This window comes from Microbacterium sp. 22195, assembly GCF_052056515.1.
Taxonomy (GTDB): Bacteria; Actinomycetota; Actinomycetes; order Actinomycetales; family Microbacteriaceae; genus Microbacterium.
In genome coordinates this window covers 244,682-286,148 of record NZ_JBQEPE010000005.1, presented here as the reverse complement: position 1 = coordinate 286,148, position 41,467 = coordinate 244,682, and the positions used below count along the sequence as shown (strand labels likewise).

Below are 41,467 nucleotides of genomic sequence, written 5' to 3'. Positions count from 1 at the left end.
AAAAAAAAGGAAGAAAAAAAAGAAGGGGGCCGCCCCCCCCCCCCCCCCCCCCCCGCTTCTGCGTCTGTGTGCGACTCAGCTCTCCGGGGACTCCGGGGCGTCGGAAGCCGCGGTCTGCGCCTCGGCGGCCAGGGCGATGTCCTCCTCGGAGGCGGCCCAGTCGCCGGTGGCCAGGTACACGACCTTCTTCGCGACGGCGACGGCGTGGTCGGCGAAGCGCTCGTGGTAGCGGCTGGCGAGCGTGGCGTCGACGGTGGCGGTGGCCTCGCCCTTCCAGTTGTCGCTGAGCACCTTCTCGAACACGCTGGCGTGCAGCTCGTCCACGTCGTCGTCGGCATTGCGGATGGCATCCGCGAAGCGCAGGTCCTGCGTGCGGAGCAGCTCCGCGAGGGTGCGGGCGATCTCGACGTCCAGCTCGCCCATGCGGCGGAAGGTGCCCTTCAGGCCCTTCGGGATCGCGCGCTCCGGGAAGCGCAGCCGGGCGAGCTGCGCGATGTGCTCGGCCATGTCGCCCATGCGCTCCAGCGATGCGCTGACGCGCAGCGCCGTGATGACGATGCGCAGATCGCGGGCGACCGGCTGCTGGCGGGCCAGGATCTCGATGGCCTGCTCGTCGAGTGCGACGGCGAGCTCATCGATCTTGGCGTCGTCGGCGATGACCTCCTCGGCCAGCGCGACGTCGCTCTCGGCGAAGGCCGTGGTGGCCTTCTCGATGGCCACCGTGACCAGATCGGCGATCTCGGCCAGCCGGGACTGGAGCTCCTCGAGGGACTGGTGGAAGACTTCGCGCATGTCGGCGCAACCTTTCGTCGTGGGGTCGGCACGGATGCCGAGCGGGCACGCGCACACGCGAACCGGGTCGATCATCCCCATCGAAGGTTAACGAATGGTGTCGTGATCGCGAACACTGCCTCGCCCGGCCCGTGACGGCGGTCTGAACGGCGGAAGGACGGGGATGCTGCCCCTACTCTGGAACCATGCCCTCGCCCCAGCTCGCGCTGTTCGCGCTCGTCATCGGCATCGTCATCGGCGCCGGTGTCGTGCTGCTGGTGACCTGGGCGTATCGCATGCGGATGCAGGCGATACAGGACACGTCGCAGTCGATCCCGGCCGGGATCACCGAGGTGCTCGCGGGCATGGACGACGCCGCGTGCGTGCTGGATCCCTCCGGACTGGTCGTGGCGACCTCCCGGGCCGCGGCGCGCTTCGACATCCGGCCCGGAGCGGTGCTGGAGAACGGCGAGCTGCGACGGCTGGTGCGGGATGTGCGCAGCTCGGGCATCAGCGGCACCGAGACGCTGCGGATCACCGCCGGGAACGCGCTGGACCCGCGCCTGGTTTCCGCGCGAGCGAGCGTGGTGGGCCCGCGGCTGACGCTGCTGATCGTGCGCGACGTCACCGAGCGGGAGCGGCTGGACCAGATGCGCACCGACTTCGTCTCCAACACCAGTCATGAGCTGAAGACGCCGGTCGCCTCGGTCAGTCTTCTCGCCGAGGCCATCGAATCCGCCGCCGACGACCCCGATCAGGTGCGCATCTTCGCGTCGCGCATCATGGCCGAGGCCGGTCGTCTCGGCCAGCTCACGGGGCGGATCATGAGCCTGTCGCGGCTGCAGGCGGCCGAGAGCCTCGCCCAGGTGGAGCCCGTCTCCATCGACGAGGTCGTGCACGCCTCGATCGAGGCGCATGCGGTGCAGGCCGACTCCGCCGGGGTCGAGCTGACCCGCGGCGGCGACCACGGCGCCTGGGTGCGCGGCGACGCGCAGGTGCTCGTCGAAGCCGTCGGGAACCTGCTCGCCAACGCCATCCAGTACTCGCCGCACGGGTCGCGCGTCGGCATCGGCACCCGGGTCGACGGCGACCTCGTCGAGATCGCTGTGACCGATCAGGGCATCGGCATCTCGGAAGCGGATCGGGAGCGCATCTTCGAGCGCTTCTACCGCGCCGACGACGCGCGGTCCCGCCGGACGGGCGGAACGGGGCTCGGCCTGTCGATCGTCAAGCACGCCACGCAGCGCCACGGCGGCGAGGTGCGTGTCTGGTCGCGCGCGGGCAAGGGGTCGACCTTCACCATGCGGCTGCCGCGCATCGACGCGCCCGGAGCCGACGGGGCAGGCGCCTCGAAGAAGTCCAAGAAGAAGCACAAGAAGAAGACCGCCAAGCGCGCCCGCACCGATCACGGTTCGCTCGGCGCCGCCCGGAACGGAGAGAACGCATGACCCGGATCCTTCTCGTCGAGGATGAGCCCGACCTCGCCGATCCCCTCGCCTACCTGCTGCGTCGCGAGGGCTACGAGGTGGAGATCAGCGAGGACGGACCCGGTGCGCTGGAGGCGTTCCGCGCACGCGGCGCCGACATCATCCTGCTCGACCTGATGCTCCCCGGCATGCCGGGCACCGAGGTGTGCCGGCAGGTACGTCAGGCCTCGGGCGTGCCGATCATCATGCTCACCGCGAAGGACTCCGAGGTCGACATCGTGGTGGGGCTCGAGCTCGGCGCCGACGACTACATCACCAAGCCGTATTCGTCGCGGGAGCTGCTGGCGCGGATGCGTGCGGTGCTGCGCCGGGTCGCGCAGGCGGAGACCGAGATCGACGAGCGGGTGCTGGACGGCGGCCGCGTCACCCTGGACATCGACCGGCACACGGTCGCGGTCGACGGCAGCGAGATCAACATGCCGCTGAAGGAGTTCGAGCTGCTCGAGGTGCTGATGCGCAATGCCGGCCGCGTGCTCACCCGAGGCCAGCTGATCGACCGGGTGTGGGGGAGCGACTACTTCGGCGACACCAAGACGCTGGACGTGCACATCAAGCGCATCCGCTCCCGCATCGAGCAGAATCCGAGCGATCCGGTGATGCTGGTCACCGTGCGGGGTCTCGGGTACCGTTTCGAGGCCTGAGCAGGCGCGGAAAGCGGAAGAGGTCGGTCCCTTCGGGGACCGACCTCTTCTGAATGCGGAGCGGACGTCAGGACGCGGGCGTTCCCGTCGGCGTCGGCGTCGCCGGCTCGACCGAGGGCTTCGGCGAGGGGACGAGGTCCTTGAGGTAGGGGAGGGTGCCGTCGAGCACGGGAACCTGAGTGGGCTCCGCCTCGTCGTCGCCGGAGCGGAACAGCACCTCGACGGTGGCGCCCGGCTTCACGTCCAGGTTCTCGAAGAGCAGCGGGTCCTCGTCGGCGCCCAGGCTCACGTGCTCGCCGGCGGGCACGCGCACCTCCTGCTGCTTGCCGTCCACGTCGATGGTGAGGGTGGCGCTCTCTTCGCTGTCGTTGACCAGCACGGCCACGAGGTTCCCGGCCGAGCCGTCCTCGTCGGCGACGATGAGCGCGTTGCGCACGACGACCGGGCCGCCGGTCGAGGAGACGTCCACGCCGTCCGAGATGTTCTTGATGTCCACCGTGTTCTGCGGGGTCATGAACGTGCAGCCGGTGGCGCCGAGTGCGATCGTCACGCCGAGGGCGGCGGTGGCGATGAGGCGCGGAGCGAGGGACGCAGCAGAGCGCGAGTTCACGGATCCTCCTGAGATGCGACGGGTGTCCTGCCTCAGTCTAGTGGGTTCGCGCTCGTTCTCCGGGACCGGCCGGGCCTCGCACGGCGTGCACCGGCGCGAACCTTAGTACATAACGGCTGTGGTATCCTGGAGATTGCCGAAAGGACACGTTTTTATGCTTTTTGAGGTTGGCGAAACCGTCGTCTATCCGCACCACGGGGCTGCGACGATCATCGAGGTCAAGGACCGGGTGATCAAGGGGGAGACGAAGAAGTACCTGAAGCTGAACGTCACGCAGGGGGATCTCATCATCGAGGTGCCCGCTGAGAACGTCGACCTGGTCGGCGTCCGCGACGTGATCGGCCAGGAGGGTCTGGACCACGTCTTCGAGGTGCTCCGCGCGCCGTTCACCGAGGAGCCGACCAACTGGTCGCGTCGCTACAAGGCGAACCTCGAGAAGCTCGCGTCGGGTGACGTCATCAAGGTGAGCGAGGTCGTCCGCGACCTGTGGCGCCGTGACCAGGACCGCGGCCTGTCCGCGGGGGAGAAGCGGATGCTGGCCAAGGCCCGTCAGATCCTCGTCTCGGAGCTGGCTCTCGCCGAGAAGATCGACGAGGACAAGGCCGGCGGCCTGCTCGACGAGGTGCTCGCGTCCTGAGCGCGATCGACTGATTCCACGAGGAGGGCGGATGCTTCGGCATCCGCCCTCCTCGCGTTCTCGGACGCCTGCGACGTCGCGGTAGCGTGTGAGCGTGACTCCGTACTCGGCCCCCACGACGGCGATCATCATCGTCGCCGCCGGTTCCGGCACGCGCCTCGGCGCCGGCGTGCCGAAGGCGCTCGTCGACATCGACGGCCGCACCGTGCTGAGGCACGCGCTCGAGGGCGTGTTCGCCGCGCAGCCGATGCAGGTGATCCTCGTCGCCCCACCCGGACACGAGCAGGCGGCGGCCGACGAGCTCGAGGCGGTCGACGGCGAGCACGACCGGCGGGCCACGGTCATCGTCGGCGGCGAGACGCGGCAGCAGTCGGTCGCAGCCGGACTGGCCGCTCTCGGAGACGGGGTCGAGGTCGTGCTCGTGCACGACGCCGCCCGCGCCCTCACGCCCTCCGCGCAGATCGACGCGGTCGCGGCCGCGGTGAGCGCGGATGCCGGCGTGATTCCCGCCCTCCCTGTGATCGACACGCTGAAGCGCGTCGAAGGGGACGCCGTGGTCGAGGCCGTGGACCGGTCGGTCCTGGCCGCTGCGCAGACTCCGCAGGGATTTCCGCGGCGGCAGCTCGAGGCCGCATACGCCCGGGCGCTCGAGACGGGGGAGGAGCACACCGACGACGCGGCCCTGTTCGCCGCCGCGGGCGGCGCGGTGCGCCGCATCCAGGGCGATGAGCGCGCGTTCAAGATCACCACTCCCGCCGATCTGGAGCGTGCGCGGATGCTGCTGCATCCGGCGCAGCCCGGGTCCCCGCGCCCGCAGGGCCCGCGCATCGGCGTCGGCACCGATGTGCACGCGTTCGGCGGCGAGGGGAACCTCTGGCTCGCGGGCCTGGAGTGGCCGGATGAGCAGCCGCTGTCCGGGCACTCCGACGGGGACGCGGTCGCGCACGCCATGGTCGATGCGCTGCTGGGCGCCGCGGGACTCGGCGACATCGGCGAGCACTTCGGCACCGCGCATCCGGAGTACGCCGGTGCGCACGCCGACGTCTTCCTGGCGCGCACCGCGCGGATGCTGGCGGATGCCGGCTATGCGATCGGCAACGTCTCGGTGCAGTTCCAGGGCAATCGCCCGCGCTTCAGCGCGCGCCGAGCCGAGGCGGAGGCCGCGCTCTCGCTGGCCCTCGGCGGAGCATCCGTCTCGCTCTCCGCGACGACGACCGACGGCCTCGGCTTCCCCGGTCGTGGCGAGGGCATCGCCGTCACGGCCGTCGCGCTCATCATCCCGGTGGGGTGACGTCACAGCAGTTCTCCGCAGATCCGCACGACTCCGCAGAGATCACGGGAAAGCCTGCGAGCGAGTGCTGATCTGCGCGGTTACGCAGGCTGAGGGGCGTGTCGAGCACCACCCCGGTAGTCTTGTGCGGTGACGATCCGCCTCTACGACACCCGCGCGCAGGAACTGCGCGACTTCGTTCCGCTCGACCCCTCGAACGTGACGATGTACGTGTGCGGGCCGACCGTCCAGTCGGGACCCCACATCGGGCATGTCAGGGCGGCGCTGAGCTTCGACATCCTGCGCCGCTGGCTCGAGCTGCGCTTCGGACGCGTGACCTTCGTGCGCAACGTCACCGACATCGACGACAAGATCCTGGCGAACGCCACCGAGGCCGAGCCCTGGTGGGCGCTCGCCTACCGGATGGAGAAGGAGTTCACCGAGGCGTATGCCGCCGTCGGCATCCTTCCGCCGACCTACGAGCCGCGCGCCACGGGCTTCATCCCCCAGATGCACGACCTTATCGCCGCGCTCATCGAGCGCGGCCACGCCTACCCCGCCGCCGACGGCTCCGGCGACGTCTACTTCGACGTGCGCTCGTGGCCGGCATACGGCGAGCTCACGCGGCAGTCCGTCGACGCCATGGAGGCTGCGGCCGACGCCGACCCCCGCGGCAAGCGCAACCCTCAGGACTTCGCCCTCTGGAAGGGCGCGAAGCCCGAGGAGCAGGCGGATGCCGTGTGGGCCTCGCCCTGGGGGGCGGGGCGCCCAGGATGGCACATCGAGTGCTCCGCCATGTCGAAGCGCTATCTCGGCGCCGAGTTCGACATCCATGGCGGCGGCCTCGACCTGCGCTTCCCGCACCACGAGAACGAGCTCGCGCAGTCCACGGCCGCCGGCGACGGCTTCGCGCGCTACTGGGTGCACAACGGCCTGGTGACGGTGGGCGGGCAGAAGATGTCGAAGTCGCTCGGCAACTTCACGCTCGCGAGGGACTTCCTCGACGGCGTCGATCCGGTCGTGGCGCGCTACGCGCTCGCCGCCGCGCACTACCGGTCGAGTCTGGATCTCACGGAGTCGACTCTGGCCGAGGCCGAGGCGGCGCTCGGGCGCATCCGCGGATTCATCGAGCGCGCCGTCCGGGTCACCGGCGGCGGGATCGGCTGGATGGCGCAGCAGTCGCTCCCGCAGGCGTTCAGCGCCGCGATGGACGACGATCTGGGCGTGCCGCAGGCTCTGGCGGTCCTTCACGAGACCGTGCGCGCGGGCAATGCGGCGCTGGACAAGGGCGATGCCGACGGAGTGCGCACCGCACTCCAGGCGGTGAAGGCGATGACCCATGTTCTGGGCATCGACCCGCTGTCGAGCGAGTGGCGGACAGGGGGCTCGGATGCTGCGGCATCCGCTCTGGACACGCTCGTGCAGACGATGATCGGGCAGCGCGCGCAGGCGCGCGCCGACAAGGACTGGGCCGCGGCCGATCGCATCCGCGATGCGATCGCCGCGGCAGGAATCACTCTGGAGGACACTCCGGACGGAACGCATTGGAGTATCGATGGCTAAGCCTGGCCGCCCCGGAGCGGGCAACAGCAAGAAGAAGGGCGCCTCCAAGGGCACCGGCGGCCTCGGCCGCAAGGCTCTGGAGGGCCGAGGACCCACGCCCAAGGCGGAGGACCGCAGCTGGCACGTCGCCGGCAAGCGCAAGGCCGCCGCGGAGCGCTACGCCGCCGCCGGCGGCAAGGGCAAGCCGGGCCAGAAGCCGCAGCCGAACCTGAACCGTCAGGCGCGCGGCTCGAAGGCATCCGACGACACCGAGACGGTCACCGGGCGCAACTCGGTGCTCGAGGCGCTGCGCACCAGGATCCCGGCCACGGCGTTCTACATCGCGCAGCGCGTGGAGATGGACGACCGCGTCAAGGAGATGCTGGCGATCACGCGGCACCGTGAGATCCCCGTGCTCGAGGTCACCCGGCAGGAGCTCGACCGCATGGCCGGCTTCGACGGCGTGCACCAGGGCGTGGCGCTCAAGGTCCCGCCCTACGAGTACGCGCACCCTCAGGATCTGCTGGAGCAGGTCATCGACCGCGGTCAGACGCCGCTGTTCGTGGCGCTCGACGGGATCACCGACCCCCGCAACCTGGGGGCGATCATCCGCTCCACCGCCGCCTTCGGCGGGCATGGCGTCATCCTGCCGCAGCGACGCTCCGCGAGCGTCAACTCCGCCGCCTGGAAGACGAGCGCCGGGGCCGCAGCGCGCCTGCCCGTCGCGCTCGCGTCGAACCTGACGTCGATGCTGAAGGAGTTCAAGAAGCAGGGCGTGTTCGTGCTGGGCATGGACGGCGACGGCGACGTCATGCTCCCGCAGCTCGAGCTGGCCGATCGCCCTGTGGTGATCGTCATCGGATCCGAGGGCAAGGGTCTCTCGCGTCTCGTCGCCGAGACCTGCGATCAGATCGTGTCGATCCCGATCTCGGCGGCCACCGAATCGCTGAACGCCGGCATCGCGGCATCCGTCGCGCTGTACCAGGTCTCGACGGTTCGCGGCGGACGGGAATAGCCAGGGAGGCCGGCGCCTTGACCCTGACGGACTCATTCGTCAGCGGAAGGAACGCACATGGCTCGCATCGTCGTCATCGGAGGAACCGGCTACGCCGGAGCGCACTTCGTCCGTGAGGGGGTGAGCCGTGGGCACGACGTGGTCGCCGTCGCCCGCAAGGCGCCCGCCGACCCCATCGACGGTGCGACCTACGTGCAGGGCTCGGCTCTCGACGTCGACGGCCTCGGCGATGTGCTCGACGGCGCGGATGCCGTGATCTCGACGATCTCGCCCCGCGGTGACATGGCGGACAAGGCGGTCGACGCGCTGACTGCGCTGGTCGAGAAGCTGGACGGCACCTCCACCCGCCTCGGCGTCGTCGGCGGTGCAGGCGGCAGCCTGGTCGCACCCGGCGGCCCGCGCCTGTTCGATCAGGGCTTCCCGGAGGAGTACAAGCACGAGGCGCAGGTCGGCATCGACCAGCTCGCGCTGCTGCAGGACTCCGATGCCGAGCTCGACTGGTTCTACGTGCACCCCGCCGAGGTCTTCGGTCCGTGGGCCGAGGGCGAGCGCACCGGGTCGTACCGCGACGGCGGCGACGTGATCGTGCGCGACGCCGATGGCAACTCGACAATCTCGGGCGCCGACTTCGCGGTCGCGTTCCTCGACGAGATCGAGAACCCGAAGCACCGCCGCGAGCGCTTCACCGTCGGCTACTGATCCCGAGCCGCCGGAGGGGTCCGAGCTCCTCCGGCGACTGCGATCGTCGATCAGCCGAGGCCGGGGCGCTCGGCATGGTGCAGGGTGAGAGTCACCGCGGGTTCTCCCGCCGCCACGCCACGTAGTGGGACACGGCCTTCCGTATGTCGAACTCCGGCACGAAGCCCGTGGTCGCGCTCAGCCGCGAGATGTCGAGATACGGATGCTGCGGGGTGCCGTCACCGCCCCCGATCAGGCGCGGACGCGAACCGGGCAGCGCCTGGGCGATGGCGTCGGCGAGCTCGCGATTGGTGAACGTCGTTCCGCTCGAGACGTTGTAGATGGTGTGGTCGAGGGTCTCGGTCGTCATCAGCAGGGCGATCGCCCGTCCCACATCGGGCGCGTAGCCGAAGTCGCCGCCGCCGTCGGCGTCCAGCGGTGCGGGCTCCTCTCCGCGCTGCGCGGCACTCACGATCGGCGGGACGGCGGAGAACGGGGTCTCGGGGTCCATCAGCGGGCCCCAGGTGCTGCCGATCCGCAGGATCACCGGCCGGATGCCGCTGCCGTGCAGCGCATCGGTGACGATCGACTCCACCGCCTTCTTGAAGGCGATGATCGACAGCGGCACCTCGACGGCGGGGAGCGCGAGCTCCTCGTGCCAGGGGCGCTCGTCACGTCCGATGTAGACGCCGATGCTGCTGGCGACGGCGAACCTGCGCACCTTCCACGCCAGCGCCGCGTCCAGCGCGTTGAGCAGCCCGGTCAGGTCGTGCCGGAAGAAGCCCACGGCGTCGGATCCGGGGATGCTTCCCGCGAGATGAACGATGTCGGTGATGGCATGCCGGTGGCCGAGCGCGAGGAAGGCCTCCCGGTCGGTGACGTCGAGGATCTCGACGGTCACGCGACCTGCGAGGAACGACGGTACGTCCGCCCTGCGGTGCCCGGTCACGACCACGTCCGCGCCGGATTCGACCAGGGCCAGCGCGGTGTGCGCCCCGATCGCCCCCAGACCGCCGGTGACGAGGATCATCGGCGGACCTCGTAGTGGATGTGGGTGACGTCGGGAGCACCCACCACCTCGACGATGTCCAGTCCGATGTGCTCGGGAAGCTCGTGGAAGTACCGCCGCCCGCCGCCCAGCAGCACCGGAACCACGTGGAGCACCAGCTCGTCCACCAGGTCCGCCTTCAGCGCCTCGGTGGTGATGACGCCGCCCATGAGTGCCACGTCCTTGTCTCCTGCGAGACGCTTGGCGAGGTCCACGGCATCCGCGATTCCGGTGGTGACGATGTGCTGACGCTCCGAGGCGGGGGCGAGGTCGTGGTGACTCAGCACGACGAGCGGCGCGGTGGGGTGCGGTGCACTACCCGCGAAGTCGTCGGAGTCCGAGTAGGTCGTGTGCCCGGCCAGGCTGGCGCCGACCCGGCCGCCGACGGCGTCGAAGAAGCGAGCGCTGGCCGCGGTCAGGGTGAAGCCGGGGAACAGCCCGCTCGCCACGTCACCGCTGGTGTACCAGTCGAAGAGGATGCCGCCGTCGCCGAGCCCGTGGCCGGGGCGAGGATCGCGACCCGTGATGAACCCGTCGGCGGAGACGGACAGTGCGGTGATGACTCTGCTCATGTGCTTCCCTCTGCTCGATCCCTGTCCGACGCGTCTGTTCGTCGGATGCTCGGTCCACGCCGTGCTGCGAGTGCCGCTCGGCCCGAATCTACGGCCCCTCCCGACGGTGCGGATTGAACGAATCGTGCATGAGCGGACCCACCACGACTCAGCGGCTCGTCCCGGCCGGCCGCACCCGCAGGAAGGGGAGGTAGGACGCGGAGTGATCGTGTCCGCAGGCGCAGCCGCCGTTGCCGCCGTGCAGCAGTTGCGCCGGGGTCACACCGGTCAGCCGCATGCACTCGCGACTCAGATGCGCCTGGTCCGCGTAGCCTGCGACGGCGGCGAGGCCGGCTATGCTCCGGGGCCCGCCCGGGAGCGGCCCGGGGGGGGCCGCCGGTCCCGCCTGGGCGAGCGCGAGGAATCCCTGGAATCGCAGAGTGCGCTGCAGCACCTTCGGGCTCAGGCCGACGACCCGAAGGCACCGGCGCCGCAGCTGGCTCTCGGAGAGCGCGAGCCGATCGGCCGCGGTGCGCACGTCGACCGGCCGCCAGGGCATGAGCAGCGCCGCAGCCTCGCGGATGAGGGGATCCAGGCGCTCGGCGTGCCGGAACTCGTCCGCGAGTCGTTCCTGCAGCACACCGAGTGCCGCTCGGCGGGTGGATGCGAGAGCGACCGCCTCCGCGAGCGCGTCCGCACGTGATCCCCAGAGGTCGCGCAGGAGCACGCGGGTGTCGACGAGCTCGTCGAGGGCCACCGGCAGGGGAAGCGGCGAGCCGGCGAGGAAGCGCACGCCGAGGACCGTGGTCTCCGCAGGCATCAGCTCCACCTGCGGACGGGTGAGCGCGCCGAGCAGGACCGGATCGCCGCCGACCGGCAGGTGGAGTTCGACCCCGCCGGTGGGCAGATGCCGCTGCTGGTACACCGCATCCCCGGTCCGCTGGATCCAGGCCGTTCGGGCGACGCCGCGCAGCGCCGGGATCGGGAGGTGCTCCACGTAGGAGGCGGAGGACACGGGCAGATCTCCGTCGTCTCAGCGCACTGGCCGCAGGGCCTGACGCATCCGGCGGCGCCAGAGGAGAACCGCGATCACGATCACGGGTATCGCGAGGACAGCCTGCTCCACCTTCATCCATCCGGGATATCCCGAATCGGGGGCGACGATCAGCAGGGCGACGCCGACGGGCGCGATCGTCGCCACCAGCCGCATCCGGGTGTAGGCGCGACGACTGCCGCGCCGCACCGCGGCCGTCACGAGGATGAACGCGAAGCACGCGACGGTCACCGCGATCCCGCGCAGCCACATCACCCAGTTCACGTCGGCCGGATCGGTGAAGGCCAGCACGGCGGTGACGGCGAGACCGAGGAACGAGACGATCCCCGCGGCGGCCCAGAGCCGCTTCACGTTGTCGAGGTCGCGGACGGCGCCCGCATCGAGGAGGCGATCGGTGGTCATGACTGGTTCCCTTCCGCGCGCGCGGTGGCGCGATCGTAGATGGCGACGATCTCGGCGATCTCCGCGGCGTCGTCGCGGGGGGACACGGTGCGCCGGTAGGCGAACTCGTCGATGGTGGCCCGCACGCTGCGCGCCATGACCTCCGGATCGAACTCGCCGAACTCCCCGGCGTGCTGGCCCTGCGAGAGGAGGATCGAGAGGAGCATCACGGAGACGTCGTCGCCGGAACGCGGGCGGCCGCTCCCGCGGACGATCTCGGTGACGGCGATCGCCTCGGCCGGATGGCTGGAGAGATACTCGAGGTTGGAGCGGATGTACGCCGAAAGCTTGGCGCGGAAGTCCGGTGCGGCGTCCATGGCCGGTCGCATGATCTCGGCGGCATCCGACACCACCTGCATCACCACGGCCTCCGCCAACCGGTCCTTGGTGTCGAAGTGGTACGAGATGAGCCGGGTGCTGCTGAGTCGCCCCACCTCGCGGATGCGCGAGAAGGTCATCGCGGCGTACCCACCCTCGGCGAGCGCCTGAATCGTCGCCGAGACGATCTGACGGCGACGTCCCTCGGTGCGGGCGTACGTCCTGGTCTCCGGTGTCACACCGAAGATGTTACTCGCGCGAGTAATTTTTGCAAGAAGTGGGGGTCAGACCAGGTCCCGCCAGTCGATCGCCGCGGTGTCTTCGGAGACCTCGACCGATCCGGTGATCACGGGCAGGCTCATCGTCTCGGTCGGCGGGCCCATGATCGTGGCCTCGTCGCGGCGATGCCGCAGCACGTCGTTGATGTAGCTCGTGAGCACCTCGGCGAGCGGCACCGATCGGCCCTGCGCCTGGGACAGGTACCAGCGGTGCTCGAGCACCTGGTGGTACACCTCGGCGGGTTCGAGCTTCGCGCGAAGGTCATAGGGGATGGCGCGGACCACGGGCTCGAACACGCGGGTGAGCCACTCGTGCGCGTAGATCTCCTCGTCTCCGAGGTCCTTCTTGGAGCGCACCCGGAACTCGTCCAGATCGTTCAGAAGCCGGCGGGCCTGGTTCTCCTCGACATCGAGGCCGGTCAGGCGGATGAGCCGGCGCTGATGGTGTCCGGCATCCACCACCTTCGGCTGGATCCGCACCGCGGCGCCGTCCGGCGTGGTGACCATCGACATCTCGTCGATGTCGAAGCCGAGCGCGTTGAGCTTCTGCACGCGCTCGGTGATCCGCCACGCCTCGTCCACGCCGAACGACTCCTCGTCGGTGAGCGCGTTCCACAGCGACCGGTACGACGAGACGATGCCGTCGGCGATCTCGAGCGCATCCACGCCGCGCTCGAGTCTGCCGCCCGCGGCGAGATCCATGATCTCGCCGGCGATGTTCGTCCGGGCCAGGTCCAGGTCGTAGGAGCGCTGCCCGTAGGTGAGCCCCTCCTCGTGCAGCTCGCCGGTCTCCGCGTCCACCAGATAGGCGGCGAAGGCGCCGGCATCGCGGCGGAACAGGGCGTTCGACAGCGACACGTCACCCCAGTAGAAGCCGACGTTGTGCAGTCGCACCATCAGCAGGGCCAGTGCGTCCACCAGCCGGTCGGCGGTGTCGGGGCGCAGCACCTGCGTGAACAGCGCGCGATAGGGCATCGAGAACCGCAGGTGCGATGTCACCAGCGCCGCGGGCAGCTCCCTGCCCTCGCTGTCGCGTCGCCCCGCGATCACGGCCACCCGGTCCACGCAGGGCACATCGAGCTTCGCCAGACTGCCGAGCATCTCGTACTCGCGCTGCGCCATCTCCTCGGTGGTCTCCTTGACGGCGACCACGCGGCCGGAGAGATCGGCGAACCGCACCAGATGGCGGGACAGGCCCTTGGGCAGCGAGACGATGTGCTCGGAGGGCCACTTGCCCAGGGGTGTGCTCCAGGGGAGCGTGAGCAGACCGGGATCGATCGAACTGGCGTTGATGCGCAGCGACTGCTTCTTCATGCGTCCTCCGCGGGGTGTGGGAAGCGGATGCCGGGGGAGCGTCGTGCTCCGGAAACGCTGCGGCGCGGGGGACCCGGGAGGGCAGACCCGCCCCGCAGTGCCTGATGATCAGGCCGAGACGATCGGCTTCTCGTTGAGACGCTCGCCGGACTCGATGTCGAACAGGTGCACGTGACCGGCGACGGGCGCCAGCACGACGGTGTCACCGGCGTTCGGGTGACGACGGCCGTCGACGCGTGCGACCAGGTCGGTGCGCTTGCCGTTGATGTCGGTGTGGCCGTACAGGTAGCCGTCCGCGCCGAGCTCCTCGACGAGGTCGACGGTGACGGAGAGGCCCTGGCCGTCCTCGGGTGCGACCACGATGTCCTCGGGGCGGATTCCGACGGTGGCCGAGTTGCCCTTGGCCTTCGCGACCGCGGCGGTCTCGGTCGCGACGTTCTTCGTGCCGAACTGCACGCCGCCCTCGGCGAGCGGAAGCTCGAAGAGGTTCATGGCGGGCGAGCCGATGAAGCCGGCGACGAAGACGTTGTTCGGGGTCTCGTAGAGCTCACGCGGCGAGCCGACCTGCTGGAGCAGGCCGTCCTTGAGCACCGCGATGCGGTCGCCCATGGTCAGAGCCTCGGTCTGGTCGTGGGTGACGTAGACCGTGGTGACGCCCAGGCGACGCTGCAGCGACGCGATCTGGGTACGGGTCTGCACGCGCAGCTTGGCGTCGAGGTTCGACAGCGGCTCGTCCATGAGGAACACCTGCGGCTGGCGGACGATGGCGCGGCCCATGGCGACGCGCTGACGCTGACCACCCGAGAGGGCCTTCGGCTTGCGGTTCAGGTACTCCTCGAGGTCGAGGAGCTTGGCGGCCTCGAGGACGCGCTGTGCACGCTCCTCCTTGCCGACGCCGGCGATCTTCAGGGCGAAGCCCATGTTCTCGGCGACGGTCATGTGCGGGTACAGCGCGTAGTTCTGGAAGACCATCGCGATGTCGCGGTCCTTCGGCGGCACGTCGGTGACGTCGCGGTCGCCGATCAGGATGCGGCCGGCGTTGACCTCTTCGAGGCCGGCGAGCATGCGCAGCGAGGTGGACTTACCGCAACCGGAGGGGCCGACCAGAACCAGGAACTCGCCGTCGGCGATCTCGATGTTCAGCTTGTCGACCGCGGGGCGGGTGCCGCCCGGGTAGATGCGGGTGGCCTCGTCGAACGTAACGGTTGCCATTGTTTCTCCTTCACCGGCAGGTACGTGCCGGACGATCCGTAGTGATGGAAGCGGTGGGCCTGAGCCCGCCGTGACCCGCCATCGGGTCGAGATCAGTATTGCACGGCGCGTGCGCGTCTGGGTATTTCCCAGACTGCCTCCGTAACATCGGATCCGGTGCCGCACCCGTAGCGGCAGCGGGATCCCCCGTCCCATCCGATCTTTCAAGAGGAACGATGTCGAGCGACGAAACGCCGAACGTCCCTGCCGCTCGCAACTCACGCGAAGCCGTGCGGGAGAAGGCCCAGCGAGTGCATGCGCAGCAGTCGCGTGCCCGCGTCATGCGACGCGTGATCATCGGGCTCGTCGCGGCGGTGGCCGTCGGGTCGATCGGCACGGCCGTCGCGTTCGCCGTCAGCTCCTCGATGTCCAAGCCGATGCTCAGCCCGAGCGGCATGACCGATGACGGCGTGACCGTGAGCGACGTGACCCTCGCCTCCGGCAGCGCGGACATCTCCCCGAACGCGTCGCCCACGCCCTCCGAGGCGGCGGCGACGCCGACGCCCAAGACCACGGAGAAGGCCGCGGAGCCGACGCAGATCCACATCTACGTGGACTATCTGTCGGCGGGCGCCGCCGAGTTCGAGAAGGCCAACGCCCGTCAGCTGGCCGGCTGGATCAAGCAGGGCGCCGTCACCGTGACCTATCACCCGGTGGCGCTGCTGATGGCCAGCTCGAACGGCACGAAGTACTCGCTGCGGGCCGCGGCCGCCGCCGCCTGCGTGGCGACCTATTCGCCGGATCAGTTCTTCGACTACAACCACGAGCTGCTCACCGACCAGCCCAAGATCGACAGCGACGGCCGCTCGGACGTCGAGCTGGCCGACCTGGCTGTCGCCGTCGGCGTGCAGAACGCCAAGAAGGTGCGCTCCTGCATCGAGGGTCAGGACTTCGTGAGCTGGGCGAAGGATGCCACGGCTCGCGCTCTCGAGGGTCCGCTGCCGGGCTCGAAGGACCTCAAGCTCAACAACGAGGCTCTGATCGTCGTGGGCGGGCAGGCGTACGTCGGCGCGCTGAACAACCCCGCGGAGTTCTCGCAGTTCGTGCTGACCACCGCCAGCGACGAGTACTACGGCGAGACCGACCCGACCCCGACTCCGACGCCGCCGGCTTCGCCCGCGCCCACGGAGACCGCCACGCCCTGACGCGCGGAGCGCGTCCCGGCCGTCGCTATGCTTGTGAGCGGCTTCGGCCACCCTCGCCTCCTTAGCTCATCTGGTAGAGCAGCGGCCTTGTAAACCGCAGGTGGCCGGTTCGAGTCCGGCAGGAGGCTCTGCGGAAGCGAGAAGGCCCGCCCGAGATCATCTCGGGCGGGCCTTCTCGCGTTCCGGCGCGATCGGCTAGAACAGCATCCCGTCACCGCGGTCGTCGGCGCGCGGCTCCGCGACCAGTCGCTCATCGAGCGATGCGGCGGCGAGCAGCGCCTCATCGATGAGATCCCGTGTCGGCTCTCCGGTCAGCCAGTCCGCGGCGAAACCGACGGGCACCAGCATCGGCACGCGGTCGTGCAGGGCCGCCAGGTTCGGGGGAGCGGGACGCATCACGATCGAGTAGCAGGTGGTCCACTCGCCGTCGGGGGTGCGGCCGCGCTGCGTGACGGCGGCCATGCCGAACAGCACGCCGCGTCCGAATCCGAACTCGTGCCAGACGCGGTCGGGCTTCTGCAGCTCGAACCATCCGGTGGTCGGCACGATCGCCCGGTTGCGCAGACCGCCGGGCCTGTCCTGCAGGCGCTCGGAGCGCGTGTTGATCGACGGGAACCGGGCCGGCGCCCCGTCGACGAGGTAGCCCCACCAGGCCGGCTCCAGCGTCGGCACGCCCTCCGACGCGGTCACCAGCGGGTTGAGATTGCGTAGGTTCTTCCCGGTGGGGCGCAGCGTCTCGCCGGCATTGGCCTCCGCCCAGGAGCGCAGCCCCTCCAGGACCGCCTCATCGGCCTCCGCCAGCAGTTCGGCATCCGTGAATCGGGGATCGAGTCCGTAGCTCGCGCACATGCTGACAGGCTACCCACGGGCGCCGACATCGAGCCGATTCCGGATCGTGGGAAGGATGCGCGCCCGGGTCCTCCCGAGCGGTACCGTGGAGCGAGTGACACGGACCCGCACCATGCCCACCTGGCTCGCGCTCGGAGGGGCCGTCTCGATCGGCGCGATGACCGCCGTGCAGGCGCGCATCAACGGCGTGCTGGGCGTGCGGATCGACGACGGCATCGTCGCCGGGCTCATCTCCTTCGCCGTCGGCCTGATGGCCCTGCTCATCCTGGTCCCGCTGATCCCGTCGACGCGTGCCGCCGCGGGCCGGCTGATCGGCGGCATCCGAACCCGCACCATCCCGGTCTGGATGCTGCTCGGCGGCGCCTGCGGTGCGCTCACGGTGTCCACGCAGGGCGTCGTCGCCGGCGTGCTCGGAGTGTCGCTCTTCACGGTCGGCGTCGTCGCCGGCCAGACCCTGCACGGACTGCTGCTCGACCGAATCGGCTTCGGCCCGGCCGGCGTCGTCGCCGTCACTCCGGGACGGGTCGTGGGCGGTGCGCTCGCGCTGCTCGCGGTGGGCATCTCGATCGGCGGTGACGTGCTGCATCAGGCGCCGGTCTGGCTGCTCGTGCTGCCCGTCCTCGCCGGTGCGGGTATCGCCTGGCAGGCGGGTGCGAACGGGCGGCTCGCGAAGACCGTGTCCTCGCCGATCGCCGCGACGCTGATGAGCTTCATCGCGGGCACCTCCGTGCTCGTGGTCGCCGCCGCGGTCAGCGTGGCCGTGCGAGGGCTGCCCGCCGCTCTCCCCGCCGAGCCCTGGCTCTACGTCGGCGGGCTGCTCGGCTTCGTCTACATCATGCTCGGTGCGTTCCTCGTCGCGCACACCGGCGTGCTGCTCATGGGGCTGGGCAGCGTGCTGGGACAGCTGAGCATGTCGATCCTCATCGATCTGCTGTGGCCCACGGCGAGTCGTCCCGCTCTCTGGCAGCTGCTCGCGATGGTGGTCGTCGCGTTCGCCTCCGTGTTCGCAGCGCTGCCGCGCCGACGCCGCTGACCGGCGACGTCGGCGGGCACGCTCAGCTCTCTCGCCGCCCCGCGGGCAACCGAGTCAGCAGGGCGTCGGCATCGATCGGCTTGCGGCGTCCGGCGTCCTTGCCCTGCGGCTTGCCGCCGACGTACAGCCAGCCCAGCAGCTCCTCGTTCTCGGCCAGCCCGTGCGCCTCGGCCACGGCGCGCGAACGGGTGTAGCCGCCGGTGCGCCAGATCACGCCCCATCCCGCCTCGTCGAGCAGCAGGCTGAGGGTGTGCGCGACGCCGGAGGCCACGGCCTCCTGCTCCCAGTGCGGCACCTTGTCGCTCTTCCGATAGGAAACGACCACCGCGATCAGCAGCGCCGCGCGCAGCGGTTTGCTGGACGGCTTGTCGTCGCCGTTCGCCTTCGCGATGGCCGCGCCGAGCGCGAGCCGGTCGTCGCCGCGCAGCTCGATCAGCCGCCACGGGCGCAGCGAGGAGTGATCCGCGACACGGCCCGCCGCCGCGATCAGCGGCAGCAGCTGGTCGCGCGTCGGGGCGTCCTCGGTGACCTTCGACCAGGACGTGCGCCGCAGGACGGCCTCGAGCGCGCTCACGACTCGTCGGGGTTGAACGTCAGTGCGAGCGAGTTCATGCAGTAGCGGTCGCCGGTGGGGGTGCCGAAGCCGTCGGGGAAGACATGTCCCAGATGCGAGCCGCAGGCGGCGCAGCGCACCTCGGTGCGCACCATGCCGAGCGTCGTGTCCTCGATCAGCTCCACTGCCTCGGGACGCACCGACTCGTAGAAGCTCGGCCAGCCGCAGCCGGAGTCGAACTTCGTGCCGCTGCGGAACAGTTCCGCTCCGCAGGCGCCGCAGCGGTAGAGCCCGTCGCGCTTCTCGTCGAGCAGTTCGCCGGTCCACGCGCGCTCGGTCGCCGCGGTGCGCAGCACCGCGTACTGGTCGTCGCCGAGCTCTTCGCGCCACTCGGCCTCGGTCTTGTTCACGCTGTAAGCCATGCATCCATTCTCCTCCGTCCGCGGGCCGTTCGGGTCGGTGTGATGAACGGTCTGCTCAGTCGCCCGGGCCGGCTGGGAGAATGGCCGGATGACGGATGCCGTGCGCGAGCGCTACGACCGGTTCGCCCGCGAGGAGGCCCCTGGTCGCAGCGCGGTGTACGCCGAGTGGGCGGCGGGAGTCGCCGCGGATGCCGAAATGCAGACCGTGCTCTCCGGCATCCCGGAGCAGCACCGGCAGCCGCCGCTGGTGTTCGCGGTGACGCGGCTGCTGGGCGCGCCCGTCGCGGGGTACGCGGAATGGCGCGACTTCGTGCTCGCGCACGCCGGCGAGGTCGTCTCGGAATGCGCGCGCCGCACGGTGCAGGCCAATGAACCGCTGCGCCTGGGGGCTCTGCTCCCAGCGCTCAGCGCCGTCGACGGACCGATCGCCCTGCTCGAGCTGGGCGCCGCGGCCGGGCTCTGCCTGTTCCCGGACCGGTACTCCTATCGCCTCCTGGGGGAGGATGGCATCGAGCGCGCCCGCCTCGACCCGGCATCCGGCCCGTCGTCGGCGGTGCTGACGAGCGTCGTGCGCGGCGCGCTGCCGCCGCTGCGGATGCCGGAGGTCGTCTGGCGCGCGGGCATCGATCTCTCACCCATCGACGTGCGGGATGCCGCGGATCGCGCCTGGCTGGAGACACTGGTCTGGCCGGGGGAGGACGAGCGCGCCGAGCGCATCGCCGCCGCCGCCGACATCGTCGCGGCCGACCCGCCGCTGCTCATCGCAGGCGATGCCGCGCAGCGGCTGGGCGAGCTCGTGGCATCCGCGCCGCGGCAGGCGACGCTCGTGATCACCACTCCCGGTGTGCTGGTGTATCTGCCGCGAGAAGCGCGGCAGGCGCTGATCAGCGGCATCCGCTCGTCCGGCGCCCGCTGGGTGACGATCGATCCGGTGCGCCTGCATGAGGGCTGGTCGGGTGCCGACGGCGCCTTCGCGGTGGGTCTGGACGGCGATCAGGTCGCGGAAGCCGATCCTCTGGGGCGCTGGTGGGAGTGGCGCGCGGGCGTCGGGCCCGATCGCGCGTAGCCTGATGCCATGCTGGGTGAACTCTCCGATCGCGACCGCGCGATCCTGACGCTGGAAGCGGCGTGGCCGCGGCACGGCGGCATGAAGGAGGAGACGATCCGCGCGCAGCTGGGCATGAGCCCGGCGCGCTACTACCAGCTGCTCGGGCGCCTGATCGACACCGAGGAGGCCCTGGAGTTCGACCCTCTGCTGGTGCGCCGCCTGCGGAGGCTGAGGGACGCCCGCGGCCGGCAGCGCACGGCGCGCATGCGCGGATTCGCCGGCTGAGCCGACCGCTCCAGCGGTTTCCCGGGGTTCGGCCGATAGCATCGGGGGGTGTCAAAGTCCCCCCACGACCGATTCGACGACATCCCCCGCACCTCCGGACGCGTCGGCGCGCACCGCGCCGAGCAGCCGGGCATCAACGGACCCATCGCCCTGCTGTGGTCGGCGGCGGTCGCGCTGGTGCTCATCGTCATCGGGATCTTCGTCTCGATGGTGCTGATGGGGCGCATCGACCTGTTCGGCACGGCCGAGCCCGCAGCCCCCCAGACGCCCGGCGTGCTGGCCGAGATCGACACCTCTTACCAGGTGCTCATCCTCAACGCGACGCCGGAGACCGGTGTGGTCGCCCAGGTGCGGCAGAAGCTGATCGATCAGGGCTGGGCGGCGGATGCCGTGTTCGGCAGCGACGGCTCCACCACGAAGTTCGATCAGACGACCGTGTTCTATGTGAAGAAGGCTGACGAGTCCGCCGCGCTCGGCGTCGCGGAGGTCCTCGGCGGCGCGAAGACCGAGCAGAGCGACCACTACCAGTCGGTCAGCGGCGACGGCTCGCCGCAGCTGACCGTGGTGATCGGCATGGACCACGTCGGCACGACGAGCCCCGCGCCCGGCAGCGGGGAGAAGACCCCCGCGGGCTGACCCCGCGGGCTGACCCCGGGACCCGATCCGCGCTCGGCGAACGCGGCATCCGCGCGGCTTGCACTCTCATGGGTCGAGTGCCAGACTGAGTGTTAGCACTCGATCACCCTGAGTGCTAACAACATCGCCTACGTCCGGGAGGGACGAAAGACTCATGGCAAAGATCATCGCTTTCGATGAGGAGGCCCGCCGCGGCCTCGAGCGCGGCCTGAACATCCTGGCCGACGCCGTCAAGGTGACCCTCGGCCCGCGCGGTCGCAACGTCGTGCTGGAGAAGAAGTGGGGCGCCCCCACGATCACGAACGACGGCGTCTCCATCGCCAAGGAGATCGAGCTCGACGACCCGTACGAGAAGATCGGTGCGGAGCTCGTCAAGGAGGTCGCCAAGAAGACCGACGACGTCGCGGGCGACGGAACCACCACCGCGACCGTCCTCGCCCAGGCACTGGTCCGCGAGGGTCTGCGCAACGTCGCAGCCGGCGCCGACCCGATCAGCCTGAAGAAGGGCATCGAGAAGGCTGTCGCGGCCATCACCGCCGACCTGCTCGAGCACGCCAAGGAGATCGAGTCCAAGGAGCAGATCGCCGCCACCGCGTCGATCTCCGCCGCGGACCCCGAGATCGGCGCTCTCATCGCCGAGGCGATCGACAAGGTCGGCAAGGAGGGCGTCGTCACCGTCGAGGAGTCGCAGACCTTCGGCACCGAGCTCGAGCTCACCGAGGGCATGCGCTTCGACAAGGGCTACCTGAACCCCTACTTCGTCACGGACCCGGAGCGCCAGGAGGCCGTCTTCGAGGACCCGTACATCCTCATCGCCAACCAGAAGATCGGCAACATCAAGGACCTGCTGCCGGTCGTCGACAAGGTGATCCAGGACGGCAAGGAGCTCGTCATCATCGCCGAGGACGTCGAGGGCGAGGCTCTCGCGACGCTGGTGCTGAACAAGATCCGCGGCATCTTCAAGTCCGTCGCCGTCAAGGCTCCGGGCTTCGGCGACCGCCGCAAGGCGCAGCTGCAGGACATCGCGATCCTGACCGGCGGCCAGGTCATCACCGAGGAGGTCGGCCTCAAGCTCGAGAACACCACCCTCGACCTGCTCGGCCGCGCCCGCAAGGTCATCGTCACCAAGGACGAGACCACGATCGTCGAGGGTGCCGGTGAGCAGTCCGCGATCGAGGGCCGCGTGACCCAGATCCGTCGCGAGATCGAGAACACCGACAGCGACTACGACCGCGAGAAGCTGCAGGAGCGCCTCGCCAAGCTCGCCGGCGGCGTGGCCGTCATCAAGGCGGGCGCGGCCACCGAGGTCGAGCTCAAGGAGCGCAAGCACCGCATCGAGGACGCCGTCCGCAACGCGAAGGCAGCCGTCGAGGAGGGCATCGTCCCCGGTGGTGGCGTCGCGCTGCTGCAGTCGGCCAAGGTGCTCGACACCCTCACCCTCGAGGGCGACGAGGCCACCGGTGCGAACATCGTCCGCGTCGCCATCGAGGCTCCGCTGAAGCAGATCGCCATCAACGCGGGCCTCGAGCCCGGCGTCGTCGCGCACAAGGTCTCCGAGCTCCCCGCGGGCCAGGGCCTGAACGCCGCGACCGGCGAGTACGGCGACATGTTCGCACAGGGCATCATCGACCCGGCCAAGGTCACGCGCTCGGCGCTGCAGAACGCGGCCTCGATCGCCGGACTGTTCCTCACCACGGAGGCCGTCGTCGCGGACAAGCCCGAGAAGGCTCCGGCCATGCCGGCCGACCCGTCGGGCGGCATGGACTTCTGAGTCCGGCCTGATCGACAGACAGAACGCCCCCTGCTCCGGCAGGGGGCGTTCTGCGCATCCGATCAGCGGAACAGGCTCGCGGAGTACTGATCGGCATCCGCGTACTGGCTCGCGGCCGATCCGAGCGCGGTGCCGATGGAGGCCAGTACCTGCTCGACGTGCAGCTGCGCGCCGCGCCACTGCTCGCTGCACTGCTGGAACGCCAGCGACGCGGAGCCGGTCCACGATGACTGCAGCTGTGTGAGCTGCGCCATGAGGGCGGCCGATTCGCTCTGCAGACGCTCCATGGTGGCGCGGGCGGCGCCGTTGGCGGCGTGGACGGCATCGGTGTCGACGGTGAAGACGGACATGGGGTTCTCCTCTCGATGGGCTTCCGAGACTAGGAGCGCGGAGGGGAGCGGATGCCCTGGATCCCGGCATTCGTGCACAACCCGCGGGGAGCGGGAGATGTGCAGGAGAAGTCGCTCAGAGGTCGAGGCGGTCCAACGGCTGGGTCTCCTCGAGCAGATGCGCGGGAGTCGCCTGCGCCGGCGCGAGCGGAAGCGACACGATGAAGGTGGCGCCGCCTCCCGGCGTCTCCTCCACATGCACCGAGCCGTGCAGCGACTCCAGGATCGAGGCGACGATCGCCAGGCCCAGGCCCGCCCCGCCGGTCTCCCGGGCGCGGGACGTGTCGGCGCGCCAGAAGCGCTCGAAGATGTGCTCGCGGATCTGCGGGGGGATGCCCTCGCCGTGATCCACGATCGCGATCGTGCCGACGCCGCGGTGGCGGTCGGCGCCGACGACGAGCTCGATGGGGCTCTCGGCAGGGGAGAAGCGTCGTGCGTTGCCGAGCAGGTTCGTCACCACCTGACGCACCTTGTTCTCCTCGCCCAGCACGATCGGGGGCGTGCGCACCGGAGCATCCGTCGCCTCGGTGAAGTCGATCGACGGCACGACCGGTGCGGGCCTTCCGCGGCGGCGCAGGCGACCCAGCGCACCCGCGGCGCGACCGGTAGGTGCCGGAGAGGCCACGGGGGGAGCAGCGGGGGCGGCCGGATGCAGGCGCGGGGGCTCCTGATCCTCGGCGGTCTTGTCGATCACGGTGATCGTGCGCCCCGGCGAGGCGACGCGCAGGTCCAGGGCGGCATCCCGCGCCACCGGGCGCAGGTCGATCGGGACGATCTCGAGCTGCTTCTCGCGATCCTCGTCCAGGCGGGCGAGGGCCAGGAGGTCCTCGACGAGCACGCCCATCCGGATCGCCTCCTTCTCGATGCGCTCCATGGCGCGTGCGGTGTCCTCGTCGCCGCTGATCGCCCCCATCCGGTACAGCTCGGCGTATCCGCGCACACTCACCAGCGGGGTGCGCAGCTCATGACTGGCGTCGCCGATGAAGCGTCGCATGTTCTGCACCGTGCGGTCTCGCTGGGCGAGCGAGTGGTCGACGCGGTCGAGCATGGTGTTGATGGCGGAGTTGAGGCGTCCGACCTCGGTGGTCGGCTCCAGGTCCGTCAGCCGCTGGCTGAAGTCGCCGGCGGCGATGGCCATGGCGGTGGACTCCACGTGGCCGAGTCTGCGGAAGGTGAGCGTGACGAGACCGCGGATCAGCAGCGCCGCGAGCAGGATCGTCACCAGCGCGACGGTCGTGTACACCGCGAAGTAGGTGCCGACGATCTTGTCCGCCTCCTCCAGGGGTAGCGCGACCATCTGCACGTAGGTGACGCCGGCGATCTTCTGCAGGGACTGGGTGGCGGCCGCCGCCGAATACGTCTGGCCGCTCGGAGTCGTGAGCGTGACCGTGGTGTCGCCCATGGCCTGCGCGGACTGCAGGCTGAGCTTCGCGGGGAACTGCGGGCGATGCTCCGGGGTGCTCTGCCCGCCGGCGGTCGCGATCGGATCGCCCGCGGTCGTGTAGAAGGCGACCACGAAGTCCGTCGCGCGTGGCGCGTCGTCCTTCTGGTCGAAGACCAGCTTCCCGTCGGGGATCGACACGTCGAAGAAGCGCTCCGCCTGCCCCGTCGACGTCAGCGAGGGCAGCTGCTGGTTGATGTTGTTGATCATCGCACCGCGCAGGATCGGCACGGTGCCGATCCCCGCGACGACGAGTCCGAGCGCGAGGACCGCGACGGTCACCCCCGTGACCTTGGCGCGCAGGCTGATCCGCCGCCACCACTGGGTGACGGAGTCCGCGCCTTGTGCCATGGGAGTACTCTGAAGACGGCGCTCAGGCGGTCTTGCCGACCTTGAGCATGTAGCCGAAGCCCCGCTTGGTCTGGATGACCGACTCCTCGGTGTGCGGGTCGATCTTGCGGCGCAGGTACGAGATGTAGCTCTCCACGATGCCCGCGTCGCCGTTGAAGTCGTACTCCCACACGTGGTCCAGGATCTGCGCCTTGGAGAGCACGCGGTTGGGGTTGAGCATGAGGTACTTGAGCAGCTTGAACTCGGTGGGGCTCAGTTCGATCGGCACCTTGCCCACGAAGACGTCGTGGGTGTCCTGGTCCATCGACAGCTCGCCGGCGCGGATCAGCGATTCCTCGTCGCCGTTCTGCATCGTGCGGCGCAGGATGGCCTGGGCGCGCGCGACGATCTCGTCCAGGGCGAAGGGCTTGGTGACGTAGTCGTCGCCGCCGGCGTTCAGGCCCTCGATCTTGTCCTGGGTGTCGTCCTTGGCGGTGAGGAACAGGATCGGGGCGGTGAAGCCCGCCCCGCGCAGTCGCTTGGTCACGCTGAAGCCGTTCATGTCCGGCAGCATGACGTCGAGGATGATGAGGTCCGGCTCCTCCTCGAGGACGGCGGAGATGGTCGCCGCGCCGTTGGCGACGGTCTTCACCTTGAACCCGGCGAAGCTGAGACCCCGGGAGAGCAGGTCGCGGATGTTCGGTTCGTCGTCGACGACCAGGATGCGCGCATCAGTCATGACCCCATTATGGTGAGTTCACCGATGCGGATGCTGATTATCGGTCGGAGCGGCGGAACCGCTGAGCGCCCCTCGGAGGGCCGCTTCGAGGGATGGGCGCGGGGGGAAGTCGGGATCGACCGTCAGCCGGTTGACGATGATGCCCGCGCTGAGTCCGAGGAGCGTTCGTGCCGCCAGGTCTGGATCGGCCGCTCCGAAGCCGGACAGGACATCACTGGTCCACTTCGCGAAGAGGCCGCGCTGCTCGCGGATGGCCGGCACGATTCCTGGGCTTGCGGTGGTCTCGAAGAACAGTGCATAGCGTGCGCGGGTGCGGGACGCGAAGGTGATCGTGGCGTCCTCGATCACAGTGCACAGCGCGTCCAGGAGCTCGTCCAGGGTTCTCACCGGCCGGATGGCCGAGGCGAGCGCCACACGCTCTCGCTCGGCGATCCAGACGAGAACTCCGGAGACGAGGGCATCGCGGGTGCGGAACCAGTTCGATGTCGAACCCCGAGGAAGCCCGGCTGCAGCATCCACTCGCCCGTGTGTGAGCGCCCGGATGCCCTGCTCGCCGACCAGGTGAACGGCGGCTTCGAGTGCTCGATCGCGCGTCGTTGCCATGGTTCGAGGATATTGCTACTACGTTCCTAGTGACAACGCACTATGAACGTAGTAGCATCGCGACATGGGATATCTCGTGCTCGCGGCGTGGACCGTGCAGGCCGCGGTGGGTGTGTCGTTGCTGGTCTCGTGGGTGCGACGTGCACGGGGGAGGAGCGCGGGCGCCGTGCTGACGCATGCGCTCATGATGGTCGGTTTCCTCGCTCCCTGGGCGGTCTTCATCGCTACCGGCTCACCGCTGTGGGCGTGGGTGGGATTCCTGGTGCTGGCGGCATTCATCGGTTTCGGAGACATGGTGGTCATGCGCCGTGTCCGCGCCTTGCGCGGCATGGAGAACTCCGGGATCCGCGACTACCTGCCGACGATCAAGGTGGTGATCTCGGGTGCACTCCGGTGGCGACCGCTTTTCCACATGTGCTTCAGCGGAGTCGTGTTCTTCAGCACGCTCGCCGTCGCCATCGCGGCGACGATCGCCTAGGACGGACCTGGACGAAAGCGACTTGGAGAGGAGAAGACCATGGAACAGCGACGCGCGATCGTGATCGGGGCGGGCCTGGGCGGCCTCGCGGCGGCCGCCGCGCTGCACCGCAGAGGCTGGGCCGTGAGATTGCACGAACGGGGGCCGTGGCCGGGGCCCGCTGGTGCAGGGCTGGCGATGATGCCGAACGCACTGCGCGCGCTGGACGCGGTGGGCGCAGGCGACACCGTGCGAGACCTCGCCGCCATCCAGGGAGACGGCGGTCTGCGCCGAGCCGATGGGCGGTACCTGGCACGGACCAGTGCCGCGGCCGTGCAGGCGCGTTTCGGCGATCCCATGGTCGTGCTGGAGCGCGCTCGCCTGGCGGCCATCCTGCGCGATGCTGCCGCGGACGTTCCGCTGCTCTCCAGCACCTCCGCCATCGTGGCCGGAGCGGGTGACGCCGAGCACCCGGCCGTCGTCCGCGTCGGTGAAGGCGATGAGGAGGCCGAGCTGGTCGTGGCGGCGGACGGCGTGCACTCGGCTGCCCGCGCGGTGCTCTTCCCCGAGCATCCGGGTATGAAGCCCACGGGCTGGACCGCATGGCGATTCGTCGTGGATGCCTCTGTCGCCGTGCAGGCCGGGGAGACCTGGGGCGATGCTGGAGTAGTGGGACTCGTCCCGCTGGCCGACGACCGCACCTACGTCTATGCCGCCGCGGTCGCCCCCGTCGGCGAGCGCGCAGCAGATGAACGTGCGGAACTGCTGCGACGTTTCGGGCATTGGCACGCACCGATCCGCCGGCTCATCGAGTCGGCCGAGACCGGCTCGGTCCTGCGCGGCGACATCGCCGAACTGGCTGCGCCGCTGCCGGCGTTGCACCACGGCAGGGTGGCACTGCTCGGGGATGCGGCACATCCCATGGCTCCGTTCCTGGGGCAGGGGGCCTGCCAGGCGATCGAAGACGCCGTCGTGCTCGCCCACGCGCTGGACGGCCCGGACGGGGTCGCCGGTTACACCGCGGCCCGACACGGCAGGACCACTGATGTGGTGCGACGCTCTCATCGGATGGGGGCACTGGCGCTGCTGCGCAGTCCGGTCGCCAGGCGGTTGCGGGATGCCCTTCTCAAGACCGCGGGAAGCCTGTCATCGGACACGGCGATCCGTCAGCTGATGCCGGTCGTCGACTGGTGGCCGCCGACGGGTGACCAGGCGAAGATCAGCGGGGCTCAGTCGGATCCGCGATGATCGAAGGATGCTCCCTTCGGACGACACCGCTCCAGGTTCCGCCGCGCCCCAGTCGTCGTTCCCGTACCCGCCGCCACCGCCGCCCGCTCCGCGGCCGCCCGCTGGAGCCCCGCCCGCTCCGGTGACGGCAGGAGCAGGAGCGGGGGAGGAGCTCGCCTTCCACCGGCTGGATCGTGCGCGGTCCCGGCCGCCGCGCTGGTGGCGGCCGCTGCTGGTGGCGCTCGTGGCCGTGGGGCTGTACCTCGCGATGATGGTCGCGATCATCGTGCCCCTGGTCGTCATCGCGATGCAGGTCCCCGCGTTCGCGCGCACGTTCGACGCGCTCGCCCGTGGTGAGGTTCCCGGGTTCGACGTCGCCGATCCCACCGGATTCCTGCTCCTGGTCGTCCCGCTGATCCTGATGATCCCCGCCCTCCTGGCTGCCTCCCGGATGATCGGCGGGCGGGGCGTCGGACTGCTGCTGTCGGTGACGGGTCGTCTCCGGTGGGGCTGGCTCGGACGCAGTCTGCTCGTCGCGCTCGCCGTGTACGCCGTGCAGACGATCGCGTCGCTGGCGCTCGCCGCGGCCACGGGCGAGTCCATCGCGGTGGACGCCTCGCAGCCGGGGCTCGCGCTGATGGTCGTGCTGATCGTCGTGCTCGTCCCGCTGCAGTCCGCGGCAGAGGAGTACGTGTTCCGCGGGTTTCTGATGCAGGCGATCGGCACCTGGCTGCGGCATCCGCTCTTCCCGATCCTGCTGCCGATCCCGTTGTTCGTGTTCGGGCACCTCTACGACGTGTGGGGGCTGCTCAGCGTCGGCGTGTTCGCGCTCACCGCCGCCTGGCTGGTGTGGCGCACCGGCGGCCTGGAGTCGGCGATCGCGCTCCATGCGGTGAACAATGTCTCGGCGTTCCTGCTCGGCGCCTTCGGGCTGGCCGACGCGAACGCCACGACCGGATCGCCGGTCGACGTGCTCACCGCGGCGATCACGATGGTCGCGTACGCGGGGATCATCGAGTGGATGCAGCGGCGGCGTGGGCTCGTGCGCACCCGGACGATGCGACTTCCCGCGCCTATGCCGGTCCCGCAGGGGTAGCATCCGAGACATGTCCGAGTTCGAGGGCGGCGACAGCGCCTGCTGGCTCTCGAAGGTGTGCCCGGAGTGCGGTGCACTGCTCGACGACCTGTCCTCGCCGTGCTGGCGATGCGGGCTGAGGCCCGGCGAGGAGCCGCGCGACTGACTCAGGCCGCCAGGTCGACGGCGTCCATGATCGTGTAGCTGTACCCCTGCTCGGCGAGGAACCGCTGCCGGTTCTGCGCGTAGTCCTGGTCGACCGTGTCGCGGGCGATCAGGGTGTAGAAGCTGGCGGTGTGGTTCGACTGCTTGGGACGCAGCAGGCGTCCCAGCCGCTGCGCCTCCTCCTGGCGGGAGCCGAACGAGCCCGAGACCTGGATCGCGACCGAGGCCTCCGGCAGGTCCACCGAGAAGTTCGCGACCTTCGACACGACCAGCAGCGAGATCTCGCCCTCGCGGAACTGCCGGTACAGCTCCTCGCGCTCGTCCACGGGGGTGGCACCGGTGATCTGCGGGGCGTTCAGCGCCTCGGACAGCTCCTCGAGCTGGTCGAGGTACTGTCCGATCACCAGGATCCGCTCGTCCGGGTGCTTGGCGATGAGCTCGCGCACGGCCGTGATCTTCGCAGGCGCGGATGCCGCGAGCCGGTACCGCTCGTCGTCCGTGGCCGCGGCGTACTCCAGCCGGTCGCTCGGCGGGAGGTCCACCCTCACCTCGTAGCAGGCGGCGGGGGAGATGAAGCCCTGCGCCTCGATCTGCTTCCAGGGGGCGTCGAACCGCTTGGGGCCGATGAGACTGAACACGTCGCCCTCGCGGCCGTCCTCGCGCACCAGGGTCGCGGTCAGGCCGATGCGGCGACGCGCCTGCAGGTCGGCGGTGAGCTTGAACACCGGCGCCGGCAGCAGGTGCACCTCGTCGTAGACGATGAGTCCCCAGTCCAGGGCATCCAGAAGAGCGAGGTGCGCGTACTGGCCCTTCCGCTTGGCGGTGAGGATCTGGTAGGTCGCGATGGTGACCGGCTTGACCTCCTTGGCCTGACCGGAGTACTCGCCGATCTCGTCCGGGGTGAGCGAGGTGCGCTTCAGCAGCTCGTCGCGCCACTGGCGCGCCGAGACGGTGTTGGTCACCAGGATCAGCGTCGTCGTGCCGGTCGCGGCCATCGCGCCTGCGCCGACGATCGTCTTGCCCGCGCCGCAGGGGAGGACGACCACTCCGGAGCCCTCGTGCGCGAACGCGTCGACGGCCTGCCGCTGGTACGGACGCATCGCCCAGCCGTCCTCCGCCAGTTCGATCTCATGCGGGGTCCCGGGGGTGTAGCCCGCGAGATCCTCGGCGGGCCAGCCGATCTTCAGCAGCTCCTGCTTGATCTGGCCACGTGCCCAGGCGTCGATCGCATAGCTCTGCGGGGTCGGGTGACCGATCAGCAGCGGCTGGATGCGCTTGTTGCCCGCCACCTGGGTGAGCACGGCCTGGTCGTCGGAGCGCAGGATCAGGGCGCCCTCGTCGTCCCGCTCGATCACGAGACGGCCGTAGCGGTCCACGGTCTCACGCAGGTCGACCGACACTGACGGCGGCACCGGGAAGCGGGACCAGCGGTCCAGGGTATCCAGCATGTCGTCGGCCGTGTGGCCGGCCGCGCGGGCGTTCCACAGCCCCAGTCGGGTGATCCGGTAGGTGTGGATGTGCTCGGGGGCGCGCTCCAGCTCCGCGAAGATCGCCAGCTCATGACGCGCGGTCTCGGCATCGGCGTGCGCGACCTCGAGCAGCACGGTGCGGTCGCTCTGGACGATCAGGGGGCCATCAGACATAGCAGACCAGTCTACCGGCGACGTCCGGGAGGGGCTCGGCTCAGCTCTCGAGCACCCGCACCGAGCGGATGCTGCGCACCGGCAGCGTCCGCTCGACATCGGCGGCGTGGTCGCGACCGCGCAGGCGCCCGCCGCCGATCCCGGATGCCTCCAGGGTCAGCTCCCGGCTCGAACCGTCCGGCATGGCGACCTCGACGAGCATGAGCGCGCGGGCGCGGACGGCGGCCTCCAGCTCGCGGTCCAGCCACGCGGCATCCGCGTCCGGGCCGCGGTGCGCCCGAAGGCGAGCGATGAGCGTCGCGTACGTCGGAGGCTCCGCCGGTGCGGTCGGTGCGACCCGGCGGCGCAGCGCCGCCACCGTCGCGCCTTCGCGGTCCACCAGTGTCGCCGGATAGCGGGCATCCGCCAGCGCCCAGGCGACGGTCTCCGCGCTGACGCGCGAGACCAGCCGGTCGCCGTCGCGGACCAGGCCCATCGGACGCAGATTGCGGTCGACCTCGATGGCCTGCAGCAGGTTCTCATCCGTGCTCGACACGGCGGTGCCACCGGTGGCGTCCGGGCCGACCCTGACCAGTCCGTGCCGCGCCGCGGCCTGCGCGACCAGGTACTCGAGCGGCTGCGGGAGACCGGTGAGCGAGATCTCCCGCAGGAACGACAGGATGCTCTGCTCGGTCTCGCCGTCGACGAGCGCGCCGGCCACCGAATCGGCGGTGAACCGGTACGACGACGTCTGCGCGCCGGACTCGTGCTCGGTCATGCCGCGCAGGCGATTGTCGAGGGCGGGCTGCAGCGGCCCCGGCGCGATGGCGGTCAGGTCGTTCTGCAGGAACAGCCGATCCACCTCGGTGGGCAGCAGCACCCCGAGGTCCGCGGTGTCCGGCTCGGCGCCCTCGCGCAATCGCCGCGCCCAGGCGGGCTCCGCGTCGTCGGGCGTGCGCAGACCGAGCAGAGTCGCCAGGTGCCGGAGGGCGCCCGCTCGCGCCGGCCAGGCCTCGTCCCAGGGGTGGGCGTCGGCCCACATCCCGACGGGCAGCCATCCGCCCCCTGAGCGGATGCCCGCGGGCAGGGCCCTGCGGAAACCGTCGGCCAGCATGCTCCAGCGCTCCGCGAACGACGAGTCCAGCCAGCGCTCGGCGGCGGCGGTCACACGGAACTCCCGGTCGACGGCGTGCGCGAGCCCGGTCAGGTCGGCGATCTCGCGCAGCTCGTCCGGATCATCGCCGGGGGCGAACCTGCGCTTCTCCGTGGCGCTCAGCGCGCCGGTGGCGACCAGCGCCAGCGGCGTGGTCCTGGCGGCCAGCAGCAGGTCGGCCAGGGCGCCCACGGTCGTGAACGCGCGCTCTGCGGCGCGGGCCGACGCGGCGGCGGATGCCGGGTTCTCCTCGGCCGGATCGAGTTCCGGCACCGGAGGGTGCGCGGTCACCGCCGCAGCGACCGGCGGCGGGACCCGGCCTCCGTCGTCGACGAGACCTCGTTCGGCGAGCATCGTCAGCTCGCCGGCATCCGCCTCGCCCGCGACGGCGGCCCTCAGGGAGCGCGCCTCGGCCCGGGTGAGCGCCGCGAGTCCGCGCTCGATCGAGCCCGGCTCGAGCAGTGCCTCCGCGGCGTCGAAGAAGTCCGACCACTCGGCGTCGGGGCGCACCGCACGGCTGCGCAGCAGCTCGGCCAGCCGCGCATCGCTCACCGCGGCCAGCCTGTCGGCCAGCGGGCGCGCGTGGGTGCTCATGCTCGGCTCAGCGGCGCGTGTTCGCGCGTCCCCTGCGGATGAAGGTGATGATCAGCAGCGTGATGATCATCAGGAACGCGACGGGGAGTCCGTAGAGCGGCAGCGCCGCGATGAAGGGCCAGGCGCCCTGGCCGAAGTCCTTCTGCTGCATGCCGGTGGCGGTGCCGATGGGGATCGCGAAGAAGCAGATGATGGACGCCGCGGTCAGCGCCAGGGCCGTGTATGCCAGGATGCGATCGAGCAGACCGTTTGAGGTGCCGCTGCTGTCGTCGTGCGTGCTCATCACACTCCAGCGTATCGCCTGGGCGGTTGCGCGGGATCGAGCGTCCGCATCGGGTGCACGGGTAGGCTGGAGGGGTCGCGCCGCCGCGCGACGATTCATGACAGCGACACTCAGCGAGGTTCTCCCATGCCCACCGGCAAGGTCAGGTTCTACGACGACGAGAAGGGGTTCGGCTTCATCGCATCCGATGACGGCCAGGACGTCTTCCTGCACGCCTCTGCCCTTCCTGCAGGCGTCTCCGTGAAGAAGAACTCCCGCGTGGAGTTCGGTCTCGCCGACGGCCGCCGCGGCCCGCAGGCCCTCTCCGTGCGCGTGCTGGACGCACCGCCGGCGCGAGCGAAGACTCCGCGCGCGAACGCCCATGACATGGCCGTGATCATCGAGGACCTGATGAAGATGCTCGATGACGCGAGCGCTGACCTGCGCCACGGCCGTCCCACCAGCCGGGCTCTGCCCGCCGTGCTCCGCAAGGTCGCTGATGACCTCGACGCCTGACGAACTCGCCTCGGCTGCGCGGGAGCTCGCGCTCGCCGCACTGCACGAGATCACCCCGGCCTCCACAGTGGGCCCGGCGGCGGGTCACTCCGTCGAGGAGAGCGGCGCGGTCTCGCTGCGCTTCGAGAACCGCCTCCCCGGATACCCGGGCTGGTACTGGACGGTCTCGGTCGCTCAGGTCGACGGCGAGGAGCCGACGGTGCTCGAGGTCGAACTGATGCCCGGCGAGAGCGCCCTCCTGGCGCCGGACTGGGTGCCGTGGGCCGAGCGGCTGGCCGAGTACCGCGCTCACCAGGCGGAGCTCGCCGAGCAGGCGGCCGCCGCCGGTGACGACGCTGACGAGGACTCCGACGACTCCGACGAGTCCGATGACGAGGAATCCGACGAGTCCGACGAGGACGAGGACGACGACCACGAGGAGAGCGACCTGCTGCACGCGGGTGACCTCGACGGCGTCGACATCGATGAGCTCGACGCGGACGCCGAGGCATCCGACGAGGACGACGACGACCCCGAGGACGACTCGGAGGACGAGGACGAGGACGGTGACGACTCCGACGAGGAGGAGTGACCCCGGGAACGGAGAACGCCCGCACGACCTGACGGTCGGTGCGGGCGTTCCGTGCTCCGGGGCTCAGCCCTGGTGCTCGAGCACGAACTCGATCGAGCGGATCAGCTGACGCACGTCGTCGGGTTCGATCGACACGAACGTCGCGATGCGCAGCTGGTTGCGGCCGAGCTTGCGGTAGGGCTCGGTGTCGACGATGCCGTTGGCGCGCAGCGTCTTGGCGATGGCCGCCGCGTCGACGCCGTCGAAGTCGATGGTCGCGACGACGGGGGAGCGGTGAGCCGGGTCGACGACGAACGGGGTGGTGACCGACGTCGCCTCCGCCCAGTCGTACAGGAGGCCGGACGACTCGGCCGTGCGGGCGGCCGCCCACTCCAGTCCGCCGTGGTTCAGGATCCATGCGAGCTGGCTGTCCAGCAGGTGCAGGGTGGTGAGCGCCGGAGTGTTCAGGGTCTGGCTCAGTCGCGAGTTGTCCAGCGCGTTCTTCAGGCTGAGGAACTCCGGGATGTACCGGCCGGATGCTGCGACGCGCTCGATGCGCTCGATGGCGGCGGGGGAGACGGCGGCGAACCACAGGCCGCCGTCGGAGCCGAGGTTCTTCTGCGGCGCGAAGTAGTAGACATCGGCCTGCGTCACATCGAAGTCGATGCCGCCGGCGGCGCTGGTGGCGTCGATCACGGTCAGCGCGCCCTCTGCGGCGACGCGCTGCACGGGGGCGGCCACGCCGGTGGAGGTCTCGTTGTGCGGCCAGGCGTAGACGTCGATGCCCTCGACGACCTCGGCCGAGGTCAGCGACCCGGGCTCCGCGTTGCGCACATCGGGCGCCTCCAGCCACGGCGCCGCAGCCGCCTTGGCGAACTTGCCGCCGAACTCGCCGAACACCAGGTTCTGGCTGCGGCGCTCGATCAGCCCGAAGGCCGCGGCGTCCCAGAACGCGGTGGATCCGCCGTTGCCGAGGATGATCTCGTATCCGTCGGGAAGGCGGAACAAGGTGGAGAGGCGCTCACGCGCGCTCGCGACCAGGTTCTTGACGGGCAGCTGGCGGTGGGACGTGCCCAGCAGACTCTCTCCGACCGAGGCGAGCGCCTCGACCTGCGCGGCGCGCACTTTGGACGGACCGCAGCCGAAGCGTCCGTCGACGGGCAGGAGTTCTCGGGGGATCTCGATCGCCATGGGTCGATTGTAGGGCGGTATCCGGTGCCCTCCCATCCGCATGACGGCGACGAGCTCCTGCGAAAAGGTAGGCTTGCCTAAGAACCTCCGGAGGGCCCGCATGACCGATCTGATCGACACGACCGAGATGTATCTCCGCACCATCCTCGAACTCGAGGAGGAGAACATCGTGCCTCTGCGCGCCCGCATCTCCGAGCGCCTCGGGCACTCCGGCCCCACCGTGTCGCAGACCGTGGGTCGCATGGAGCGCGATGGCCTCGTGGTCGTCTCCGAGGACCGGCGGCTCGAGCTCACGGATGCCGGCCGCCGCAAGGCCGTCGACGTCATGCGCAAGCATCGCCTCGCCGAGCGGCTGCTCTCCGACGTGATCGGCCTCGACTGGGCGTACGTGCACGATGAGGCCTGCCGCTGGGAGCACGTCATGAGCGAGCAGGTCGAGCGCCGTCTCGTGGAGCTGCTCGGACACCCGACGGAGTCGCCGTACGGCAACCCGATCCCCGGACTCGACCAGCTCGGCGACGTCCCGACGCGCTCCTTCGACGACGGAGTCATCGGACTGGTCAAGAAGCTGGACGCCGCGGGAGAGCCGATCGAGGGCACCGTCCGACGCCTCGCCGAGCCCGCTCAGGTGGATCCCGAGCTGCTCGAGCAGCTGCGCGACGCCGGTGTCGTCCCGGGCGCCCGAGGGGACTACCGGTACAACGAGGGCTACGTCCTGATCCGCATGGAGGGCCGGGAAGAGGGTCTGGAACTGCCGGTCGAGCTGGCGTCGCACATCTTCCTGGTCGGCGGAAACGCCTGATCGGAGGTTCTTTCTCCGTCCGCCCGGCGGATTGCCAGGTTCGGAGGGTGACAGAATCGTTATCTTCCGGTAACGTCGATGGGGTCGCCGACGAAGAAGCCCGTCGGCGACGATCACGGGGATCGCCTCCCTGGCTCGTCGTCCCCGTGAGCAGTTCGCACAACGTGCCGTGTGACATACGTGCCCGAGAATCGACATTGCTGACGAGCCTGCGCTAGCCCGAATGAGCGCGGAGGCGCAGGAGGAATCCCTTTTGGCCGAAGACATCGCCACGACCGACGCAGCTGAAGACCCGAAGAAGAGCAGGAAGGTGCGAGGACGCGCCGCCAGCCGCACAGGCACCCGCTCCAGCGTGAAGCCCATGCGCACTGTCGCGATCTTCGCGGCCGTCGGTGCTCTCGTCGCCGCCGTCGCACTTCCCGCCTATGCAGCGACCGGCGGCACGTCCGCCAAGTCCGGTGCCGCGACCCTTCAGCAGATGGCCGCCGACGACGCGCAGTCGCTCGTCGTGGCATCCGAGGCCACCACGGCCCCGCTCGATCGCGGCACCTACTCCGCGACCACGCCCGACGAGATCGCGAAGAAGAAGGCCGAGGAGGCCGCCAAGCAGCGCGCCGCCGCCGCGGCCGCCGCACGCACCGCAGGTGCCGGCGGCCGGCTGAGCGACGCCGACCTGCGACTGGTCGCGGCCGGCTCCGGTGAGGTGCGCTACCCGCTGCCGCAGGGCTCGTACTATGTCAGCCGCACGGTCGGCAGCGGCCACAACGGCGCCGACATGGTCGCGCCGGCCGGCACCCCGATCTTCGCCGCCGCGGGCGGTGTCGTGCGCGTCTCGTCCGAGAGCTACTTCGGCTACGGCGTCGCGATCGTCATCGACTCGGTGGTCGGCGGTCAGCGCGTCTCCACGCTCTACGGCCACATGACGAACGGCACGCGCGCCGTCTCGGCGGGCCAGACCGTCCAGCCCGGACAGTTCATCGGCAAGGTCGGGAACACCGGTCGCTCCTACGGCGCCCACCTGCACTTCGAGGTGCACGTGAACGGCTCGCTCGTCGAGCCGATCTCCTGGCTGCGAGCGAACGCGGGCTGATCCGACACGTCGCCGTCCGTCTGAGCGCCGTTCCCGCGCTGTTCAGACGGATGGGCTAGCCTGTACCCGTCGTCGTACGGACGGGAGAAGCCGATGGAGCAGTTACCGAGCATCCGAACCATGGATGCGCTCGGTCGTCTGGTCCTTCGGCATCGTCCGCAGGGACGGCTCGACACCGTCGAGCGTGGAAGGCGCTGTCTGTAAGGCAGCGCCTTTTCTCATCCCTGCGACCGCCTGCTGTCCGCGCGGCGTCGTGTGAGTCGAGAGCGCCGGGAAGCCATCCCGGCCGGATCGAGAGGATGACGACGATGCGCACACTGGTCCTGAACGCCGGATACGAACCCCTCACCGTGGTCTCGTTCAAGAGAGCCATGGTGCTCGTGATGAACGACAAGGCCAGCGTGATCGAGCACGTGGAGGGCGATCCCGTCTGGGCGGGGCGCAACGCGTACGATCGGCCGGTCGTGATCCTGCTCACCCGCTACGTGCGCGTGCCGTCGTCGAGGAGGGTTCCCGTCACGCGGCGGGGCGTGCTGCGCCGGGACGACCACCGCTGCGGCTACTGCGGGCGGAGTGCGTCGACGATCGACCACATCCTGCCGCGCTCGCGCGGAGGGGCGGACAGCTGGGAGAACCTCGTCGCCTGCTGCCTGAAGTGCAACAACATCAAGAGCGACCGCACCCCGCAGGAGATGGGCTGGGAGCTGCGGATGACGCCGCGTCCGCCTCACGGCACGGCCTGGACCGTGCGCGGCGGTGAGCGCGGCGACCCGCGCTGGGAGCCGTACCTCGCGCTCGCGGCGTAGGTGCCGGGATGCCCGCCTTCGCTCGGCTAGACTTGCCGGGCGCCCTCGTAGCTCAGTCGGATAGAGCGGCCCTCTCCTAAAGGGCAGGTCGCAGGTTCGAATCCTGTCGAGGGCACGACGACGAAGGACGCCGCCCGGAGGGCGGCGTCCTTCGTCGTCCAGTCCCCTCGACAGAGGGGCCCCGCCGGGCTGAGAGGCTCCGCGCGCCGCCTCTTCTTTCCGACCCGACCCGATCTCTGGATCGAGCGGCGCGTGGAGTGCCCGGTGGGGACGCGAGGGCACGCCGGCCGGAGGAGGGCACGTCCCACCTTCCGCGAGGGCACGCATGGTGAAGGCCGATGCTCCGAAGAGCATCGGCCTTCACCGCGTTCGGATGTCAGTGCGCCGCGCGGTATGCATCCATGACGTCCGCGGCGATGCGACCCCGCTCGGAGACCTTCAGGCCCTGGGCCTTGGCCCACTCGCGGATCTCACCGACCTCGGAGTCTCGCGACGCCCGGCGGCGCGGTGCGGCGGCGCGGGCGGTTCCGGCCGAGGCGCGGCGCCCGGCCTTGATGTACGGGTCGAGAGCCGCACGCAGCTCCTCCGCGTGGGAATTCGTCAGGTCGATCTCGTACGCCACGCCGTTCAGGGAGAAATGGACGGTCTCGCCCTCCCCGACCTCCAGCAGCGTGCCATCGATATCGTCAACGAGCTGATGCACAATTCTTCGAGCCATGGGAAGAACAATAAGTGCGATATTCCGCCCTGGCAAGAATGCGCGCGGGAAATCCCCGCGAATTCATTTCGGAAATATCAGGGGAGAAGGCCCGCGCGGCGGGCGCGCGCCACCGCGGAATGGCGGGTGGAGGCATCCAGCTTCGACATCGCCGTGCCCAGGTACGCCTTGACGGTGCCTTCGCGCAGCCCGAGCTGGGCGGCGATCTCGGAATTCGTGGAACCCACCGCGGCGCACGCTAGCACGTCCAATTCGCGCGGGGAGAGATGCACGGTGGGAATTGTCCCGGTGGTGGCTGACTGCTCGGGCTCGACGAATCCCATCAGACGGCGTTCGACGGCGGCGATTCGGTCGCGCAGGGCCTCGTCGGTGATTCCGGCGGCGATGCTGCGGAGCTCCGCGAAGCTCTCCCTGAGCTCCTCGCGCTGCGGCGTCGCCAGAGCAGGTGCGGGTGCGGACTCGCGCAGCCGCCGGTCGACCTCGTCCCGGATGCGCAGTTCGGTGGCGATGCGCTGAGCGACGCTCATGGCCGGCGCCGTCGTCACGCCTCCGACCTCGGACTCCTCCCATGCGCCGGCGTACAGCACTCCGCGCGGGCGCCCCTCGACGATGATGGGAAGGGCGAGCAGCGTGCGCAGCCCCTCGCCCAGCACGAACACGTCGTAGTCGTGCGTGATCTGCTGCGAGGCGCGGTAGTTGTTCGTCATGCGGGGGCGGAGCTCGATCATCGCGCGCCCGCCGAGTCCGCGCTCCGGGCGCACCTGCAGTCCGTCCAGGTGGCGCGTGCGATTGCCGACGATCGTCGTGACCGCGACCTCGCCGTCCTCGATCAGGCCGCCGAACGCGACCGGGAAGCGCGTGCGCCGGGCGAGCTCGCGTACGCCGTCGGCGACGAGCTCCTCTGCGGATCCGATCTGCGCGCTCATTCTCAGCAAGTACCAACTTTCGGGGGTGACCGCTGCGTCCTCCCCTTTCGTAGCGTCGACGATACCACCCACGTGACGCCGTCACGTGGCATCGGACATGTGGCAAGGAGGCCTCATGACAGATCGGATCGACGAAGAATCAGGCGTGGGCATCGATTACGTCGCGGTCGAGGAATCGCAGCGGTTCCAAGGGCTGAAGAGGATGCAGCGGTCATTCATCTTCCCTCTCGCGGTGTTCTTCCTGCTCTGGTATTTCGCATATGTGCTGCTCGCCGCGTTCGCGGTGGATTTCATGAGCCAGCGGGTGTGGGGTGACATCACCGTGGGCCTGCTCTTCGGACTGGGGCAATTCGTGACCACGTTCGTGATCACCATGTGGTACGTCTCATTCGCCAACCGGAAGCTCGACCCCGTGGCGACAGAGATCCGCGAAGAGCTCGAGAAGGCGGAGGCCGGCGCATGAACGTGACACCCATGGCCGCGGAAGCCGTGAAGAACGACCCCGTCCTGAACATCGCCATCTTCGCGGCGTTCGTCGCAGTGACGCTGTTCATCGTGATCCGTGCGAGCCGCAACAACAAGACCGCCGCCGACTACTACGCGGCCGGACGCTCGTTCAGCGGAACGCAGAACGGCTTCGCGATCGCCGGCGACTATCTCTCGGCAGCATCCTTCCTCGGCATCTGCGGTGCCATCGCGGTCAACGGCTACGACGGCTTCCTCTACTCCATCGGATTCCTGGTGGCCTGGCTGGTCGCGCTGCTGCTGGTCGCCGAGATGATGCGGAACACCGGCAAGTTCACCATGGCGGATGTGCTCTCGTTCCGCCTCAAGCAGCGGCCGGTGCGCATGGCCGCCGCGATCACGACCCTCGCGGTCTGCTTCTTCTATCTGCTCGCGCAGATGTCGGGCGCCGGCGGCCTGGTGTCGCTGCTGCTCGGCATCGACAGCAAGGTCGGCCAGTCGATCGTGATCGCGATCGTCGGCGTGCTGATGATCATCTACGTGCTGATCGGCGGCATGAAGGGCACCACCTGGGTGCAGATCGTGAAGGCCGGCCTGCTGATCGCCGGTGCCCTCGCCATGACGGTGTGGGTGCTCGCGCTGCACGGGTTCAGCCTGAACAACCTGCTCCAGGATGCGGTGGCCAACGCCCCGCAGGGAGACAAGATCCTCGGCCCGGGCCTGAAGTACGGTGCGAACCCCCTGGACTTCCTCTCCCTCGGCATGGCGCTGGTGCTCGGCACCGCCGGTCTGCCGCACGTGCTGATGCGGTTCTACACGGTGCCGACGGCCAAGGAGGCGCGCAAGTCCGTGGTGTGGGCGATCTGGCTCATCGGCGGTTTCTACCTGCTGAGCCTGGTGCTCGGCTACGGTGCCGGCGCGCTGGTGGGACCGGAGGCCATCATCAAGGCTCCCGGTGGCGTGAACTCCGCCGCACCGCTGCTCGCACAGGCGCTCGGCGGTCCGCTGCTGATGGGCTTCATCTCGGCGGTCGCGTTCGCGACGATCCTCGCGGTCGTCGCGGGTCTGACCATCACGGCGGCGGCATCGTTCGCGCACGACATCTACTCCAACGTGATCCGGCGCGGCAAGGACGGCACGGGCGAGTCCGACGCCGCCGGCGAGGTCAAGGTCGCGCGCCGCACGGTCATCGTGATCGGCATCCTGGCGATCGTCGGCGGCATCGGAGCACAGGGCCAGAACATCGCGTTCCTGGTCGCGCTGGCATTCGCCATCGCAGCATCCGCCAACCTGCCGACGATCCTCTACTCGCTGTTCTGGAAGAGGTTCAACACGCGCGGTGCGGTATGGAGCATGTACGGCGGCCTGATCGTGGCGGTCGCGCTCATCGTGATCTCGCCGGTCTTCTCGGGAAGCCCGACCGCGATGATCCCGGGCATCGACATCGTCATCTTCCCGCTGGAGAACCCCGGCATCATCTCGATCCCGGCGGGCTTCCTGCTCGGCTGGATCGGCACGGTGACCGCGAGGACCGCGGAGTCGCGCGCCCTCGCCGCGGAGATGGAGGTGCGCTCGCTCACCGGCTTCGGCGCCGAGAAGGCGGTCGAGCACTAGCGACCACTCGGATCGTTCCCCAGTGCGATCCGAGCGTCCCCAGGAGCGGGGGCCAGGGGGCCACCAGCCGGGGGCATCTTCTTT

General features: G+C 69.9%; 46 protein-coding genes and 2 tRNA genes. 26 read left to right on the top strand and 22 right to left on the bottom strand.

The features are described from left to right. Positions 1-75: 75 nt before the first annotated feature. Entirely contained in the window at positions 76-792 is a 717-nt protein-coding gene (phoU, locus tag ACTJJ4_RS15560) for a phosphate signaling complex protein PhoU (RefSeq protein WP_440944147.1), read from the bottom strand. 185 nt (positions 793-977) lie between these two features. Between phoU and ACTJJ4_RS15555 the strand changes: the two genes are divergently transcribed. Together ACTJJ4_RS15555 and ACTJJ4_RS15550 are read left to right on the top strand one after the other, a co-directional pair. Beyond that, complete coding sequence (locus tag ACTJJ4_RS15555) at positions 978-2,219, top strand: sensor histidine kinase (protein WP_440944146.1); 1,242 nt, start codon at positions 978-980, stop codon at positions 2,217-2,219. Next, complete coding sequence (locus ACTJJ4_RS15550) at positions 2,216-2,899, top strand: winged helix-turn-helix domain-containing protein (RefSeq protein WP_440944145.1); 684 nt, start codon at positions 2,216-2,218, stop codon at positions 2,897-2,899. The genes ACTJJ4_RS15555 and ACTJJ4_RS15550 overlap by 4 nt, the downstream gene beginning before the upstream one ends. Positions 2,900-2,966: 67 nt before the next feature. On the opposite strand, the gene ACTJJ4_RS15545 is transcribed toward ACTJJ4_RS15550, so the two are convergent. Beyond that, the gene (locus ACTJJ4_RS15545) at positions 2,967-3,509 is read right to left on the bottom strand and encodes a DNA modification methylase (RefSeq protein ID WP_440944144.1); all 543 of its coding nucleotides are present in this window, start codon (positions 3,507-3,509) and stop codon (positions 2,967-2,969) included. A gap of 154 nt (positions 3,510-3,663) precedes the next feature. On the opposite strand from ACTJJ4_RS15545, the gene ACTJJ4_RS15540 reads away from it, so the two are divergent. The 5 genes from ACTJJ4_RS15540 (at position 3,664) to ACTJJ4_RS15520 (ending at position 8,672) form a co-directional block, all read left to right on the top strand. Beyond that, positions 3,664-4,146, top strand: a complete 483-nt coding sequence (locus ACTJJ4_RS15540) for a CarD family transcriptional regulator (protein WP_285636578.1) — start codon at positions 3,664-3,666, stop codon at positions 4,144-4,146. A gap of 88 nt (positions 4,147-4,234) precedes the next feature. After that, on the top strand, positions 4,235-5,437 hold the full coding sequence (gene ispD, locus ACTJJ4_RS15535; protein ID WP_440944143.1) for a 2-C-methyl-D-erythritol 4-phosphate cytidylyltransferase: 1,203 nt from the start codon (positions 4,235-4,237) through the stop codon (positions 5,435-5,437). A gap of 129 nt (positions 5,438-5,566) precedes the next feature. Next, positions 5,567-6,979, top strand: a complete 1,413-nt coding sequence (gene cysS / locus ACTJJ4_RS15530; protein WP_440944142.1) for a cysteine--tRNA ligase — start codon at positions 5,567-5,569, stop codon at positions 6,977-6,979. Then, on the top strand, positions 6,972-7,973 hold the full coding sequence (gene rlmB / locus ACTJJ4_RS15525) for a 23S rRNA (guanosine(2251)-2'-O)-methyltransferase RlmB (RefSeq protein ID WP_440944141.1): 1,002 nt from the start codon (positions 6,972-6,974) through the stop codon (positions 7,971-7,973). Before cysS ends, rlmB begins: the two co-directional genes overlap by 8 nt. A gap of 57 nt (positions 7,974-8,030) precedes the next feature. Beyond that, positions 8,031-8,672, top strand: a complete 642-nt coding sequence (locus ACTJJ4_RS15520; RefSeq protein WP_440944140.1) for an NAD(P)-dependent oxidoreductase — start codon at positions 8,031-8,033, stop codon at positions 8,670-8,672. A 91-nt stretch (positions 8,673-8,763) separates the two neighbouring features. Here the strand turns inward: ACTJJ4_RS15520 and ACTJJ4_RS15515 are convergent, their stop codons facing one another. The 7 genes from ACTJJ4_RS15515 to ACTJJ4_RS15485 all read right to left on the bottom strand — a co-directional run bounded on the left by ACTJJ4_RS15515 (position 8,764) and on the right by ACTJJ4_RS15485 (position 14,867). Continuing rightward, on the bottom strand, positions 8,764-9,681 hold the full coding sequence (locus ACTJJ4_RS15515) for an NAD-dependent epimerase/dehydratase family protein (RefSeq protein WP_440944139.1): 918 nt from the start codon (positions 9,679-9,681) through the stop codon (positions 8,764-8,766). Further along, positions 9,678-10,271, bottom strand: a complete 594-nt coding sequence (locus ACTJJ4_RS15510) for a dihydrofolate reductase family protein (protein ID WP_440944138.1) — start codon at positions 10,269-10,271, stop codon at positions 9,678-9,680. The genes ACTJJ4_RS15515 and ACTJJ4_RS15510 overlap by 4 nt, the downstream gene beginning before the upstream one ends. A 148-nt stretch (positions 10,272-10,419) precedes the next feature. Continuing rightward, entirely contained in the window at positions 10,420-11,265 is an 846-nt protein-coding gene (locus ACTJJ4_RS15505) for a helix-turn-helix domain-containing protein (protein ID WP_440944137.1), read from the bottom strand. An 18-nt stretch (positions 11,266-11,283) separates the two neighbouring features. Continuing rightward, positions 11,284-11,706 (bottom strand): hypothetical protein, encoded by a 423-nt coding sequence (locus tag ACTJJ4_RS15500; protein ID WP_440944136.1) that lies wholly within the window; start codon positions 11,704-11,706, stop codon positions 11,284-11,286. Beyond that, on the bottom strand, positions 11,703-12,302 hold the full coding sequence (locus ACTJJ4_RS15495; RefSeq protein ID WP_440944135.1) for a TetR/AcrR family transcriptional regulator: 600 nt from the start codon (positions 12,300-12,302) through the stop codon (positions 11,703-11,705). The genes ACTJJ4_RS15500 and ACTJJ4_RS15495 overlap by 4 nt, the downstream gene beginning before the upstream one ends. A 45-nt stretch (positions 12,303-12,347) precedes the next feature. Further along, positions 12,348-13,655, bottom strand: coding sequence for a DUF4032 domain-containing protein (locus tag ACTJJ4_RS15490; protein ID WP_440944134.1), 1,308 nt, complete (start codon positions 13,653-13,655; stop codon positions 12,348-12,350). 108 nt (positions 13,656-13,763) lie between these two features. After that, positions 13,764-14,867, bottom strand: a complete 1,104-nt coding sequence (locus ACTJJ4_RS15485) for an ABC transporter ATP-binding protein (RefSeq protein ID WP_285636543.1) — start codon at positions 14,865-14,867, stop codon at positions 13,764-13,766. Between the two features lie 215 nt (positions 14,868-15,082). Between ACTJJ4_RS15485 and ACTJJ4_RS15480 the strand changes: the two genes are divergently transcribed. Together ACTJJ4_RS15480 and ACTJJ4_RS15475 are read left to right on the top strand one after the other, a co-directional pair. Continuing rightward, positions 15,083-16,051, top strand: a complete 969-nt coding sequence (locus tag ACTJJ4_RS15480) for a DsbA family protein (protein ID WP_440944133.1) — start codon at positions 15,083-15,085, stop codon at positions 16,049-16,051. Positions 16,052-16,106: 55 nt separating this feature from the next. Further along, positions 16,107-16,179, top strand: a tRNA-Thr gene (locus tag ACTJJ4_RS15475). A 67-nt stretch (positions 16,180-16,246) separates the two neighbouring features. Here the strand turns inward: ACTJJ4_RS15475 and ACTJJ4_RS15470 are convergent. Beyond that, positions 16,247-16,900 carry an SOS response-associated peptidase family protein gene (locus ACTJJ4_RS15470; RefSeq protein ID WP_440944132.1) on the bottom strand — a complete coding sequence of 218 codons (654 nt, stop codon included), beginning with the start codon at positions 16,898-16,900 and terminating at the stop codon, positions 16,247-16,249. 94 nt (positions 16,901-16,994) lie between these two features. Between ACTJJ4_RS15470 and ACTJJ4_RS15465 the strand changes: the two genes are divergently transcribed. After that, positions 16,995-17,933 (top strand): DMT family transporter, encoded by a 939-nt coding sequence (locus ACTJJ4_RS15465; protein WP_440944131.1) that lies wholly within the window; start codon positions 16,995-16,997, stop codon positions 17,931-17,933. Positions 17,934-17,955: 22 nt separating this feature from the next. On the opposite strand, the gene ACTJJ4_RS15460 is transcribed toward ACTJJ4_RS15465, so the two are convergent. Next, positions 17,956-18,507 carry a nitroreductase family protein gene (locus ACTJJ4_RS15460; protein WP_440944130.1) on the bottom strand — a complete coding sequence of 184 codons (552 nt, stop codon included), beginning with the start codon at positions 18,505-18,507 and terminating at the stop codon, positions 17,956-17,958. Then, complete coding sequence (gene msrB, locus ACTJJ4_RS15455; protein WP_440944129.1) at positions 18,504-18,908, bottom strand: peptide-methionine (R)-S-oxide reductase MsrB; 405 nt, start codon at positions 18,906-18,908, stop codon at positions 18,504-18,506. Before msrB ends, ACTJJ4_RS15460 begins: the two co-directional genes overlap by 4 nt. An 88-nt stretch (positions 18,909-18,996) precedes the next feature. Between msrB and ACTJJ4_RS15450 the strand changes: the two genes are divergently transcribed. The 4 genes from ACTJJ4_RS15450 to groL all read left to right on the top strand — a co-directional run bounded on the left by ACTJJ4_RS15450 (position 18,997) and on the right by groL (position 22,648). Then, the gene (locus tag ACTJJ4_RS15450; protein ID WP_440944128.1) at positions 18,997-19,974 is read left to right on the top strand and encodes a DUF2332 family protein; all 978 of its coding nucleotides are present in this window, start codon (positions 18,997-18,999) and stop codon (positions 19,972-19,974) included. Positions 19,975-19,983: 9 nt separating this feature from the next. Next, positions 19,984-20,241: a DUF3263 domain-containing protein gene (locus ACTJJ4_RS15445; RefSeq protein ID WP_285636529.1), complete on the top strand. Its 258-nt coding sequence runs from the start codon at positions 19,984-19,986 to the stop codon at positions 20,239-20,241. A gap of 48 nt (positions 20,242-20,289) precedes the next feature. Beyond that, on the top strand, positions 20,290-20,877 hold the full coding sequence (locus ACTJJ4_RS15440) for a LytR C-terminal domain-containing protein (RefSeq protein WP_440944127.1): 588 nt from the start codon (positions 20,290-20,292) through the stop codon (positions 20,875-20,877). A gap of 154 nt (positions 20,878-21,031) precedes the next feature. After that, the gene (gene groL / locus ACTJJ4_RS15435) at positions 21,032-22,648 is read left to right on the top strand and encodes a chaperonin GroEL (RefSeq protein ID WP_440944126.1); all 1,617 of its coding nucleotides are present in this window, start codon (positions 21,032-21,034) and stop codon (positions 22,646-22,648) included. A gap of 62 nt (positions 22,649-22,710) precedes the next feature. Here the strand turns inward: groL and ACTJJ4_RS15430 are convergent, their stop codons facing one another. The 4 genes from ACTJJ4_RS15430 to ACTJJ4_RS15415 all read right to left on the bottom strand — a co-directional run bounded on the left by ACTJJ4_RS15430 (position 22,711) and on the right by ACTJJ4_RS15415 (position 26,150). Then, a complete protein-coding gene (locus ACTJJ4_RS15430; protein ID WP_285636523.1) occupies positions 22,711-22,998 on the bottom strand; it encodes a WXG100 family type VII secretion target in 288 nt (95 codons plus the stop codon). Positions 22,999-23,113: 115 nt separating this feature from the next. Beyond that, positions 23,114-24,829 carry a sensor histidine kinase gene (locus tag ACTJJ4_RS15425; protein ID WP_440944125.1) on the bottom strand — a complete coding sequence of 572 codons (1,716 nt, stop codon included), beginning with the start codon at positions 24,827-24,829 and terminating at the stop codon, positions 23,114-23,116. Positions 24,830-24,851: 22 nt separating this feature from the next. Then, entirely contained in the window at positions 24,852-25,547 is a 696-nt protein-coding gene (locus ACTJJ4_RS15420) for a response regulator transcription factor (protein ID WP_285636518.1), read from the bottom strand. Positions 25,548-25,565: 18 nt separating this feature from the next. Continuing rightward, a complete protein-coding gene (locus ACTJJ4_RS15415) occupies positions 25,566-26,150 on the bottom strand; it encodes a TetR/AcrR family transcriptional regulator (protein WP_440944124.1) in 585 nt (194 codons plus the stop codon). A 64-nt stretch (positions 26,151-26,214) separates the two neighbouring features. Here ACTJJ4_RS15415 and ACTJJ4_RS15410 point away from each other — a divergent pair, with 64 nt between their 5' ends. The 4 genes from ACTJJ4_RS15410 to ACTJJ4_RS15395 all read left to right on the top strand — a co-directional run bounded on the left by ACTJJ4_RS15410 (position 26,215) and on the right by ACTJJ4_RS15395 (position 29,075). Beyond that, the gene (locus tag ACTJJ4_RS15410) at positions 26,215-26,628 is read left to right on the top strand and encodes a hypothetical protein (protein ID WP_440944123.1); all 414 of its coding nucleotides are present in this window, start codon (positions 26,215-26,217) and stop codon (positions 26,626-26,628) included. 39 nt (positions 26,629-26,667) lie between these two features. Beyond that, positions 26,668-27,855: an FAD-dependent monooxygenase gene (locus ACTJJ4_RS15405; protein ID WP_440944122.1), complete on the top strand. Its 1,188-nt coding sequence runs from the start codon at positions 26,668-26,670 to the stop codon at positions 27,853-27,855. 121 nt (positions 27,856-27,976) lie between these two features. After that, entirely contained in the window at positions 27,977-28,930 is a 954-nt protein-coding gene (locus ACTJJ4_RS15400; protein WP_440944121.1) for a lysostaphin resistance A-like protein, read from the top strand. Between the two features lie 10 nt (positions 28,931-28,940). Continuing rightward, positions 28,941-29,075: a hypothetical protein gene (locus ACTJJ4_RS15395; RefSeq protein ID WP_292701203.1), complete on the top strand. Its 135-nt coding sequence runs from the start codon at positions 28,941-28,943 to the stop codon at positions 29,073-29,075. 1 nt (position 29,076) lies between these two features. Here ACTJJ4_RS15395 and ACTJJ4_RS15390 read toward each other — a convergent pair whose 3' ends face one another. Genes ACTJJ4_RS15390 through ACTJJ4_RS15380 form a run of 3 tightly spaced genes read right to left on the bottom strand, consistent with a single transcriptional unit; the run spans position 29,077 to position 32,726 of the window. Next, complete coding sequence (locus ACTJJ4_RS15390; protein WP_440944120.1) at positions 29,077-30,717, bottom strand: DNA repair helicase XPB; 1,641 nt, start codon at positions 30,715-30,717, stop codon at positions 29,077-29,079. 40 nt (positions 30,718-30,757) lie between these two features. Next, entirely contained in the window at positions 30,758-32,443 is a 1,686-nt protein-coding gene (locus ACTJJ4_RS15385; protein WP_440944119.1) for a helicase-associated domain-containing protein, read from the bottom strand. A gap of 7 nt (positions 32,444-32,450) precedes the next feature. Further along, positions 32,451-32,726 carry a multidrug ABC transporter ATPase gene (locus ACTJJ4_RS15380; RefSeq protein WP_292701194.1) on the bottom strand — a complete coding sequence of 92 codons (276 nt, stop codon included), beginning with the start codon at positions 32,724-32,726 and terminating at the stop codon, positions 32,451-32,453. A 126-nt stretch (positions 32,727-32,852) separates the two neighbouring features. On the opposite strand from ACTJJ4_RS15380, the gene ACTJJ4_RS15375 reads away from it, so the two are divergent. Together ACTJJ4_RS15375 and ACTJJ4_RS15370 are read left to right on the top strand one after the other, a co-directional pair. After that, positions 32,853-33,221: a cold-shock protein gene (locus ACTJJ4_RS15375; protein WP_292701191.1), complete on the top strand. Its 369-nt coding sequence runs from the start codon at positions 32,853-32,855 to the stop codon at positions 33,219-33,221. After that, complete coding sequence (locus tag ACTJJ4_RS15370; RefSeq protein ID WP_440944118.1) at positions 33,205-33,792, top strand: DUF3027 domain-containing protein; 588 nt, start codon at positions 33,205-33,207, stop codon at positions 33,790-33,792. Before ACTJJ4_RS15375 ends, ACTJJ4_RS15370 begins: the two co-directional genes overlap by 17 nt. 63 nt (positions 33,793-33,855) lie before the next feature. Here the strand turns inward: ACTJJ4_RS15370 and serC are convergent, their stop codons facing one another. After that, positions 33,856-34,962: a phosphoserine transaminase gene (serC, locus tag ACTJJ4_RS15365; RefSeq protein ID WP_440944117.1), complete on the bottom strand. Its 1,107-nt coding sequence runs from the start codon at positions 34,960-34,962 to the stop codon at positions 33,856-33,858. 100 nt (positions 34,963-35,062) lie between these two features. On the opposite strand from serC, the gene ACTJJ4_RS15360 reads away from it, so the two are divergent. From ACTJJ4_RS15360 to ACTJJ4_RS15345, 4 genes are all read left to right on the top strand, one after another. Next, positions 35,063-35,764 carry a metal-dependent transcriptional regulator gene (locus ACTJJ4_RS15360; protein WP_292701183.1) on the top strand — a complete coding sequence of 234 codons (702 nt, stop codon included), beginning with the start codon at positions 35,063-35,065 and terminating at the stop codon, positions 35,762-35,764. Between the two features lie 253 nt (positions 35,765-36,017). After that, positions 36,018-36,854: a M23 family metallopeptidase gene (locus tag ACTJJ4_RS15355; protein ID WP_440944116.1), complete on the top strand. Its 837-nt coding sequence runs from the start codon at positions 36,018-36,020 to the stop codon at positions 36,852-36,854. Positions 36,855-37,162: 308 nt separating this feature from the next. Continuing rightward, the gene (locus ACTJJ4_RS15350; protein WP_285636480.1) at positions 37,163-37,660 is read left to right on the top strand and encodes an HNH endonuclease; all 498 of its coding nucleotides are present in this window, start codon (positions 37,163-37,165) and stop codon (positions 37,658-37,660) included. A gap of 41 nt (positions 37,661-37,701) precedes the next feature. Further along, positions 37,702-37,775, top strand: a tRNA-Arg gene (locus tag ACTJJ4_RS15345). 261 nt (positions 37,776-38,036) lie between these two features. Here ACTJJ4_RS15345 and ACTJJ4_RS15340 read toward each other — a convergent pair. Then, positions 38,037-38,378: a histone-like nucleoid-structuring protein Lsr2 gene (locus ACTJJ4_RS15340; protein ID WP_285636478.1), complete on the bottom strand. Its 342-nt coding sequence runs from the start codon at positions 38,376-38,378 to the stop codon at positions 38,037-38,039. A gap of 77 nt (positions 38,379-38,455) precedes the next feature. After that, complete coding sequence (locus tag ACTJJ4_RS15335; protein ID WP_440944115.1) at positions 38,456-39,304, bottom strand: LuxR C-terminal-related transcriptional regulator; 849 nt, start codon at positions 39,302-39,304, stop codon at positions 38,456-38,458. Positions 39,305-39,419: 115 nt separating this feature from the next. Between ACTJJ4_RS15335 and ACTJJ4_RS15330 the strand changes: the two genes are divergently transcribed. Together ACTJJ4_RS15330 and ACTJJ4_RS15325 are read left to right on the top strand one after the other, a co-directional pair. Beyond that, positions 39,420-39,767, top strand: a complete 348-nt coding sequence (locus ACTJJ4_RS15330; RefSeq protein ID WP_440944171.1) for a DUF485 domain-containing protein — start codon at positions 39,420-39,422, stop codon at positions 39,765-39,767. Next, complete coding sequence (locus tag ACTJJ4_RS15325) at positions 39,764-41,383, top strand: solute symporter family protein (RefSeq protein WP_440944114.1); 1,620 nt, start codon at positions 39,764-39,766, stop codon at positions 41,381-41,383. The genes ACTJJ4_RS15330 and ACTJJ4_RS15325 overlap by 4 nt, the downstream gene beginning before the upstream one ends. The last annotated feature ends 84 nt before the right edge of the window (positions 41,384-41,467 follow it).

Excerpts from the sequence above, each read along its gene's own strand:
- phoU (WP_440944147.1), bottom strand. The coding sequence starts at position 792 with ATGCGCGAAGTCTTCCACCAGTCCCTCGAGGAGCTCCAGTCCCGGCTG.
- ACTJJ4_RS15555 (WP_440944146.1), top strand. The coding sequence starts at position 978 with ATGCCCTCGCCCCAGCTCGCGCTGTTCGCGCTCGTCATCGGCATCGTC.
- ACTJJ4_RS15550 (WP_440944145.1), top strand. The coding sequence starts at position 2,216 with ATGACCCGGATCCTTCTCGTCGAGGATGAGCCCGACCTCGCCGATCCC.
- ACTJJ4_RS15540 (WP_285636578.1), top strand. The coding sequence starts at position 3,664 with ATGCTTTTTGAGGTTGGCGAAACCGTCGTCTATCCGCACCACGGGGCT.
- rlmB (WP_440944141.1), top strand. The coding sequence starts at position 6,972 with ATGGCTAAGCCTGGCCGCCCCGGAGCGGGCAACAGCAAGAAGAAGGGC.
- ACTJJ4_RS15520 (WP_440944140.1), top strand. The coding sequence starts at position 8,031 with ATGGCTCGCATCGTCGTCATCGGAGGAACCGGCTACGCCGGAGCGCAC.
- ACTJJ4_RS15515 (WP_440944139.1), bottom strand. The coding sequence starts at position 9,681 with ATGATCCTCGTCACCGGCGGTCTGGGGGCGATCGGGGCGCACACCGCG.
- ACTJJ4_RS15510 (WP_440944138.1), bottom strand. The coding sequence starts at position 10,271 with ATGAGCAGAGTCATCACCGCACTGTCCGTCTCCGCCGACGGGTTCATC.
- ACTJJ4_RS15500 (WP_440944136.1), bottom strand. The coding sequence starts at position 11,706 with ATGACCACCGATCGCCTCCTCGATGCGGGCGCCGTCCGCGACCTCGAC.
- ACTJJ4_RS15490 (WP_440944134.1), bottom strand. The coding sequence starts at position 13,655 with ATGAAGAAGCAGTCGCTGCGCATCAACGCCAGTTCGATCGATCCCGGT.
- ACTJJ4_RS15485 (WP_285636543.1), bottom strand. The coding sequence starts at position 14,867 with ATGGCAACCGTTACGTTCGACGAGGCCACCCGCATCTACCCGGGCGGC.
- ACTJJ4_RS15480 (WP_440944133.1), top strand. The coding sequence starts at position 15,083 with ATGTCGAGCGACGAAACGCCGAACGTCCCTGCCGCTCGCAACTCACGC.
- ACTJJ4_RS15470 (WP_440944132.1), bottom strand. The coding sequence starts at position 16,900 with ATGTGCGCGAGCTACGGACTCGATCCCCGATTCACGGATGCCGAACTG.
- msrB (WP_440944129.1), bottom strand. The coding sequence starts at position 18,908 with ATGGCTTACAGCGTGAACAAGACCGAGGCCGAGTGGCGCGAAGAGCTC.
- ACTJJ4_RS15450 (WP_440944128.1), top strand. The coding sequence starts at position 18,997 with ATGACGGATGCCGTGCGCGAGCGCTACGACCGGTTCGCCCGCGAGGAG.
- ACTJJ4_RS15445 (WP_285636529.1), top strand. The coding sequence starts at position 19,984 with ATGCTGGGTGAACTCTCCGATCGCGACCGCGCGATCCTGACGCTGGAA.
- groL (WP_440944126.1), top strand. The coding sequence starts at position 21,032 with ATGGCAAAGATCATCGCTTTCGATGAGGAGGCCCGCCGCGGCCTCGAG.
- ACTJJ4_RS15430 (WP_285636523.1), bottom strand. The coding sequence starts at position 22,998 with ATGTCCGTCTTCACCGTCGACACCGATGCCGTCCACGCCGCCAACGGC.
- ACTJJ4_RS15425 (WP_440944125.1), bottom strand. The coding sequence starts at position 24,829 with ATGGCACAAGGCGCGGACTCCGTCACCCAGTGGTGGCGGCGGATCAGC.
- ACTJJ4_RS15420 (WP_285636518.1), bottom strand. The coding sequence starts at position 25,547 with ATGACTGATGCGCGCATCCTGGTCGTCGACGACGAACCGAACATCCGC.
- ACTJJ4_RS15415 (WP_440944124.1), bottom strand. The coding sequence starts at position 26,150 with ATGGCAACGACGCGCGATCGAGCACTCGAAGCCGCCGTTCACCTGGTC.
- ACTJJ4_RS15410 (WP_440944123.1), top strand. The coding sequence starts at position 26,215 with ATGGGATATCTCGTGCTCGCGGCGTGGACCGTGCAGGCCGCGGTGGGT.
- ACTJJ4_RS15405 (WP_440944122.1), top strand. The coding sequence starts at position 26,668 with ATGGAACAGCGACGCGCGATCGTGATCGGGGCGGGCCTGGGCGGCCTC.
- ACTJJ4_RS15395 (WP_292701203.1), top strand. The coding sequence starts at position 28,941 with ATGTCCGAGTTCGAGGGCGGCGACAGCGCCTGCTGGCTCTCGAAGGTG.
- ACTJJ4_RS15390 (WP_440944120.1), bottom strand. The coding sequence starts at position 30,717 with ATGTCTGATGGCCCCCTGATCGTCCAGAGCGACCGCACCGTGCTGCTC.
- ACTJJ4_RS15385 (WP_440944119.1), bottom strand. The coding sequence starts at position 32,443 with ATGAGCACCCACGCGCGCCCGCTGGCCGACAGGCTGGCCGCGGTGAGC.
- ACTJJ4_RS15380 (WP_292701194.1), bottom strand. The coding sequence starts at position 32,726 with ATGAGCACGCACGACGACAGCAGCGGCACCTCAAACGGTCTGCTCGAT.
- ACTJJ4_RS15375 (WP_292701191.1), top strand. The coding sequence starts at position 32,853 with ATGCCCACCGGCAAGGTCAGGTTCTACGACGACGAGAAGGGGTTCGGC.
- ACTJJ4_RS15370 (WP_440944118.1), top strand. The coding sequence starts at position 33,205 with ATGACCTCGACGCCTGACGAACTCGCCTCGGCTGCGCGGGAGCTCGCG.
- serC (WP_440944117.1), bottom strand. The coding sequence starts at position 34,962 with ATGGCGATCGAGATCCCCCGAGAACTCCTGCCCGTCGACGGACGCTTC.
- ACTJJ4_RS15360 (WP_292701183.1), top strand. The coding sequence starts at position 35,063 with ATGACCGATCTGATCGACACGACCGAGATGTATCTCCGCACCATCCTC.
- ACTJJ4_RS15350 (WP_285636480.1), top strand. The coding sequence starts at position 37,163 with ATGCGCACACTGGTCCTGAACGCCGGATACGAACCCCTCACCGTGGTC.
- ACTJJ4_RS15340 (WP_285636478.1), bottom strand. The coding sequence starts at position 38,378 with ATGGCTCGAAGAATTGTGCATCAGCTCGTTGACGATATCGATGGCACG.
- ACTJJ4_RS15335 (WP_440944115.1), bottom strand. The coding sequence starts at position 39,304 with ATGAGCGCGCAGATCGGATCCGCAGAGGAGCTCGTCGCCGACGGCGTA.
- ACTJJ4_RS15330 (WP_440944171.1), top strand. The coding sequence starts at position 39,420 with ATGACAGATCGGATCGACGAAGAATCAGGCGTGGGCATCGATTACGTC.
- ACTJJ4_RS15325 (WP_440944114.1), top strand. The coding sequence starts at position 39,764 with ATGAACGTGACACCCATGGCCGCGGAAGCCGTGAAGAACGACCCCGTC.